The organism is Cytobacillus sp. SAFR-174 (assembly GCF_051964675.1).
Taxonomy (GTDB): domain Bacteria; phylum Bacillota; class Bacilli; order Bacillales; family Cytobacillaceae; genus Cytobacillus.
On record NZ_JBQCMZ010000017.1, the window covers coordinates 56147 to 106549 of the forward strand.

The 50403-nt window shown below is 41.4% G+C and carries 50 protein-coding genes and 1 riboswitch (1 of these 51 running past the window's edge); of the genes, 11 read left to right on the plus strand and 39 right to left on the minus strand.

Going from position 1 to position 50403, the window contains the following annotated elements:
• The 17 genes from ACTHRG_RS16940 to ACTHRG_RS17020 form a co-directional block, all read right to left on the minus strand.
• A protein-coding gene (locus tag ACTHRG_RS16940) for a phosphoribosyltransferase family protein (protein WP_286149042.1) crosses the window boundary here: on the minus strand, window positions 1-357 show its beginning. It extends 1017 nt beyond the left edge of the window; only the first 357 of its 1374 coding nucleotides appear in the window; it begins with the start codon at window positions 355-357; its stop codon lies off the left edge, out of view.
• Entirely contained in the window at window positions 287-1498 is a 1212-nt protein-coding gene (locus tag ACTHRG_RS16945) for an HpcH/HpaI aldolase/citrate lyase family protein (RefSeq protein ID WP_076260915.1), read from the minus strand. Before ACTHRG_RS16945 ends, ACTHRG_RS16940 begins: the two co-directional genes overlap by 71 nt.
• Window positions 1499-1617: 119 nt before the next feature.
• Window positions 1618-2397: a TerC family protein gene (locus tag ACTHRG_RS16950; protein ID WP_076260912.1), complete on the minus strand. Its 780-nt coding sequence runs from the start codon at window positions 2395-2397 to the stop codon at window positions 1618-1620.
• A gap of 86 nt (window positions 2398-2483) precedes the next feature.
• Window positions 2484-3065, minus strand: coding sequence for a TerD family protein (locus tag ACTHRG_RS16955; RefSeq protein ID WP_076260909.1), 582 nt, complete (start codon window positions 3063-3065; stop codon window positions 2484-2486).
• Between the two features lie 110 nt (window positions 3066-3175).
• Window positions 3176-3763, minus strand: coding sequence for a YpjP family protein (locus tag ACTHRG_RS16960; protein ID WP_076260907.1), 588 nt, complete (start codon window positions 3761-3763; stop codon window positions 3176-3178).
• 20 nt (window positions 3764-3783) lie between these two features.
• Window positions 3784-4965: an LL-diaminopimelate aminotransferase gene (locus ACTHRG_RS16965; protein WP_076260904.1), complete on the minus strand. Its 1182-nt coding sequence runs from the start codon at window positions 4963-4965 to the stop codon at window positions 3784-3786.
• 319 nt (window positions 4966-5284) lie between these two features.
• The gene (locus ACTHRG_RS16970; RefSeq protein WP_076260901.1) at window positions 5285-6058 is read right to left on the minus strand and encodes a class I SAM-dependent methyltransferase; all 774 of its coding nucleotides are present in this window, start codon (window positions 6056-6058) and stop codon (window positions 5285-5287) included.
• A 78-nt stretch (window positions 6059-6136) separates the two neighbouring features.
• The gene (locus ACTHRG_RS16975) at window positions 6137-6571 is read right to left on the minus strand and encodes a BrxA/BrxB family bacilliredoxin (protein ID WP_440231663.1); all 435 of its coding nucleotides are present in this window, start codon (window positions 6569-6571) and stop codon (window positions 6137-6139) included.
• A gap of 146 nt (window positions 6572-6717) precedes the next feature.
• Window positions 6718-8388 (minus strand): dihydroxy-acid dehydratase, encoded by a 1671-nt coding sequence (gene ilvD, locus ACTHRG_RS16980; protein WP_076261072.1) that lies wholly within the window; start codon window positions 8386-8388, stop codon window positions 6718-6720.
• A 264-nt stretch (window positions 8389-8652) separates the two neighbouring features.
• Window positions 8653-9789 carry a conserved virulence factor C family protein gene (locus ACTHRG_RS16985; RefSeq protein WP_076260896.1) on the minus strand — a complete coding sequence of 379 codons (1137 nt, stop codon included), beginning with the start codon at window positions 9787-9789 and terminating at the stop codon, window positions 8653-8655.
• Between the two features lie 123 nt (window positions 9790-9912).
• A complete protein-coding gene (locus ACTHRG_RS16990) occupies window positions 9913-11793 on the minus strand; it encodes an ABC-F family ATP-binding cassette domain-containing protein (protein WP_076260894.1) in 1881 nt (626 codons plus the stop codon).
• A complete protein-coding gene (locus ACTHRG_RS16995; protein ID WP_440231670.1) occupies window positions 11790-12440 on the minus strand; it encodes an HD domain-containing protein in 651 nt (216 codons plus the stop codon). The genes ACTHRG_RS16990 and ACTHRG_RS16995 overlap by 4 nt, the downstream gene beginning before the upstream one ends.
• 325 nt (window positions 12441-12765) lie before the next feature.
• Window positions 12766-13614: a DegV family protein gene (locus tag ACTHRG_RS17000; RefSeq protein ID WP_076260885.1), complete on the minus strand. Its 849-nt coding sequence runs from the start codon at window positions 13612-13614 to the stop codon at window positions 12766-12768.
• A gap of 97 nt (window positions 13615-13711) precedes the next feature.
• Window positions 13712-14566 (minus strand): amidohydrolase family protein, encoded by an 855-nt coding sequence (locus tag ACTHRG_RS17005; RefSeq protein ID WP_076260882.1) that lies wholly within the window; start codon window positions 14564-14566, stop codon window positions 13712-13714.
• A 10-nt stretch (window positions 14567-14576) separates the two neighbouring features.
• Window positions 14577-17651 (minus strand): GNAT family N-acetyltransferase, encoded by a 3075-nt coding sequence (locus ACTHRG_RS17010; RefSeq protein WP_076260880.1) that lies wholly within the window; start codon window positions 17649-17651, stop codon window positions 14577-14579.
• Between the two features lie 227 nt (window positions 17652-17878).
• Window positions 17879-18409 carry a hypothetical protein gene (locus ACTHRG_RS17015; RefSeq protein WP_076260877.1) on the minus strand — a complete coding sequence of 177 codons (531 nt, stop codon included), beginning with the start codon at window positions 18407-18409 and terminating at the stop codon, window positions 17879-17881.
• Between the two features lie 11 nt (window positions 18410-18420).
• On the minus strand, window positions 18421-20109 hold the full coding sequence (locus ACTHRG_RS17020; protein WP_076260874.1) for a formate--tetrahydrofolate ligase: 1689 nt from the start codon (window positions 20107-20109) through the stop codon (window positions 18421-18423).
• A gap of 180 nt (window positions 20110-20289) precedes the next feature.
• Here ACTHRG_RS17020 and metA point away from each other — a divergent pair, with 180 nt between their 5' ends.
• Window positions 20290-21198 (plus strand): homoserine O-acetyltransferase MetA, encoded by a 909-nt coding sequence (gene metA, locus ACTHRG_RS17025; protein WP_076260871.1) that lies wholly within the window; start codon window positions 20290-20292, stop codon window positions 21196-21198.
• A 150-nt stretch (window positions 21199-21348) separates the two neighbouring features.
• On the opposite strand, the gene ACTHRG_RS17030 is transcribed toward metA, so the two are convergent.
• Both ACTHRG_RS17030 and ACTHRG_RS17035 read right to left on the minus strand, forming a co-directional pair.
• Window positions 21349-22041 (minus strand): AIM24 family protein, encoded by a 693-nt coding sequence (locus tag ACTHRG_RS17030; RefSeq protein WP_076260868.1) that lies wholly within the window; start codon window positions 22039-22041, stop codon window positions 21349-21351.
• Between the two features lie 7 nt (window positions 22042-22048).
• On the minus strand, window positions 22049-22741 hold the full coding sequence (locus ACTHRG_RS17035) for a class I SAM-dependent methyltransferase (protein ID WP_076260865.1): 693 nt from the start codon (window positions 22739-22741) through the stop codon (window positions 22049-22051).
• Between the two features lie 144 nt (window positions 22742-22885).
• Between ACTHRG_RS17035 and ACTHRG_RS17040 the strand changes: the two genes are divergently transcribed.
• Complete coding sequence (locus tag ACTHRG_RS17040) at window positions 22886-23104, plus strand: DUF3892 domain-containing protein (protein ID WP_076260863.1); 219 nt, start codon at window positions 22886-22888, stop codon at window positions 23102-23104.
• A gap of 43 nt (window positions 23105-23147) precedes the next feature.
• Here ACTHRG_RS17040 and mntR read toward each other — a convergent pair whose 3' ends face one another.
• From mntR to ACTHRG_RS17055, 3 genes are all read right to left on the minus strand, one after another.
• The gene (gene mntR, locus ACTHRG_RS17045; RefSeq protein WP_048009428.1) at window positions 23148-23573 is read right to left on the minus strand and encodes a transcriptional regulator MntR; all 426 of its coding nucleotides are present in this window, start codon (window positions 23571-23573) and stop codon (window positions 23148-23150) included.
• Between the two features lie 213 nt (window positions 23574-23786).
• Entirely contained in the window at window positions 23787-25949 is a 2163-nt protein-coding gene (locus ACTHRG_RS17050; protein WP_076260860.1) for a DNA topoisomerase III, read from the minus strand.
• 213 nt (window positions 25950-26162) lie between these two features.
• On the minus strand, window positions 26163-26453 hold the full coding sequence (locus ACTHRG_RS17055) for a hypothetical protein (RefSeq protein ID WP_048009432.1): 291 nt from the start codon (window positions 26451-26453) through the stop codon (window positions 26163-26165).
• Between the two features lie 318 nt (window positions 26454-26771).
• Between ACTHRG_RS17055 and cspD the strand changes: the two genes are divergently transcribed.
• Window positions 26772-26972, plus strand: coding sequence for a cold-shock protein CspD (cspD, locus tag ACTHRG_RS17060; RefSeq protein WP_009791749.1), 201 nt, complete (start codon window positions 26772-26774; stop codon window positions 26970-26972).
• A 203-nt stretch (window positions 26973-27175) separates the two neighbouring features.
• On the opposite strand, the gene ACTHRG_RS17065 is transcribed toward cspD, so the two are convergent.
• Both ACTHRG_RS17065 and ACTHRG_RS17070 read right to left on the minus strand, forming a co-directional pair.
• Complete coding sequence (locus tag ACTHRG_RS17065) at window positions 27176-27352, minus strand: zinc-finger domain-containing protein (RefSeq protein WP_076260858.1); 177 nt, start codon at window positions 27350-27352, stop codon at window positions 27176-27178.
• A gap of 27 nt (window positions 27353-27379) precedes the next feature.
• Window positions 27380-28036: a reverse transcriptase-like protein gene (locus tag ACTHRG_RS17070; protein ID WP_048007862.1), complete on the minus strand. Its 657-nt coding sequence runs from the start codon at window positions 28034-28036 to the stop codon at window positions 27380-27382.
• 184 nt (window positions 28037-28220) lie between these two features.
• On the opposite strand from ACTHRG_RS17070, the gene ACTHRG_RS17075 reads away from it, so the two are divergent.
• The 3 genes from ACTHRG_RS17075 to ACTHRG_RS17085 all read left to right on the plus strand — a co-directional run bounded on the left by ACTHRG_RS17075 (window position 28221) and on the right by ACTHRG_RS17085 (window position 30325).
• Window positions 28221-28898, plus strand: a complete 678-nt coding sequence (locus ACTHRG_RS17075; protein ID WP_440231664.1) for a queuosine precursor transporter — start codon at window positions 28221-28223, stop codon at window positions 28896-28898.
• A 100-nt stretch (window positions 28899-28998) separates the two neighbouring features.
• Window positions 28999-29412, plus strand: coding sequence for a reverse transcriptase-like protein (locus tag ACTHRG_RS17080; protein WP_076260852.1), 414 nt, complete (start codon window positions 28999-29001; stop codon window positions 29410-29412).
• A complete protein-coding gene (locus ACTHRG_RS17085) occupies window positions 29405-30325 on the plus strand; it encodes a DMT family transporter (RefSeq protein WP_076260850.1) in 921 nt (306 codons plus the stop codon). The genes ACTHRG_RS17080 and ACTHRG_RS17085 overlap by 8 nt, the downstream gene beginning before the upstream one ends.
• A gap of 37 nt (window positions 30326-30362) precedes the next feature.
• Here the strand turns inward: ACTHRG_RS17085 and ACTHRG_RS17090 are convergent, their stop codons facing one another.
• Entirely contained in the window at window positions 30363-30626 is a 264-nt protein-coding gene (locus ACTHRG_RS17090) for a DUF6123 family protein (RefSeq protein WP_048007866.1), read from the minus strand.
• Between the two features lie 114 nt (window positions 30627-30740).
• Window positions 30741-31205 (minus strand): divergent PAP2 family protein, encoded by a 465-nt coding sequence (locus ACTHRG_RS17095; RefSeq protein ID WP_440231665.1) that lies wholly within the window; start codon window positions 31203-31205, stop codon window positions 30741-30743.
• A 224-nt stretch (window positions 31206-31429) separates the two neighbouring features.
• Here ACTHRG_RS17095 and sspL point away from each other — a divergent pair, with 224 nt between their 5' ends.
• A complete protein-coding gene (gene sspL, locus ACTHRG_RS17100; RefSeq protein ID WP_026581140.1) occupies window positions 31430-31567 on the plus strand; it encodes a small, acid-soluble spore protein L in 138 nt (45 codons plus the stop codon).
• A gap of 75 nt (window positions 31568-31642) precedes the next feature.
• Here sspL and ACTHRG_RS17105 read toward each other — a convergent pair whose 3' ends face one another.
• The 11 genes from ACTHRG_RS17105 to ACTHRG_RS17155 form a co-directional block, all read right to left on the minus strand.
• Entirely contained in the window at window positions 31643-32533 is an 891-nt protein-coding gene (locus tag ACTHRG_RS17105) for a 5'-3' exonuclease (RefSeq protein ID WP_076260848.1), read from the minus strand.
• Between the two features lie 79 nt (window positions 32534-32612).
• Window positions 32613-33215, minus strand: a complete 603-nt coding sequence (locus ACTHRG_RS17110; protein WP_048007869.1) for a hypothetical protein — start codon at window positions 33213-33215, stop codon at window positions 32613-32615.
• Window positions 33216-33306: 91 nt separating this feature from the next.
• A complete protein-coding gene (locus tag ACTHRG_RS17115) occupies window positions 33307-34143 on the minus strand; it encodes a sulfurtransferase (protein WP_076260845.1) in 837 nt (278 codons plus the stop codon).
• Window positions 34140-34331, minus strand: a complete 192-nt coding sequence (locus ACTHRG_RS17120) for a hypothetical protein (RefSeq protein WP_076261070.1) — start codon at window positions 34329-34331, stop codon at window positions 34140-34142. Before ACTHRG_RS17120 ends, ACTHRG_RS17115 begins: the two co-directional genes overlap by 4 nt.
• A 29-nt stretch (window positions 34332-34360) precedes the next feature.
• Window positions 34361-35110: a nucleotidyltransferase domain-containing protein gene (locus ACTHRG_RS17125; protein ID WP_076260843.1), complete on the minus strand. Its 750-nt coding sequence runs from the start codon at window positions 35108-35110 to the stop codon at window positions 34361-34363.
• A 24-nt stretch (window positions 35111-35134) separates the two neighbouring features.
• Window positions 35135-38800 carry a dynamin family protein gene (locus ACTHRG_RS17130; protein WP_440231666.1) on the minus strand — a complete coding sequence of 1222 codons (3666 nt, stop codon included), beginning with the start codon at window positions 38798-38800 and terminating at the stop codon, window positions 35135-35137.
• Window positions 38801-39465: 665 nt separating this feature from the next.
• Window positions 39466-40029: an isoprenylcysteine carboxyl methyltransferase family protein gene (locus ACTHRG_RS17135; RefSeq protein WP_076260839.1), complete on the minus strand. Its 564-nt coding sequence runs from the start codon at window positions 40027-40029 to the stop codon at window positions 39466-39468.
• Window positions 40030-40033: 4 nt separating this feature from the next.
• Window positions 40034-41116 carry a type III polyketide synthase gene (locus ACTHRG_RS17140; RefSeq protein WP_076260837.1) on the minus strand — a complete coding sequence of 361 codons (1083 nt, stop codon included), beginning with the start codon at window positions 41114-41116 and terminating at the stop codon, window positions 40034-40036.
• Between the two features lie 237 nt (window positions 41117-41353).
• On the minus strand, window positions 41354-41500 hold the full coding sequence (locus ACTHRG_RS17145; RefSeq protein ID WP_175609143.1) for a hypothetical protein: 147 nt from the start codon (window positions 41498-41500) through the stop codon (window positions 41354-41356).
• A 106-nt stretch (window positions 41501-41606) separates the two neighbouring features.
• Complete coding sequence (locus ACTHRG_RS17150) at window positions 41607-42917, minus strand: nucleobase:cation symporter-2 family protein (protein ID WP_076260835.1); 1311 nt, start codon at window positions 42915-42917, stop codon at window positions 41607-41609.
• The gene (locus tag ACTHRG_RS17155; protein ID WP_076260831.1) at window positions 42914-43516 is read right to left on the minus strand and encodes a xanthine phosphoribosyltransferase; all 603 of its coding nucleotides are present in this window, start codon (window positions 43514-43516) and stop codon (window positions 42914-42916) included. The genes ACTHRG_RS17150 and ACTHRG_RS17155 overlap by 4 nt, the downstream gene beginning before the upstream one ends.
• Before the next feature lie 143 nt (window positions 43517-43659).
• Window positions 43660-43761: riboswitch (purine riboswitch) on the minus strand.
• Window positions 43762-44121: 360 nt separating this feature from the next.
• On the opposite strand from ACTHRG_RS17155, the gene ACTHRG_RS17160 reads away from it, so the two are divergent.
• Genes ACTHRG_RS17160 through ACTHRG_RS17170 form a run of 3 tightly spaced genes read left to right on the plus strand, consistent with a single transcriptional unit; the run spans window position 44122 to window position 46424 of the window.
• Complete coding sequence (locus ACTHRG_RS17160; protein WP_035333553.1) at window positions 44122-44271, plus strand: hypothetical protein; 150 nt, start codon at window positions 44122-44124, stop codon at window positions 44269-44271.
• Between the two features lie 21 nt (window positions 44272-44292).
• The gene (locus ACTHRG_RS17165) at window positions 44293-44769 is read left to right on the plus strand and encodes a cytochrome c oxidase subunit II (protein ID WP_076260829.1); all 477 of its coding nucleotides are present in this window, start codon (window positions 44293-44295) and stop codon (window positions 44767-44769) included.
• Window positions 44769-46424: a b(o/a)3-type cytochrome-c oxidase subunit 1 gene (locus ACTHRG_RS17170; protein WP_440231667.1), complete on the plus strand. Its 1656-nt coding sequence runs from the start codon at window positions 44769-44771 to the stop codon at window positions 46422-46424. Before ACTHRG_RS17165 ends, ACTHRG_RS17170 begins: the two co-directional genes overlap by 1 nt.
• Before the next feature lie 35 nt (window positions 46425-46459).
• Here ACTHRG_RS17170 and ACTHRG_RS17175 read toward each other — a convergent pair whose 3' ends face one another.
• Window positions 46460-47377 carry a DMT family transporter gene (locus ACTHRG_RS17175; protein ID WP_440231668.1) on the minus strand — a complete coding sequence of 306 codons (918 nt, stop codon included), beginning with the start codon at window positions 47375-47377 and terminating at the stop codon, window positions 46460-46462.
• 65 nt (window positions 47378-47442) lie between these two features.
• Window positions 47443-48954 carry a carboxypeptidase M32 gene (locus tag ACTHRG_RS17180; protein ID WP_076260823.1) on the minus strand — a complete coding sequence of 504 codons (1512 nt, stop codon included), beginning with the start codon at window positions 48952-48954 and terminating at the stop codon, window positions 47443-47445.
• 167 nt (window positions 48955-49121) lie between these two features.
• Here ACTHRG_RS17180 and ACTHRG_RS17185 point away from each other — a divergent pair, with 167 nt between their 5' ends.
• A complete protein-coding gene (locus ACTHRG_RS17185) occupies window positions 49122-50282 on the plus strand; it encodes an MFS transporter (RefSeq protein ID WP_076260821.1) in 1161 nt (386 codons plus the stop codon).
• Window positions 50283-50403 lie beyond the last annotated feature (121 nt).

Here is a 50403-nt window from a genome sequence, read left to right on the forward strand (position 1 = left end):
CGGGTTATAATCTTTATCAATAAATGGACTGCTGTTCATGAAATCTGTACCGTTTATAAAAGCGGATAAAAGCTCTGCGGCCTTTCCGGTCTCCACCTTTTTCGCCTTCTCCATATAAAGGCTGGCGAGCAATTCTCCTGTCAGGAGTCCAATCTTCGGGTCTATCGGTATATGTTTCCCGAGCACTTTGCTGACAAATAAGAAAGATCTTTTCTTGTTTATCCTTGCTGCCATGACAAATAAATCTTCAGGGAGCAGCTCATATGGGTTCTCGGTTATATGAATATCAACGGTTAATGAGTTGAGTATCTGAATTGAATGTTTCGTTTTTGAGTAGGTCAATGTATGTGATCTCATCCTGCAGCACCCCGTATACTTCTGATTTTAATAATATTTTTTTTGCCCAATACAAATGAGGTTTTATTTCATTCATTTTGTTTTGATAATCACTTTTCATAACTCCTATTTTTCCGCCGGCCTGACCGGCGATGCTCTGTGCATCCAGATACTCTTCAAGTGTTACCGTATTCAATGCCTGTACAGGCCTAATATGGGTTGGATGTATAATGGTTTTCCCAGTTAAGCCATTTGAAATATCCATTGCAATTTCTCTAATTAAACCATCCATATGCCGATCAATTAAGTCCGTTCTCATTTTCAGTCCATCCTGTCCGAGACGTTCCATGAATGGTGTTTGCCTTATTTGAGGCTTTAGAAGACGCTCTTTTGAGGAAAAGTATTCCCAGACCGGACCTGAAATGACATACGGCTGGTCCGCACGCAGGAAAATATTAATAATATCTGATATGCAATCTCTAATTACAGCAATATCGTAAACTGTCGTATCAGAATTTCTTCGTATTCCATAGAGTCCGCTAAAATCCGTAGCTCCAATTCTCACATTTAAAATCAGCTCAAAATATTGGTCCAGCACTTTCTTTATGCCGATCAGCTCTTCAAGCCTTGTTTCTTTTTGAATAATTTCTTTCGTCTCCAAAATCGGCATGGCATATAAACAATAACCCTGAGAATTAAGCTCTTTAATTTCTGTTAAAATTCTACTTCCTTCAGCGGGTGAAAACTTAGGCAGGACAAAGCCGGTCAGAAGATGCATGCCATTCGGAATTCTGCTCTTGAGTCTAACAAGCTGCTCATAGCTCCTGATTCGCACGAAGATCAAAGGGAGATCTTCTTCTTCACAAAGACCCTTCACAAGGTCTGAGCTTAAATTTTCCAATTCCGAACAAAGCAGACCCTCTGCCATTTCCACTTCTTCATCACCAATTGCATCTTCAAGGCATATGACCATGGATGAAAGGCCAGCATGTTTTTTTGACAGCAGATCCTGGTGAATATTTGGCCTTGTCGCCGGCATATATAAAGTTGCCCCAAGAGCATATGATAATAGCTCCCTGTCAGATCTCTTGTTAAAATAGCCAGGCTTTTTATAAAACATATTATTTATTTTTTCACCCGGCAGATCGGAAAATAGTCTCATTTTTGCAGCTCCATTCCTTCACTAAAATACTACTTTCTTCCTTTTTCATCCAAAAAAGATAAAAATAAAAGGGAGCGGACAAGTGTCTGTTCCCTTTCTAAATCTATGAAATTACATATTTAGTTCGATCCCTGATCTGCAGCTTCTTTTTTTGCATTCCTCGCATGCACAATAAAAGTAATAGCAAACACGATAACCAATACGATAAAGAAGTAAATATGGTCGATGTGAATACCAGCCGCACTCGCAAGCATTTTAGCAGCAATAAGAAGGATCAGGATATATGAGCTGGTTTCCAGCTCCGGTACCCTGTCAATCAGCTTCAAAAATACGCCAGCTACGCCACGCATCATGATAATACCAAGCATACCGCCTATCAAAAGCACCCAAATTTCCTGGCTGACTCCAAGCGCAGCCAATATACTATCGATTGAAAATGCAATATCCATCAATTCAACTGCAATGACAGTTCCCCAGAAAGTACCGAAAAGACGGATTAATAATCCTCTTTGATTGATGCCTTCTATTGCATGTTCATCGCCTTCCTCTTCTGCTTGCCTCTTATCAATAAAGTACTTAATGGCAAGCCAGGCCAGGTAGGCAGCACCTAAGACCTTGATATACCAGAATTCAATTAAAAATACACCGATGCCGATTGCAATAAATCTGAAGAAGTAAGCACCTAAAAGACCGTAAAAAAGAGCTTTCTTCCGCTGTTTTTCCGGCAGATGTTTTACCATTACTGCAAGAACAAGTGCATTATCAGCAGATAATAGGCCTTCCAGAATTACAAGTGTACCTATCAGTGCCCAGCTTTCCGGCTTTGATAAAGCTTCAACCCACATTTCCCAGTTAAAGAACTGGGAATATGTATGCAAAATAGATTCTAATATTTCCATTCTAAATTATTCCTCCCGGTGATGACTGCTTTTTCATATAAAAGACCCGGCATTGCCGAGCCTTATTAAGCAAATATACCTCTTATTTATCCTACCTGTAAACCAAAATCTTTTGCCAGTGCAGCCAGTCCGCCCTGATATCCGCTTCCGATTGCACTGAATTTCCATTCTCCGTTATGTCTGTATAATTCTCCAACTACAAGTGCAGTTTCAATTGAGAAGTCTTCACCCAGATCATAACGGATCAATTCTTCACCTGTAACTTCATTCAGAATTCTTGCATAGGCATTTGATACCTGTCCAAAGTTCTGATTACGGGCTTCCCCGTCATGAATGGTGATTGTGAATGTAATGCGCTGAATGTTAGCTGGGACATTAGCCAGGTCAATTTTCACCTGCTCATCATCGCCATCCCCTTCACCTGTACGGTTATCTCCAGTATGTACAACTGATCCATTTGCGCCTGATGTATTGTTGTAGAAAACAAAGTCGCTTTCAGAAGTTACTTTTCCAGTATCTCCAAGCAGAAATACGGAAGAATCCAAATCAAAGTCATTTCCGCCATCATATTTGTTCGTGTCCCATCCAAGCCCTACTACTACCTTACTCATTCCTGGATTTGTTTTTGTTAAGTCCACTTTTTGTCCTTTTGATAAGCTTACTGCCATTTCAAATCAAACCTCCATTATGTAGAATAATTGTATTTACGGTATAAATCATGAAAAGTTTCATAATCCATAAAAATATTTTTTCATATTCCAGAGTTTATTTCAATATTTTAACTCATCCATTTTGGCGGAGTATTTTTGTTCCAGTAAATTGACCCGAGTTCATGGTGGGCCTGAAAATGATCATGGTGTGTATGATAGTGAAAATTAAACCAGTACCCCTGCTGAGGTGGATGGTCCCTTCTTACATGGAAGCGAATGACATCTTCGTTTGTCCTGCTGTTGGTTATGTGGAAAATTTTTTCCGATAACCCGCCCCCAGGAGTTTCTGTAACCTTTAATTCAGCAAGGCTTTCTTCCGGAAAGTGCACTGCAACCTCCTGGATGGCTTTCTCAATTTCTGGAAGGATGACCTCGTTAAACTCATCTTCAATAACTGGGCCTATCTTTGCACCAAATTTCTCATACGATTGTGTCTCAGCCTCTATAAGCATTTGCCTGATAAAGTCCTCTTTATCGAAATAACTATTTTCCTCTTCAGCAAGTTCTGCGCCATTCTCTGAGTTTTCCACATCTGAAGCTCTGGAGGCTTTTAGCTGGTTCGTATTTTCATATAGAAATGCCTGAGAAGGTGTGACGAGGCCAAACGTTAAAATGGTAACAAGTACAACAAAGGATTTCCTCAGCCAATTCGGCATTTTTTTCGCCTTCCTTTCTCCTAAGCAAGGATTTTTTTAAATATGCCGCTTCCTTCAATATCAAGGACAGCTTGCCTTAAAACATCTTCGGGCTGTACAAGAGCAATCCGAACGTATCCCTCACCCCACCTTCCAAATGCGCTTCCAGGAGTTACGACTACACTCGCCCGGTTAATTAAGTCAATCGCAAAATCTTTGGAGGAGCTGTACCCTGAAGGGATCTCGGCCCATAAGAACATAGACCCCTCAGGCCGGCTGATATCCCAGCCTATAGTTTCAAGATTTTTTATAAATACATCTCTTCTTTTTCTATATGTCTCTCTCAAGTCCTGCAAAAAATCAGACTGATCATTCAATGCTTTCACCGCAGCTGCCTGTACCGGCAGGAATACACCATAATCCAAATTGGATTTGAAATTGGCAAGCAGCGCTATAAGCTGCTGATTGCCTGCGGCATATGCGACCCTGCAGCCAGCCATATTAAAGCTTTTTGATAGTGAATTCATTTCAATCCCCACATCAGCTGCCCCTTCAACAGACAAAAAACTTAAAGGTTTCTTTTCATAATAAAGTTCCGAATAAGCAAAATCATGCAATACAGCAAAACCGTATTTCTTTGCAAGCCGGATCGCTCGAAAAAAAATATCCTCTGTCGCCATTGCCGGAACGGGGTTGCCTGGGAAGTTTAAGATCATTAATTTCGTGTTTGCAAGGATTTCTTCAGGGATCTCATTAAAATCAGGGAGGAAGCTGTTCTCCTTTTTTAAAGGCATTCCGTACATTTGTGCACCAGCCATTGCTGCACCTGCAGCATAGGCAGTGTATCCGGGGTCTGGAACAAGGATATAATCTCCCGGATCACATAGAATCATCGGCAAATGTACCAGCCCATCCTGGGATCCCATTAAAAGCAGCACCTCTGAAGCAGGATCGAGATCCACTTCAAAATTTCGTTTATAATAGCCGCTGACTGCGGTATGAAATTCATGTGTACCTGTTAACGAGTACCCGTATTGTTCTGGATCACGGGCTCCTCTTGCCAATTCCTCCATAACAAAAGCGGGAGGGGGCATATCAGGACTGCCAATGCTCAAATCAATCACCGAAAACCCGTCTGAAAGTTTCGAATTCTTAATTTGGGCCAATTCCGTAAACACGCTCTCTGTAAAAGAAGCCATTTTTTTTGAAATAGGAAATTCCATCGTATCCTTCCTCGCTATGTATCTCGTTTCTATTTTTCTATTATACTTCTTTTCGAACCAAATTAAAATTGATTTCATGCATCGGCAAAAAGAACAATAGAAATATAGTAATGAGTTAATTGGCGGATTAATTAGGAGCAAAGCGGGGAATAATAAAACAAATCATGTTCTTCAAGTCCAGAAGAATGAATAAGGGGGAAATATCATGGATTGGTCTGTATTCTTTGTCATTGCAAGTCTTTTACTGATGGCTTACTTTGTTTATCTTGCCATTGCAGATTAAAATAAGCAGGTGCCTGATATTAACTGGCACCTGCTCTTATTTTTCAATAATGCCAAAATGAAATTTCGATGACTTTCTTTCAATTACTTTGAAGCCATATTGAGCAAACCTGGAACTTCTAAAGTGATCTTTCAGGATCACTCTTTGCCTCGCTGCTCGTTTTGCATGAAATATAACTTCTTCTGACAAATCCTCATAGACAGCAAAGTTCCTTAAAGCTTTAATCCCTTCTGACTCAATGATTTCTTCTTCAAACATAGGATCAAAATAGACAATATCGTAACTGTCCGAGGGCAGTTTTTTTAAATATGGAAGGGCCATTGATGTCTCAACATTAATTCTTCCCATGGCCTGATTCATAATCTCAAGCCCGGAGTCCCACTGCCTGAGCCCGTTCGCAACGAGAAAGGAAAGGTATTTATTTCCTTCAAGCCCTGTAACTTTACCTTTACTCCCCGCAGCAAAACTGGCTGTTATGCTGTCAGATGCCAGACCAAGAGTACAATCGAGAATACTGCTGCCTTCTTTAAGACCGGCAGCCTCAAGAAAAGGATCACTCTCACCTTTTAGGAGGCGCTTCACTCTGAACATGGCTGAACTCGGATGAAAGAAGAACGGCTGGTTTTCACCAATCGGATAAAGTTCCAGCCGCTCTTTTCCAACTACTATGCAGTCTTCAGGAACTTGTTTTTGAATCGCTCTTACAGACCTTTTATTCCTGTCGATGTATTCTGCTCCCAATTGTTCTGCAATGTTTTTTGCTTTTTCTATCATTGCTTCATTGGTGCGTCCGGATGTCGTAATTAGCATATATGTTCACCTGATTCCTAAAATTGCTATGAAAAAAGGGTGCCAGCAGACACCCCGTTTTTGTATAATTTAATATTCTCAGCAGTTCGCCTCAAAAGCTGCAAGAAGGTTCTCCATGATCGCTTCCATAGAGTGGTCTTCGATATCATGGCGGTGAATGAAGTGCACAACTTTCTTCCCTTTTAAAAGAGCCATAGAAGGTGATGAAGGTTCATATCCATCAAAGTACTCGCGCATTTTGGCTGTTGCTTCTTTGTCCTGTCCCGCAAAAACCGTCACCAGATGATCAGGTTTCTTTTCACTTCTTATAACAGCCTGTGTTGCTGCAGGGCGGGCAAGTCCTGCTGCACAGCCGCAAACTGAATTTACGACTACAAGTGCTGTGCCTTCAAGGTTTTCCATGAATTGCTCTACATCTTCTGAAGCCGTAAGCTCTTTAAAGCCTGCCTGTACAAGCTCCTGACGCATCGGCTTCACCATTTGCTTCATATATTCTTCATATGCCATTGACATAAGATTTGCATCCTCCTTAACGTACAGTTTGTAAAGTAAGCATACTATATCGTATGATCTTAATGCAATTTTTCTATGCCGGTTCTCGTCATAACTCAGCTAATTCAAAGAAAGCCGGTCCTAAAAGACCGGCATCCTTACTATATTTAAATTTTCATAACGCCACCTGTGCTGGCATTGGTGACTAGCTTCGAATAACGGGCAAGATACCCTTTTTTAACCTTTGGCTCGAAGCCCTTCCAATTGGCTTTCCGCTTTTCGAATTCTTCATCCGAAATTTCCAGATTGATTGTACGGTTATTCAGATCCAATTCAATGATGTCTCCATTCTCCACAAATGCAATAGGTCCGCCTTCAGCAGCCTCCGGTGAGATGTGCCCAATGCTGATGCCGCGGGAAGCACCCGAGAAACGGCCATCTGTAATCAGGCCGACTTTTGCACCTAAACCACGGCCGACAATCTGTGAAGTCGGTGCAAGCATCTCCGGCATTCCAGGGCCGCCTTTAGGGCCCTCATAACGAATGACAACAACATGGCCTTCCTGCACCTTGCCAGTAATGATTCCGGATAGTGCATCTTCCTGCGAATCAAAGCAGATGGCTGGCCCTCTATGGTATCCGCCTACTGACTCATCTACTGCACCCACTTTTATAATTGATCCCTCAGGAGCTAGATTCCCAAATAAAACTGCCAGCCCTCCGCGTTCAGAGTGCGGATTCTCCAGTGTCCGGATTACATTTTTATCCTGAATCTCACTGCCTGCTACATTCTCCCTTAGCGGCTTTCCGGTAACTGTCAGACAGTCACCATTCAAGGCGTCCGGCTTTTTAAGCAATTCATTGATGATTGCACTCACCCCACCGGCATTATGAACATCTTCAATATGATAATCTGACGCAGGAGCGATTTTGGCTAAATGAGGAACCCTATTAGCAATCTCATTGATTCGTTCAATCGGATATTCAATTTCAGCTTCGTGAGCAAGCGCCAATGTGTGAAGAACTGTATTGGTTGACCCGCCCATTGCCATATCCAGGGCAAATGCATTGTCAATCGCATCAATGGTAACAATATCGCGCGGTTTAATGTCTTGCTTGATTAATTCCATCAGCTGCTTGGCTGAACGTTTAACAAATTCTTTTCTTTCTTCTGATACAGCCAGAATCGTGCCATTGCCAGGAAGTGCAAGGCCCAGTCCTTCTGCAAGGCAGTTCATGGAATTCGCAGTGAACATCCCTGAACAGGAACCGCAGGTCGGACATGCTACCTGCTCGATTTCCAGGAGCTTTTGTTCGTCTATTTGGCCGGATTCGAAGGCACCTACACCCTCAAAGACCGAGCTTAAGGATAATGGCTTTCCGCTTGAATCTACGCCGGCTTTCATCGGACCGCCGCTGACAAAAAGGGTTGGAATATTAACCCTTAATGCCCCCATCATCATTCCGGGTGTGATTTTATCGCAGTTCGGGATACAGACCATTCCATCAAACCAGTGGGCAGAAACAACTGTTTCAAGTGAGTCTGCAATGATTTCACGGCTTGGCAGAGAATAGCGCATGCCGATATGGCCCATCGCAATTCCATCATCCACACCAATGGTATTAAATTCAAACGGAACGCCGCCTGCTTCACGGATTGCTTCTTTAACAATTTTACCGAATTCCTGCAAATGCACATGGCCAGGAACGATATCAATATAGGAATTGCACACAGCAATAAATGGTTTTCCGAAATCTTCTTCCTTTACTCCGGCAGCACGCAGCAGGCTGCGGTGCGGAGCCCGGTCTGTGCCTTTTTTGATCATATCACTTCTCATCTGTGAGCCAGTCATAGTATGTACCTCCCGTTTTACCCTAGATTCATAATCTCTTATTCTATGGAAAAGATTAACTAACCTCCTGCCCCCCAAATATTTTCTTTCCAATATAGACCCTTTTTCGGATAATTTCAATAATTATTACAAATTTAATTTAATTTTTCGCTTTAAATGAATGAAACTGTAATGCGTGTAAGTTCTAAATTAATCAATTCCAATAAAAAAACCGCTGCAGATCCTAAAATCTGAGCGGCTTTCTTAAAATTATTTATCACCTTTATTCCGGGATTCAGTCATTTGTTTCCAAACTGAACCCTTTGCTTCTTCTCCCTGCTCAATTCTCTCAATAGCCAGTTTGATCTGCAGACTGACTTCGAATTCCGGGTCGTCTTCAGCAGCCTTTAGAGCAGGCAGCGCACTTTCATCACCCACTTCGTAAAGAAACATGGCCGCACGCCAGCGTACAAGCTTACTGTCATCCTGCAGAGCTTCCTTCATGGCGTCCATTGCTTCTGCAAACCCTAAGTCTGATAAACAGTCTCCGGCTGTACGCCTTACAGTGACCGTTTTATCCTTCAATGCTCTGTACAGAAGCGGAAGGACGCTTTTATCTTCAATCATTCCAAGATAAACTGTCGCAAGTCTCCTGATTGAAGCCTTCTCGTCATTGAGAGCTTTTTCAAGAACAGGCAGGTCCTCCAGTTCGGGATTATCCATCTGTTCGAGTTTTTGATAACGCTCCCGCCAATCCGCGGAATCCAAATCTTCGACTGAAAGTTTCAGAAGAGAACGCACATGCTTATCCTCCGTTTTATCTGGGCTTTCAGCCATTTTCACAAGGGTCTGGAGTCTTCCCTCCGGATAGGCAGCCATTAGTTCCTCTACAATATCATGGCCAACTTGGTCAAAGTCTCCGTAGCGGACCCCAAATTCTTTCCACTTGCGGACCATGACAACATTATCAGCAGGATCCTGAGCTTTTGAAACAGCATTAATAAAGTTTTCAGGAAGTCCGAAGCGCTTTTCTTCCGTGCCGTCAGTCAGCTTCACCTGCATCGGAATTCCTTTGTACATTTGGACTAGTACCTGCACTTCACCAAAATGTTCATCAATGCCGTTTTCCTCAGAACCGTCATTTTCCACGTCTTCGCCAAAAGCAGACCGAACTTGAGGAAGCAGCTCTTTCCAGTCATATTTGGCATTTCTTTCTACCGCCAGGAAATCGGCAACATGGTAAACCCCTTTTATGCCTTCAATCTCAAGAATATCAAGGATGATCCTGGGAGCTCCTTCTTTTTTATCTTTTTTATAATTATTGGCTTTCCCCATTGGAAGCTCTTCATCAAGAATAACCTTCATTGTATTCGGACTTGGTGTTGGTTCGATTGCTTTTATTTTCAAAAGTATCACCCTTTTTTTTATATTCACGCTGGTAACTGATTTTATTTTAACATAAGGATAATTTCGAGGCATTTTAGCTGTTTTAACTATAAAAATAACCCGGTGATTCCACCGGGCATCTCATTATTCATTTTCTGCTGCTTCTGAAAGATAGCTCCATCTCTCTATCAGATATTCAAGTTCTTCATTCAGTTTCGATTCTTCATCTACTAAGGCCTGGCCCTTTTCAAAGTCACTGCCAATGGTGGCCATTTCTGAGGAAATTGCTTCGAGACGGGCTTCAGCAGCCTCAATCTTTCCCTCTATTTCTTCCCATTCTTTCTTCTCTTTGTAGCTCATTCTCTTCTTTTTCGGTTTTGTTTCCCTCGTTTTTTTAGGGGCATGGTCCATTTCCTGAACCGGTTTGGCATTTTCACTTTCAAGAAATTCACTGTAATTTCCATAGTAGGATTCGATTTTGCCCTCTCCTTTTAACACGAGCAGCTGCTCAGCCACTTTATCCAGGAAGTAGCGGTCATGCGAAACAGTAATGACTACGCCGGGAAAATCATCTAGGTAATCCTCGAGAACCGTCAGGGTTTGGGTATCAAGGTTATTGGTCGGCTCGTCAAGAAGAAGAACATTAGGCTCTGACATTAAGATTTTCAGTAAATAAAGCCTCCGTTTTTCCCCGCCGGAAAGCTTGCGGATTGGAGTGCCATGGGTATATGGCGGAAAAAGGAAACGCTCCAGCATTTGAGCCGCAGAAATGGTTTTTCCATCTGACGTTTCAACTACTTCAGCTGTTTCTTTGAGGTATTCGATCATGCGTTTACTCTCATCCATATCTTCGCTTTCCTGGGTATAGTAAGCAACTTTTACTGTCTGCCCAATAATGCGCTTACCTGAATCCAGCGGAATCCTGCCTGCCAGTATGTTAAGGAGCGTGGATTTTCCTGTCCCATTTCTTCCAATTATCCCTATTCTATCCCCTGGTTTTACGAGAAGATCAAAATGATCCAGAATTGTCTGGGAGCCATACTTTTTTGTAGCAGCTTCGAGTTCAAACACTTGTTTTCCGAGACGGCTGCCGCTTAGGGACATATCCAATTTTTCAGAGGATTTAACTAAAGAAAGCTGGCTGTCAAGGGTCTCAAACCGCTGGATCCTTGCTTTTTGCTTGGTGGTACGGGCTTTTGCACCTCTCCTGATCCACTCGAGTTCCCTTCTAAACAGATTTTTCTGCTTTTCTATAGTGGCTGCTTCATTTTCCTCTCTTATCGCCTTGGCTTCAAGGAATGCAGCATAATTCCCCTTATAGCTGTAAAGATTTCCGCCCTCAAGCTCAAACATTTTATTGGTAACCCGGTCCAGAAAATAACGGTCATGTGTCACTAGCAGCAGTGCACCCCTATATCTGCCCAGATATTCTTCCAGCCATTTAACCGATTCAAAATCAAGGTGATTTGTCGGCTCATCAAGGATCAGCAAGTCTGGTGACTGGATCAAAGCTTGCGCCAGCGCAACCCGCTTTTTCTGTCCGCCTGAAAGCTCACCGATTTTTCTGCCAAAATCCTCAATGCCCAGTTTAGTGAGAATCGTTTTGGCGTCGGTATTTACTTCCCAGGCATTAAGTGTATCCATTCTTTTTTGAAGTTCAAAAAGGCTTTCCTGGACAGCTGGATCTTCCGGGTGCCGGCTAAGCTCCAGCAGTGCTTGTTCATATTCTCTCTGCAGGACAAGTATTGGCGCATCTCCTGCAAATACCTGCTCGAGAACGGTTAAATCATAATTCAGGTCAGGCTGCTGTGCTGAATATGAAATGGTGTAATCTCTCGGTTTGACTATATCGCCGGAGTCTGGCAGGTCAACTCCCGCAATCACTTTCAGCAGTGAGGATTTTCCTGTACCGTTTACACCGATCAGTCCTGCCCTTTCTTTTTCGGCTATTGTAAATGATATATTGTTAAAAAGTTCTTTCTCACCATAGGTTTTTGTCACATTTTCCACAGAAATCATCTTCATGCTTGACCATTCCATTCTTTAAAAAATTGATGCAGAAACTGTTCCATTAGCTCATGCCGCTTTTCTGCCAATTCCATAGCAGTGTCAGTGTTCAGCAGATCTCTCAGCTTCAAAAGCTTTTCGTAAAAATGATTGATGGATGACGACCTGCCATTCCGGTATTCATCTTCAGTCATTTCTATTCTGATATCAAGGGCAGGATCATAAATCAGCTGTCCTTTTTTGCCTCCGTAGGCAAATGCTCTCGCAATTCCCACGGCACCGATCGCATCCAATCTGTCCGCATCCTGGACTATTTGGGCTTCTGCGCTTAAGATCCTGGTGTTATGGCCGCCTTTAAAGGAAACTGATTCAATAATTGCCTTAATGGAGCTGGATGCTTCCTCTGTTATTTTGAGTTCCTTAAGAAAGTCAGACAGTTTCCTGTCCCCTGCTTCCATAGAAGTGTTCAGCTTTGCATCAGGTATATCATGAAGCAAGGCTGCCATTTCAATTAAGAAAGGATCTCCTTTTTGTTCCTTTTCCGCTATGTAAAGGGCGTTTTTTCGAACCCGATCAATATGTTGCCAGTCATGCCCGGTTGAATCATCTCCGAGTGTATCCCGGACAAATTTTTCTGTTATATGTATAATATTTTCATTCATTATTTCACCCGCTTTCAAACTCCACTGTCCATTTTAACATTAGTACTAAAAAGAAACGATGGCAAGGTCTTACCCTTTAATGTTGTCCGTTGATTTCCGCTCCAGGCTGCTCGCTTTCCGCGGGGCGAGCGGTGAGCCTCCTCGACGCTCCGCGTTTGCGGGGTCTCACCTGTCCCGCTACTTCCGCAGGAGTCTCGCACCTTCCGCTCCAATCAACTCTGTAAATAATATACAAAAAGCATTAAAACTTGTGAAAAAGTGTCATTATAAAAAACAAAAAAGTGCAGAAAATCAGTATTTGATTTCCTGCACCAGAGCTTATATTAATTTATTCCAGGCCATTCAGCCAGCTGATGCCGAGTGTATGCTCTCCTGCGTGGACGCCAATGGTGGCTCCTAAGGAGTAGCATCCGAATTCAATACCCGCAAATTCTTCCTGGAGTTCCTTCTTCCATATTTCCGCTTCACCCGGATGCAAACCGTACAGGATGAATACTTCCTTCAGCGGGTTTCTCTCATGAGCGCTCCTCAAAAGCTTCACAATTTTATCTTTTGCTTTTCTCTCGCTCCTGGCCTTCTCCCTGACGCTTAATTCTCCATCTTGAACTGAAATAATCGGCTTTACATTAAGCATGCTTCCTAAAAAGAATTGAACCCCGGACATCCTGCCGCTTCTATGAAGCTGTTCAAGACTGCCAATGAGGACATATGTTTCGCCCGTATCACGGAGCATCTCAAGCTCGCTGATAATGTCTTTACTGTCCAGTCCTGCCTCTGCCAATTCCATCCCTTTAAGGATTAATCTTGTTAAAGGATATGATAGTATCTTGGAGTCCAGGCTGTATACCGGAATATCAACCAGCTGGGCAGCCTGTTCACTGGAAGAAACAGTGCCGCTAAGCTTAGCCGATACAAGCACAGCGATGACACAGTCATAATCCTTCTGCAGATTTTCGTATAAATCCCTGAAAGCGCCGATGGATGGCTGGGAAGTTTTAGCCGGGGTATCCAGGGTTTTTAATCTCGCATAAAGTTCTTCAGGTGATAAATCAATACCATCTGTATATTCTCTGCCATCCATAATGATAGTCATCGGAATCTGGTACAGGTCAGGGTGGTTTCTTAACTCATTATTTAAAAAAGCCGTACTGTCTGTTACCCATGCAATTTTCACCACTAAAGACGCCCCCTTATAAGATATTTATACGTATATGTATGTAAATAAGACTATTTGAAGGGCTGGTATTGAAAGAATTCTCTCCCAGCCCCTCGTTCTATGGCAGAAAAGGCTTGATTTTAGGAAAAACCTTTATAGCGGTATTATAGAAAACATCCTCATGATGCTCTCCAGGGATGAGCTCTTTTATAAATTCGATATAAGGGCCCACAGGCGCAAGAGGCCAATCGGTTCCAAAAAGCAATTTATCGTAAGAATCTGCGAATACTAAAGCATGCCTAAGATGATCCAAAAATCTTCCTTCACTGTGTTTCTTCAATTCTTTATCTGTTCCCACAATAAGGCCTGAAAGATCGGCATAGACATTCGGATTTTTATATATGATTTCTGCTCCGGTCAGCGTCCACGGATCTCCAAAATGAGCCATCATAAATTTGATATTCCGGTGTTTAACTGCAACCTCGTCAATAGCCAAGGGATGAGAATACTTAAGCAATCCCCTTTCAGAATAAGTATCCCCTGTATGAAATACTACAGGCACTCCATATTTTTCAGCGAGTGCATACACAGGTTCGTATACTTCATCATAGGCGTAGAAAGGATAATACCCCAAGTAAATTTTAATACCCACAACAGCAGGCTTTTGCAGATCTTCTTCGAGCCTTTCTAAAGCCTCTTCATTGATATCATATGGATTGATGCCGGCACAGTAAACAATATTAGCCGGCATCTTTTCTTCCAGGTCAATCCCCATCGGTGTTCTTGCTTCATAATCCGGAAAGCCCATATTATCTGTTTCTGTAAGTCCCATTGCGATGCTCAGAACTACATTGGCATTTTGGAACTCCTTCTGGTGCCCATTATATGAATAATCCACAAATGAGAGTTCCTCTGCAGTATGATGAAATGATTTTATATCAGAAAAATGAATATGTGCATCTATGACTTTCATAATTTCTCCTTTAACGGAATTCCAGATACCGCAGTTTATTAAATAATCGGCCATCGAAGCTTCTTTCATCAAATGCGATAAATCCCGGTTTGGCCAATGGGCCCGCCTTCCTTTCAGAAATAACTTCGAAGGCTTCTTTATTCATATATGCCCCCAGGAAATCAGTATCTTTACTTTTCATTACATACATTTTTTCAGGAGAGAGGGAGCTGCTGATACGGGATCCATTAATATCCACAAAGGATTGCTCCTCAACTCCGGCCTGATAGGCTGATTCAGCACCTTTGTCACTTAATGTAATCGTAAGGTCCTTTAATGAGTCTCCGGATAAGAAGATATCTGTGATCCACTTTTCGTTTAACAGATGCTTCCCTCCTGCATTGATCACTTTTACCCAATGGGCAAGAATCGGCACTCCCGGCAATAATGCGAAATACTGTGTATATTCAAGACCTTTCCAGTTGGAGTGTTCGACTGCCTTCGTATGAATGGCCAATACAGACCATTCGTTTTCATACGAATCTTTAACATTTAGAAATTCAGCAGAAGATTTCTGCTTCAATAGCGAAAACACACTCATTTGCGAAGGTACCGTTTTCATGCCTCCAGCCCAAGGATTCCACCATCCCTTGGCAACCGGTTCAGGAAAAGAGGAATCCAGCCATTCATTTCCTTTAAATGATAAGGAGAATAATCCAGGATAAAATTCCGGTGCGGCTTTTAAGCTAATAATGCCATTATCCATTGTATAAACAGTCTTGCCACTCTGCTTTTCTGTTAATATACGGATTTTCCCCCTGGGCATCAGCAGAAAATCATTTGCATGCGTCTTACCACTGTCAAGTGTCATCTCGGCTTTCACTAGAGATAAGGGTTTCATGCCTTCAATAGGGAAATTCGCTTTAAATAATTTTAGTTCCTGTTCCTGGCTGAAATTTGCGGATAGTTTTTTATCTTCATTTAAATAAATATCTATAGTGCCATTAAGATAACTCGAACGGTGGGTTTTAAGAATAAACTCTGCTGTTTCCTGTTCCTTTGAGACTGGGTTTCCCCCATTGATAACTAGCGCTTTTTCATTGCTTACTATTTTATCAGGTTCAGCCGTACCACCTGCAAATTGCTGCATTTCTTCCCAGGTCCGGAAGGCTCCTATGGATAAATAGCCAGGGGCCAATACCTTCTGATCTCCCGGTGCAAGACTGCCCGTCTCCTGCTGATAATAAAATTGCCACCCATCCGGATTAGATTTCGCACTTTTAGGCCAGCAAAATCCGATCGGCTCTCCGTTATGATTCGCGAAAAACCAATTTTCAGTTATGCTTTCACCTGGTATTTCCATGAACCCCAATTCTTTTACATCAGAAAACTCTATCACTTCATTCTCCAGCGGAAAATATGGATGCTGCATTTCATGATATAACGGCTGGCTTAAAAACAGGTTTTCATATTTTTTATCCCCTTCATTTGTCAGTTCAGACCAAATTTTCACAAGGCCTTCACCATAAAGGGAGGTATACAAGGCTACAAGAATTCCCGGAAAAGCTTCAGACTTGAAAACCAATTTGAAGGTGATGGCCGTATCATCTGTGAACCACTCTGCTGCCAGAGGCTTTGCCTTTGAAAATTCAGCAGAATAAGGCTTGCCTAGTTTAGGCACAAAAAATGAAAAAGGCTGGTTAACACTTTCGTTCCTGCCGGCTGTTATTTTATAATCCATTTTCCGGATATTCACCTGGCAGATCCCATTGCAGATATGCCAGTAATCCTTAGACTCTCCTCCGAACTTCTGACCAAAGCTTTTAAGGGGAATGCCCACCGTGCTGCAAGTAAAAGAGAGTTCTTCCCCGTTCTTCTTTAATGCCGATATCGACATTTCCGGCTGATAAAATCCATGTTTTTTCACGATAAAAGGCACCTTTAGCAGCTTACGTTCTTTTTTGTGGAGCTGTATTCGATACTCCCGCTTTTCTAATTCAACCAGATCACTTTGGGAGAAAGAAAGGTGAAATACTGCCTCATCCCCCAGGTTGTTTTCTACTTCCATTTCCAATTCTGCTTCCGGATTTAAAAAACTGAGATTTCCTTTAGAAGCGCCTGTTATTTTGGCTGGCTGCTTTGGAAGAAGCCCAAGGCGCAGTTCACATTCATCTCCATTTACCCAAACCTTTACATTCAATGAAGGATGAGTTTTCCAGACACTGGGCTCTTCACCTTCATGCACAATAAAAGTTCCGGTCATTACAGCGTCGCTCTCAGCTGTCAAATCATGCTCGAACATTGATTCGACCCTTCCCTGATTATTCCCTTCGGCTTTAAACGAAACGGGATTTCCTGTTTTATTTACAAGGTTGAGCTGAAAAGTCTGCACTTGATTTTCAATAACTTCATGATTGGCCATACATAGTTCTATTAGATATTCATTTGTTTCTATTAAACTAATTCCTCTGCCGGTTCTTTCAAATCTGACTCTTGCAGACACTTCCCCGCTTTGCCATTTATACTCATAAAATGTAAATCCATTTTCTTTGATTCCATCCGGCTTCACATCGATATCTCTCTGGCTGCTTCCATACCAATCAAGCTTCTCCAGGACAGGCTTTAAAAGCTGTGTCTGATGAACAGCGGGAATAAAGTTCATTAAATGGGTTGTATCATCCCGGTCTTCCCAGAAGAATCCGCATTTTTTGTAAAGCGGGACAGCTTTCACGTTTCCTGGCCATGTATATAAATCAAGGCGCGGCCAGCCCAAATCCATAGTCTTTTGCAGCGCTTTTTGCACCAGCATCTTTCCGATTTTCCGGCCGTGGTAATCCGGCCTTACATTTAATAAAGGGATATACAGGGATCCCCTATCCTCTTTATATTCCGATAGTCCGCAATAGCCTACGACCTCTTCACCATCAAGGGCTAAGTATAAAGTAATATTTCCGTTATTCGCTTCCTTCGTTTTCACTTGCTCTTCCGTCATTACACTGGTATCTCCGCCCCAGCTGTCTCTGCTTAAGTTCCACATTTTTGCGATTCCTGCAGCAAAGTCTTCATGATACTCTGTAATGATTAATCTGTCTGTACCTTGAATCATTCCTTTGTCCTCCTGACTAGGTTACGTCTTGTCTACCCTTCTCCAATTCTTTTTTCGCAATGATTTCCTTAATCATTTGCCTCTCCTCCTTTTGATCATATTCGGAATGTTTTTCCATTCCTTCTTAATCGTATTATCAGAGCAATGGATTGTAAATATAATTTTGAATTTTCCGTAAAAATTCTATACAAAAAACGCCTTGCTTCCACTGGCAAGGCGCGTATGTGTTAATATTGAATTTTTCTCAAAGAATCCATAGAAGCAGTCATATAATTGATCATTTCATTCAGATCATCTATCTGCTCTTCCTGGACAAGGCGGTTAAAGGAAATGATGGTTTCGGTTTCGGCAAGACCCTGCCTTTTTTCAGGGCTGTATTTCACTGTCTGTTCGATATTCCTTCCGCTGCCCCAAATTTGCTCCAGGACTTCTCTAATTTCCTGAAATTTGTTGTGTTCCATTTGATGCTTAATTTTAAAAATCACAGAAATCCGGCATCCCGCCAGCATTTCAGTTTTCCGTTGAGGCAATAGCTCAGCTGCAAGATTATCAATTCCCGCCTCCATTATAAAGGTACAGTAAATCTCGGCCAGTCCTTCAGCAAGATCTGTGAAAGTAAGATCATACCTGCGGCTCATTTTCGCTGAGTTTATATTATCATTCCGGTCAACTATTCTTATTTCTCCACTCAGATCCCGGTCATAGAATCCGCCTTCCATTACAACCTTCATATTTTCAAAGGCCGTTGGATCAAACATGGTTATCCCCCTTAAAATAGGCCGACTGCATTTCCATCTTCATCTACATCCATGTTCATGGCTGAAGGGGCTTTAGGCAAGCCCGGCATAGTCATCACATCACCGGTGAGTGCTACAATGAATCCTGCACCAATAGATGGCTTCAGTTCACGTATTGTAATCGTAAAATCTGATGGCCTTCCCAGTTTTGAAGGATCATCAGATAAAGAATATTGTGTTTTAGCCATACAAACCGGCAGGACACCCCAGCCAAAGCTTTCAAAGTCTTTAATCTGCTTTTTGGCTTTGGTTGAGTATTCAACATTATCTGCTCCATAAACCTTCTGAGCCACTGTTAGAATTTTTTCTTCAAGAGGCAGTGATAAATCATACAGATGATTGAACTTCACTGTGTTTTGGTCCAAAATTTCCAGCAGCTTCTCTGCCAGCTCAATTCCGCCCTGACCGCCTTTTTCCCAAACCTCTGTCAGGGCTACTGGCATGCCTGCCTCACTGCAAAGATCTGTAAGGGTCGCAATTTCATTCTCGCTATCGGAAATAAACCGGTTAATGGCCACTACATACGGAAGCCCGAAGCTTTCAAGTGTTTCAACATGCTTTTTTAAATTTGCAAACCCTCCAGTGAGTGCTTCAGTATCTTCCATGCCCAATTCAGCCTTTGACAAGCCTCCATGCATTTTTAAAGCACGGATTGTAGCGACAATAACCACTGCTTCAGGGTCAATGCCTTCGTTTCTGGCTTTAATATTCAGAAACTTTTCAGCGCCAAGATCTGCGCCAAAACCGGCTTCTGTCACTACATAATCAGCAAGCTTGGATGCTGCAGAAGTTGCAATCACACTGTTGCATCCATGAGCAATATTGGCAAACGGGCCGCCATGGACCAATGCCGGTGTATGTTCTATAGTCTGGACCAGATTAGGTTTGACAGCTTCTTTAAGAAGCAGGGTAAGAGCGCCTTCCACTCCAAGATCCGCAACTGTTACGGGCTGTTTATCATAATTGTAAGCTATAACCATTTTGCCCAGTCTTTCCTTCAGGTTCTGCAGATCGGATGCAAGGCATAAAACGGCCATAATTTCTGAAGCCACAGTAATATCAAAGCCATCCTCCCTTGGAACACCTTGTAAAGGCCCTCCCAGACCAATTACGATTTTTCTTAATGCCCGGTCGTTCAAATCCAGTGCACGCTTCCAGACGATTCTTCTCTGGTCGATATTTAGCAGATTTCCCTGCTGGAGGTGATTATCAATAAGTGCAGCCAAGGCATTATTTGCTGTTGTAATTGCGTGAAGATCGCCGGTAAAATGCAGATTGATATCTTCCATAGGCAGGACCTGTGAGTATCCCCCGCCTGTTGCACCGCCTTTAATTCCCATTGTCGGCCCCAGGGAAGGTTCCCGCATTGCGACCATAGCCTTTTTGCCCAGTCTGTTAAAAGCATCGGCAAGTCCGACTGTTACTGTGGATTTCCCTTCTCCTGCAGGTGTTGGATTAATGGAGGTGACAAGAATTATTTTACCGCTGTCATTCGTACTTAATTTCTTTAAGGCTGCTGCGGATATTTTTGCTTTATACTTGCCGAACAGCTCCAGATCATCCTCAACGAGGCCTAGTTTTTCAGCTATTTCCGTAATGGGTTTCATTTCTGATGCCTGAGCAATTTCAATGTCTGATTTCACGATCGGTTTCACATTCATTTTTATCCCCCCAGAATCCAATATGTATAGGTTCCTTACAGCTATATTGTACCATCACTGAAACAAAATATTGCCAATTACTTTTGATATTTTCGCATTTTCACACAGTAAAGCATTGATACAATTTCGAATCGTCTTTATAATAAGTTTAATTGAATTTTTGTACAGGGAGATGATCACTTGCCGATAAAAATTCCTAAGCTGCTTCCTGCCAGGGAGATCTTAGAGGAAGAAAATATATTTATCATGGATGAGGACCGTGCCAAACAGCAGGATATTCGCCCATTAAATATCCTCATCCTGAATTTGATGCCCGAGAAAGAAAAAACGGAAGCCCATCTTTTAAGACTTCTTGGAAATACGCCTTTACAGGTAAACATCTCATTTTTAAAAACTGCCACTCATCAATCAAAAAATACCAGTCCCCTGCATCTCGAGCAATTCTATACTACGTTTGAGCAGGTGCAAAAAAGAAAATTTGACGGGATGATTATTACTGGCGCTCCTGTAGAGCTTCTTGACTTTAAAGAGGTTGACTATTGGGAGGAGCTAACCGTAATAATGGAGTGGACAAAAACAAATGTTACCTCCACCCTTCATATATGCTGGGGAGCACAGGCAGCATTATTCTATCACTTTGGGATCGGAAAATATGAGCTGTCTGAGAAATGCTCCGGTGTTTATCTTCATGAAGTTCATGACAGAAGCGAAAAATTGCTGAGAGGCTTTGACGATATCTATTATGCTCCTCATTCACGAAATACCGATGTTTATAAAGAGCAGCTGCTGAATCACCCGGAAGTGAAGCTTCTGTCCTCTTCTGAGGAGGCGGGTCCTTTCATCATGAGCGCGAACGGCGGCAGACAAATCATGGTAACTGGACATCTCGAATATGAAGCCGGCACACTCGCAGAAGAATACACTAGAGACAGAAGCAGAGGTCTGCAGGTTCCCGTGCCAAAGCATTACTTTCCGAATGATGATCCCGGCAGAAATCCCCATAATATATGGCGGTCACATGCCCATTTAATGTTTTCCAACTGGCTGAACTACTATGTATACCAGGAGACTCCTTACGAGTGGGATTAATCATGCAGTGAGCGGAATAACTTAATATCCAGCCCAAAACATGAAAAGCCGGTTTTTTGCAGGGTTTCCCCTCTCAAAAACCGGCTTTTTCTTTATATAAAATTTCGTATAGTGTCAAGCGCCTTGTAAGCAAAGCGCTTCCGCTATTCATTATGATTGCTGGGCATAATACACTTCTTCGAATGGCTGAACCACTACAAAGCCGCTGCCTGAGAACTTCATTTGGATCGATTCTCCGCTCCCTCTTCCAAGAAACGTTTTAAAAGAGATATCTGTTACGAATTCCGGCTGCAGTGACCCTGACCATGCAACTGTCGCATTTGGGTCGGTATATACGGGATTATCAGGAGTAACCAATAGTGTCAGAGGCTCATAGTGAGAAGTAATAGCCACCATTCCCGTCCCTTCTAAACGGACATTGAACAAGCCGCCTGCAAGCATGCCTGCCATCCTTTTCATTAATTTAATATCCCAGCTGATGGAAGGCTCGAATGCAAGGAGATCATTCCCATTTACAAAGATGGAATCCCCCTCAAGATTCAGGATTGAAATCTTTTTCCCCTGATCTGCAAGGTACAGCTTTCCATTGCCTGTTGCTTTCATTAAAGCTGTGCCTTCTCCAGTAAGTGCCTTTTTGAACATCTTTCCTAAGCCGTGCTCGAGAATGCCTTCGCGCTCAAACTTTATCTGGCCGCGGTAGGAAACCATCCCGCCTGCTTTAGCCCAAATCTGGCTGGTTAAATTAATTTCGAGCATCCTTGGTGTTTCCAGTTCAAACAGCCCTTCCCCTTTATCCTGCTGTTTCGTCTGGTTTACAAACTCTTCAATTGAATATCTGCTCATTCTCTTATCATCCTTTCATTTCCCTGTTTTCAAGCATAAAGACCCACATAAAAGATAATGATTGCTTAAGCTCATCAGTCAGCGAGCCTTTTGAAAGCTGCTCTGATGCTTTTTTGTAAACACCCAGTTCATCAATCTTCAACCATCCATTTTCATTTGCAAGCTGTTCAAATTCCCACGGCATCATGGTATTGCAGATAACTTTTTCCTTATAAAGCCTGCGGTAGCTGTTAGCCCGGGGTGCGGCTGTGGGGCCAAGAATCCCTATACATGCCCTTCCGCCCGGCTTAACAATTCGCCGAATTTCCTGTAAAACATCCAGCGGGCTTTCAGTCCATTCCAATGAATTAATGGCAAGAATCGCATCAACCCCATTTTCCTCAAGGGAAAGATTTGAAATGTCTTCTTTCTTAAACACCGCATCAGTTTCTGCGTTTAATTTTTCAGCTTTATGTATCATCTCTTCTGAGACATCAATCCCAGTAACTCTATAGCCCGCCAAAGCAAGCTTGCAGGAACCGTAACCATCTCCACAGCCAAGATCACAAACAGCAGATCCATTTTTGACATGCTTTTCGAAGAAGGAGATGATATCCTTTCGGCTTCCTTCCTCCCACATTGCCCTGCTCTTTGCATTCCATGATTCCGAATTATTATCCCACAGCTTCTCTGCTTCTGCAGACCAATTAAAAGTACTCATTTTATCCCTCCGTTTATGAATACGATTGTTCAATAAAAAAGTTCCCAATATTTTAAATTCGCTAAGATCCTCAAAAATACCTCTGATTATAAAATGTTAAAAACGTCAACAATATTAATAGAAAATGAATAAGGAGAGTTTTGTATGAACGGCGAGCAGCTGACAGCAGTCTACCGCAACAATAATGGTGAAATAATTTCCTTCCAGACTTCCGGAGGACGAATTATTTCTTATCGCAAAGCACTAGCGGAGGCTGAGAACGGTGTAATTGAGGGTATCCATATTGATGAAAACGAAGACGGCTCTATGCAGCTGAATCCTTCCGATGCGTCATCTTTTGATGATTTCCCAAGCCTCTATTAATATTGCGAAACATGAAAAAACCTGACTTTAAGCAGTCAGGTTTTTACTGTTCTTCTTCATTTTTACGCTGAATTTCCCTCAGCACTCCGATGCGGCTGTCATCCTCTTCAAAAAATTGAACCAGGTCGCCAACCCGGTCGATGGCATCCCAGCTCAGGTGATGTTCGATGCCTTCCACATCTTCATAAATGTTTTCTTCTTTGACTCCAATAATACGCAGGAGCTGTTCTAAAAGTTCATGCCGATATACAAGCCTCTTGCCGATTTTTTTCCCTTTTGGCGTTAATATGAGCCCGCGGTATTTTTCATAAACAAGATACTCATCTTTATCTAACTTTTGAACCATTTTTGTTACTGAAGATGGATGCACAGAAAGAGCCTCAGCAATATCAGAAACCCTCGCATATCCTTTATCTTCAATTAACATATATATTTGTTCAATGTAATCTTCCATACTCGGTGTTGGCATTACGCAACCTCCTGCCAATTAGAAAAGCTCAGAGCGCCTGCCTTTCGGCGACATGCTAGGACCTCGAGCCGATGGCGCTCGGAGCTAGACAACTATTTTAGAAAAGCGCAGAGCGCATGTTCACTTTATATCTTTCTTAAATAAATATTAGACTTTAACGATTTTACTACAGTTGGAAAATGGAGACAAGGAAATATACTGCATCAGGCATATTCAGGCCTTTTGCGGGAAGAGAAATTTAACTCTGTTTTCCTGTCGGTCCCAGGATAATTTAGCAGAAAATGTTTTATCTTTTCCTTTGCTTGTAAATCCTTCGACTAGTTCTGTTTCTCCATCCTTTAATAGCTGTTTGAGCAGTTTTTGAGTTATTGTCTTGCCCATAATGCTTTTGGAAATAGTGAAAGTGCATTTGGTTTTATTATAATTGGAGCAGCCATAAAAGCTTCCTTTATCCACAACCTTACCTTCACACAGCATGCATTTGCCCAGATTGGCTGACCTTTTTTGTTTGAATTTCCCAGGGATGAATCCCTCTTTGTCTTCTTCTGAGAATGCCCACTTTCCTGCATTTTCAATGGAGGCAGAGATCAAATGGCCAACCATTTTATTGGTCTGCTCCATGAATTGTTTCGGGGATGCCTGCCCATCGGAAATGTCCTTCAGCCGCTGTTCCCATTTGGCAGTCATTTCAGGGGAAGCAAGTATTTCAGTTCCTATCGCTTCTATAAGGATTTTTGCTTTTGAGTTTGCATATACAAGATTCTTCTTTATATCAATGTATTTGCGCTCCTTCAGCATGGTAATGATTCCCGCTCTTGTGGCTTCCGTTCCCAGGCCTTCTGTTTTCATCAGAACCTTCTCGAGTTCCTTATCCTCGATCTGCTTCCCGGCCGATTTCATGAGTGTAATCAGCTGGCCCTCGGTATACCTCTTGGGTGGCTGGGTTTTGCTTTCTTTTACATCGGCCTTTAACACTGTTCCCTGGTCGCCTGCCTGCAATAAAGGCAGAATCGGTTCCTTTTCCTTCTCCTGCTGCGGAATCACTTTTCTCCAGCCCTCTTCAAGCTGTACTTTTCCCTTGGATAGGAACAAAGCTCTTCCATCAACAAGGGTTTTTATAGTTGTATATTCTGATACAGCTTTTCCATAATGTGCAGCTATTAAGCTCCTCACGATCAGATCATAGAGAATTTTTTCATCCTGTGATAATCTTCCCAGATCCGGCACCTGCTCCGTCGGAATGATGGCATAGTGATCCGTTACCTTTTTATCATTCACATACCGTTTATTCTGCAATATGGAGCTTATAGGCAGAGGGAATAATTCCTTATATTCCTCTTTTGATTCCATTTTTCTGAGGATTTCCGGAAACATTTCCGCTTCTCCTTCTGTTACATGCCTGGAGTCTGAACGGGGATATGATACGATTCCTTTTTGATAAAGCTTCTGCAGTACATCCAGTGTTTTTTTAGGCGGGAACTTGAACCTGCGGTTGGCTTCAGCCTGCAATGCCGAAAGATTATAAAGCATCGGCGGCAGGAATTCTTTTTTTTCAGCCTGCACATCTTCTACCTGTACCTCTTTATCTCTGCAAAATGAAGCAATCTTTTCGGCAAGCTCTTTGGTCTTAATTCTGGTCTCACCATCTTTTTCCCACTTGCCGGTATATTTTTTCCCGTTCACTTTAAATTGTGCATTTACCTCCCAGAAAGGTTCAGAAACAAAATTTTGAATTTCCTGCTCTCTTTTTACGATTAATGCAAGAGTTGGGGTCTGAACCCTTCCTACAGAAAAAACATCCGAGAAACCTTTCTGCTGCAGGAGAAGACTGTATAAACGCGAAGCATTCATCCCAACGACCCAGTCGGCACATGCTCTCGTATAGGCTTCATAATATAAGTTCCTTGTGTCACTTTCATCCAGAAGGGCAAGGAAGCCTTCCTTTATGGCCTTAGGAGTCAAAGAAGAGATCCAGAGCCTCTTCATGGGCACTCTTGATCCGGTAAGCCTAAGAATGTTCCGGATGATAAGCTCTCCTTCTCTCCCTGCATCGCCCGCATGGATAATTTCTGTTAAATCAGGATTAGAAGCAAGCTGTTTAATTATATTAAATTGCTTTGCTTTATCCTTTGTCACTTCATATTGAAATTGCTCCGGAATAATCGGCAATGTGTCCAATGACCATTTTTTCCAGTCCTTTTTGTATTTTTCAGGGGCAGACAGCTGGCATAGGTGGCCTATAGCCCAGGTAACATGAGCCCCCTGGGGGAATATATCATTTGGAAAGATCTCGATATATCCCTGGTGTTTCTTCATTTTAAAAATAGAAGCCAGCGTCATACCCTGATCGGGCTTTTCCGCGATTATCAGTTTCATACTTTAGCTCCCTTTGTGGTGTAGAACAAAATATAGACATCTATTTTAATATTAACCTAAAAATTTAGCAAAGGGAGTTAAAATACCTTTATAGTTATGAAATTTTTAAAACATTCGTGTTCCGCTAAACAAATAAAAAGAAGAACCCCCAATTAGGATTCTTCTCCTTCTTAAACCTATTAACTTAGTATACAAAAAATCGGCATTTGCCGATCATTCTTTATGATAGCGCTTTATCGTAAGGTTCTTTTGAATGTACCATTTATCTTCTGTAACAATGTTTGAGACGGTCAATATCATAGATGGTATTTTCTCGACACTAAAAACGATAATGCCTAATTGGTCATTCATAATGATAAAAGACTCTCCATGCGAATATTGCGGGAGATCCTTGCCAACCTGCAGAATGGAGCTTATAATGGCCTGCTTCTCTTCCGCTTCAATTTGGATGTTGGGTGAAAACCTCAAAATCCAATCCTGATCCTCAATCGAAAACCTGTACATTTTCCTCACCCTTTAACAACAAGATAATTAATAATTCATATGAGAAAAACGATAATTTATGTTATCAGATCGCAGCAGAAACTTTGTATTTTCCTCCCCAGCGCACAAAAGTAAAAATATTTAAAATATTTTATTGTTTTTTGTAAAAAAGGTGTTCAATTCCTTGACTGAAAGTGCCCATTCGTGTATATTATAATCATCATTTAACAGAATATATTTCCGTTATTAGCTAAAAATATCTGCTTTATGTTTTGTTAGGTGGTAATATTCATCTAAGGCACCTGTGGTGTCTTGAAAGGCTTAGGAGGAAAAATAAACATGCAAAACGGTAAAGTAAAATGGTTCAATAATGAAAAAGGTTTCGGTTTCATCGAAGTTGAAGGCGGAGACGATGTATTCGTACACTTCACAGCTATCCAAGGTGATGGTTTCAAATCTTTAGAAGAAGGCCAGGAAGTTTCTTTTGAAATCGTTGAAGGAAACCGCGGACCTCAAGCTGCAAACGTTGTAAAACTATAATTCAAATATAACGATAAAAAGGCTGGCATCTGCCAGCCTTTTATTTTTGTCCTGAATTTATCGCAGTCTAACGGGCAGTAAGACCCCCACTTTATAACTCAGAAGAATCAATTGGATAGCAGGGGTCAAACTGCCCGTAAAGGCCCGATTGGTTCAACTAACAATCAGTGGGGATAAAGCCTCCCACTGATTGAAGTTTCACTTTAAGAAAGCTTGCTTCCTATCGATTTTATTTTCTCACCGACAGTGCACTCTGTAATGCAAAATCGATGGGCATATCTGCGCCCTTTTTCATCTTTATGATGTTTATGAAGGAAGCAGTCTTTGCAGTAACTGGTTATCAGCTCCTCCACTTCATTGATAATTTCCTTTCTGCTCAAAACGGTTCACGCCTTCCTTATTTGCGATTATATGATCTGCATTTTGCTGTTAATAAATTTCCCTTGCAGTGCCTGGCTTGCCAGCTTATCCGCTTCTTTATTTTCATTGCGCGGAATGGATTTATATCTTGGCAGTATGCCCAGCTTTTTAATCTTTTCTTCTATCCGGTCAAGCCAGCGATTTAGATTTTCTTCATAACAAGGCCATTCACCTTCAAGCTGTTTTAATACTACCTGGGAATCCCCCTTAAATTCACAGGTCATATGATGAACGCCCATTTCCTCAAGCAGATTCAGGGTGTAATAAATTGCTGCATATTCTGCCTCATTATTATTATCCATCTCATCAAAAAGCTCATTTGCCCGCACACGGTACTTTTTTTTGCCCTGTTTAAAATAAATGACCGCACCGAGACCGGCCTGGCCGGTATCTTTATTAAAGCCGCCATCAAAAAATACAGTAATATCATGAGGGTCCTCTTCAACTTCCATAAGAAGCTTTTTCATTTCCTTTGTGCTCCAGGAAGTGCCGGCTTCATCATAATAAATTACCTCTTTGCCCTTGCCCGACTTTTCAATATCTTCACCAGCCTGCAAAGCAGTTTCACCATCGATCAGGTCAGAAGTAAATAAAATATCCTCAGTTCCTTTAAGTTTATATTTCCATTCTAATTTATATTTCATTGAGGTCAGCCTTTCTGTACTTTATTAGCTGGTTATCATTATTAGAACTGTTTGCAATAGTTGAACTTATTATACTTTCCTTTGTTTATTACTAAATGAGTATATTTCAAGGTATAATGGTCAATGACATTTTTATATTCTGCGGTTCGAAAACTCCCGCATTAACAAAACTAGGAGGAATTTGATGTTTAATGAATGGTTTGGATTACTTTTTGCAATAATTAATTTCATTTTAGTATTGGCGATGTACCGCCTGTTCGGAAAGACTGGTCTTTTCGTGTGGATCGGCTTCTCCACTGTCATGGCCAATCTTCAAGTCGTAAAAACAATTGAAATGTTCGGACTGACCGCCACTTTAGGCAACGCTATGTATGGTACAGCTTTTCTTGTTACAGATATCTTAAATGAGAAGTATGGAAAAGAAGAAGCGAAAAAAGCTGTATGGCTCGGTTTCTTTACTCTTCTGTCCATGACCCTAATCATGCAGATGGTATTATTGTTTAAACCGCATGAAACGGATTTTGCACAGGAATCTCTCAGCACTCTTTTCTCGGTTCTGCCGCGAATTGCTGCCGGAAGCCTCGCTGCCTATATAGTCAGCCAATTTACAGATGTTTATATCTTTACCTACTTAAAAAAGAAATTTCCAAAAGACGGCCAGTTTTGGATCAGGAATAATGGCAGCACCATGATCAGCCAGCTATTGGATACCCTTGTATTTACAAGCATTGCCTTCCTCGGTGTATTTCCCCTGGAAGAATGGATTCAAATTTTCATCACAACTTACTTGCTGAAATTTATAGTAGCTGTACTTGATACCCCGTTTGGCTATATTGCTAAATGTTTCCCAGTAAAAGATTAGGATGCCGCTTAGGTATCCTTTTTCTGCAGTATCAACTATTTTTGTGATAAACTACATTTAGTTTACCCTATTATAGTGTTAAAATCAGGAGGCAATTCAATTGATTGAAGTATATATCGATGGAGCAAGTGCGGGAAACCCTGGTCCCAGCGGTGCAGGCATATTCATAAAAAATAATGGCCAGGTTGAACGCTTTTCCATCGCATTGGGCTGCATGGAAAATCATGAAGCAGAATACCGTGCATTTATTCATGCACTGAAACTATGCATTGATAAGGGATATAAAACTGTTTCGTTTCGAACGGATTCACAGCTTGTTAACCGTGCTGTTGAAAAAGAATTTGTAAAAAATAAAAAGTTTGCCCCACTGCTTGAAGAAGCTTTGGAGCTTACAGGAAAATTTGATTTATTTTTTATGAAGTGGGTTCCCAGCTCTGAAAACAAGGCAGCGGATGAATTAGCAAGAGCTGCCATTCACAAAAACAAAGTGAAAGGTCAGAAAGATCATGAATAGGTCAGTAATATTTGCAGATGTAAGCCTTTTACTGGTTGCCTTTGTGTGGGGAACCACCTTTGTGCTTGTACAAAACGCCATTGCTTTTCTTGAGCCATTCTCTTTTAATGGTGTCCGTTTTTTCCTGGCCGCTTTAATTCTGGGCGGATGGCTTGCTATTTTTGAAAGAAAACAGGTAAAGAAAATGGATAGAAAGCTTTTAATATCCGGAGTTATTATGGGCTTGTTTTTATTTATAGGCTATGCCTTCCAAACGATCGGCCTGCTGCACACAACTTCTTCAAAAGCCGGCTTTATTACGGGGTTAAGTGTAGTAATGGTTCCAGTCTTTTCTTTAATGCTGCTAAAGATCAAACCGGGATTCAATGCCATTATCGGCGTTTCAATCGCGACGGCCGGACTATATTTTCTAACCATGACCGATAATGCCCCGCTGAATATTGGTGATGCCTATGTATTAATCTGCGCTGTCGGCTTTGCCCTCCATATTATCTTTACAGGTAAATACAGCAGCAAATACCCTGCCCTGCTATTAACGGTTATCCAAGTAAGTACGGTGGCCGTATTATCAGTCATTTTCGCATTGATCACTGAAGACTGGCAGCAGGCATTGGAGACAGAAGTTTTATTTAAAGCCAATGTGGTAACTGCCCTTATTGTGACTTCACTTTTTGCTACCGCTATCGCATTCTTTGCACAGACGGCATTTCAAAAGTACACAACACCAACAAGAGTTGCCCTGATTTTCGCCATGGAGCCTGTGTTTGCAGCAGCTGCAGGATTTATGTGGGCGAATGAAAGACTTTCGTATAGTGCCCTGGCCGGCTGTCTGCTTATTTTTGCGGGAATGATTTTTGCAGAACTGCCTGCTAAGAAAACGTTTTTATCCTTCAGAAAAAAGACAGCTTCGTAATTTGAAAAAGGCGTGTTCTCTAAACAGACACGCCTTTTTAGATGATTGCTTTTTCTTTTACAAATTTTATTGCTTCCCGCCTGCTGGTAATATTCTTTGAAACCAAAGTTTCCAGCAAAGAAACGTAGAAACTTCCGTCAAATGATTTCTGTGCCTTTAATGTCAGTTCTATTGCTGCATTGGCCAGCTCGTCAGAAGCATTGGTATAATGTTTGCCAAAGTAAATGAAGCCAACTGCGTCCTCCCTGAATTGAAAACCTTTACTTTGCAAAAAATGCAAATATTCTTCAACTGTCTTCATTGTACTTACCCTCTTCCCCTGCTCCTCCTGTATTCTTAAATCTTAACTGATTTTTCGACAATTATCTACCTTTTTTCGGCATGAAGCAGGGACACTGTAAGCTCAAGTGAGCACCTATATTTTCTTTTTAGTAAGAAGGTAGCCAAGTGTTCCGGTTAATACACCCAGGAGTGCTCCGCCTAATACTTCAGCAGGCTGGTGGCCAAGCATTTCCTTCAGCTTTTTTGGACCTTCTTCCTCAAATTTTACAGTTTCATCTTTGTGAATTTTATCAACCAGCTCACCCAGACTGTTTACCTTCAAGGTAAGCTCACCTGTCTGGCGCCTTATACCCTGTGCATCATACATAACGATCAGGCCATAAACCAGTGATAGAGCAAAATCCACCGTCGGTACCCCGCGCTTTAAAGCAATGAACGTGGTTAAAGATGATACGCCTGCCGAATGAGAACTCGGCATGCCTCCTGTCTGGAAAAATAAATCCGGACGCAGTTCTCCCTTTTTCACATAGTGGATCGGAATTTTCAGGCCCTGTGCCAGCCCTATACTTAAAAGAGCAATATAAACTCCCTTATTCATAAAAACTCACCTCATCTTTAGTGTTAAGTATGCAGACTTTTATTATTCCTCCTTCAAACGCTAAATAGATTGGATTTTATGGAGTAATTTAAACCGGATCTGAAGAAATAATTCACCGCATCAGTTGCTAAATTGTACCCTGCCTGTACATGATTAAAACCCGAAGACTTTAACAATAATAAGCTTATCAAATGAAGAATTGCTGGCCTTAGGAGGTGAATCAGATGAGTAAAAACGGACATACAAACAGAGGAAAAAAAGCACCTGGCGTAAACCCGCAAGGATACGGACAGGATGCTGAATTTGCAGAAGAGCCTAAAAGCAAGCTGGAGAATGCAGCGAAGAAGAAAAATACTAAATAATATCAGGATGGCCGCCACGTGCGGCTTTTTTCGATGTATGACTAAAAAAACTCCAGGCTTAGCCTGGAGCTTTATTTATGCATACTCCTTTTTAATATCAAGGAATCTGTGAAGGCCGCGGAATTCAATTTCAGTGAATTTCTCGAGGACCTTTTCACGGTTCATTGTGAATTGGGCGAGGTCAAGAGGGCATTCAACAGGAACGTCGCATTTTATTTCGGCCAGCTGCCTGCTCAAATGGAGCATTTCAAGATCCTGTTCGATCTTGGCACGCTGTCCCTTAGTTAGCTGTTCAAGATTTTCTAATACGCCTTCAATATGCTCAAATTGCTGAAGCAGCTTCAGCGCTGTTTTTTCGCCAATTCCTTTTACCCCCGGGTAATTATCACTCGTATCTCCCATGAAGGCTTTCAGGTCAATCATCTGCTTAGGTGTAATTCCTTTTTCTTCATAAAACGTCTCCGTCGTATGCACAAGGTAATTGCCGTAACCTTTTTGCAGTAAAATGACAGAAATATTGTCATCCAGAAGCTGCAGCATATCCTGATCACCTGTAAGGATCAGAACTTCCGCTTCCTGGCTTGCTTTTTTTGCAATGGTTCCAATGCAATCGTCAGCTTCAAATCCTTCAAGGCCAATATTAGGTACATCAAAGGCTTCCACCACTTCTTTTACCAGATCGAATTGAGGCACAAGTTCATTCGGAGCTTCTGGACGGTTTGCTTTATAGGCACCAAACATTTCCGTTCGGAAGGTTTTGCTGCCCATATCCCAGCATACTGCTACATGTGTCGGATTAAAGGAAGAAACAGCTGTTAAAAAATGTTTAACAAAACCATAAACTCCGTTTGTAGGAATTCCTTTAGAATTTATCATAAATTGACCGGACATTGCTGTTGCAAAATAAGCTCTGAACAGCAGCGCCATTCCATCAACAAGCAGCAGTGAAGGTTTATTCTCGTTCATGTCTCAGCCTCCCCATTATAATCATAACAACTATTATAACATGGGAAACTCTCCATTTCTCTTGAAAAGTTTTACAGAATCAGTCTGTTTCCCTGATCAATTCCACTCCTTGTTCTTCGAGTTCATAGTAAGTCGCGATTCTCGCTTTGCGGATATTATCATTTAGCTGAAATGAATAAGCAGTTCCATCGGAAAAAGTAAAAATTAATTCATCATCTGACATAACACCCATTTTATTTATAACCGTTTGCCTTGCCTGCTGAATTTCGGACCATTCATAATGCTTCTCCTGCAAACTGAGTAAGGTGTTGAAATGCACACCATTTTTATCGATATAGTGATAATAATCAAAACTTAAAATTGCCATCAATAGCGAAATTAAAAACCCTGCTCCCACAAAAACTTTTCCAAACCAGCCGAATTTTTCTGCGCTCTTCATCCAAACTCCCAATATGATAAAAACACCCACAGCTGCCAGACCAATGCTAAATGTCAAATAAGCTGATTTTGGCGCTTCGAATACCCAGGTTCCTTCAGGCCTGTAAAATTGAGCCTGAAATGGCGAAAGTAAAAATATTGGAATAAATATTGCAGATAGTATAAGAATGATTCCCGTTGTGACCAATATTTGCGTTATATCGGTTTTTTGTTTTTTGGTTATGGTGTAACCAGAAGTATTCATATTTTCCCTCCAAAATTTCTAATCTATCAAACATTTTAAATTATATAACAATTTAAACAGTAAAAAAATCCCTTTTTTTAAAGGGATTTCACTATTTTTCGACAGTTCCTATTTTATTGCTGTCATAAGAGATCCAATCGCTGAAGCTTCCGGCATATAATTTAACATGTTTATAGCCGGCTTCCTTTAAAGCAAGAAAATTAGGAGCCGCCGTTACACCAGAGCCGCAATAAACAATAATGGGTTGGTCTTTATCAATACCTGCAAATCGATTCTCCTGTACTTCCGCATCTTTAAATCTTCCATTTTTATATGCTTCAAGCCAAACTTTATTGATTGCTCCAGGAATATGGCCCGCTTTTTTATCAATTGGCTCTTCCAGCCCCAGGTATCTCTTTTCCTCTCTCGAGTCAATTAATACAGCACTTTCCTGATTACCTGCAACGCTTTTAACTTCTTCGTATGAGGCAAATATGTCAGGCTGCAGATCAATATTAAAATCCGCCCGCTCCATGCTGGGAACTTCTTTAGTCAAAGGATAATCGCTTTCAGCCCAATCCTTATATCCGCCGTTCAATACCAAAACTTTCTCATGCCCTAAATACCTGAGCAGCCACCAGAACCTTGCGGCAAAAGCCCCTTCTCCGCCGTCATAGGCAATAACTGTGGTATCTCTGCTGATCCCGGCTTTCTCAAGGACTTTTTTAAGTAGAGCTGGATCCGGAAGGGGATGACGGCCTCCGTGTTCTGCTACCGGACCTGACAGATCTTTCTCCAGATCAAAATACACTGCATGGGGAATATGGCTATGATCATATAAGCTGCGCCCTTCACCTGGCGATCCAAGTTTAAAACGGCAGTCGGCAATTCGGATATTGGGATCATCCAGTTTGGAAAATACCCATTCCTTTTCTGCTAGATACTTCATTTAAGGTTCTCCCCTTTTCTCTTTTCAATCAGGTGTATTATATGTTCCTTTGGTGTCCAGCAATTAAATTGATAGTCAGGCTTTGTCTCATAGCCCAGCCTGCTGCAAAAATAAAACATTCCGGCTTTACGTTTTTCAGGCTGGAAGTTTATGCAGGTTGCACATGCATGAAAAGAATTCTTCTCCATTTGTCTCCCTTTTCTTCTCAGAAATGATTTTAAACCTTCAGCAATTCCCAGAGCCATTCATTCAATCCGGATACCTTGCCTTTTTCTTTAGGCATTGAGTCAGCTGCTGCATAGAGCAGTTCCCTTTCTGACTCCAGTTTCTCCGCCATTTGCATTGCTAAATGCTTTTCGATTATCCTCCCGCTTTGTTTAGCATGAACCATGGTCTGATAAAAGCGGGTGATCTCATCCTCGGGCTTTATGCAAAAGAGACCTGTATACAAAAAATCCCCTTTTACATTACTTTGCTTAAGCAGCTGCCTTGATATGAGGCACGCCCTTACTGCCTGAATCAGCAGCTTTTGTTTCTTAAACGTAAGATTCTCATTTGTTACCGCTTCACCGAGATTCCGGGAAAAAGCCTGAGTGTAATGATGGAATAACTTAAATCTTGAAAACTCTTCTTCCGCAATACTCCTCAGCCTTTCTGAAAAGCCGTTCATATCCTTGTAAATAATAGGTGAGTATGCCCATTCAAATATACTGGGATTGGATTTCTGCATAAGGTCAAATGCTTTAAAGATATCCCAGCCGTGTGCATCATAAGGGGTATCTGTATTGATAACATCTTTTGCGCGTTCAAGGGAAAGATATGTTTTCAGATTCTTATGTTTGAAGATGAAGCGGATATCATAATCCGAATCCGCATCATCTGTCCCCCACGCCCTGCTCCCCGCTTCACAAGCAAAAAGGATATCGATATTATATTTCTCTTCTGCTGTGCACAGCCATTTGTCCATGTGAAAAGCAGCAACCTTTCCAAGTTAGTTTTCGTACTGTGCAATATTCCTCTCAATTTCTTTCAGCTCTTCAATTGGGAAATCATCTTTTAAAGCAGCCGTAATTCCTTCATAATATTCGTTGTTCTGTTCAATCAGCGAATTGAGCAGCCGCTCGAATTCAGTCATCAGCTGGCTGCTGTAATGGAATTTCAGCCTGCTGCTTTCAGCCTGCAGATAACGGTCTGCAGGTTCCTGCAGGTTCTTCTCCAGTTCATCAGCTAATTGCTTGCGCTCATTTTTTTCAAAAAATGCTTTTGGATTTTTAAAGTAGGACAAAGCTTTTTTAAATTGGTTCGGGTCTTCATTGGAAAATGCTGATTCAAATTCAATACTTTCCATTTTTAACGGCTCATATGTGCTAAAAGTCATATCACTGTTTACATTGGAGGCTTTTTTGGAAATAGTCTCCTGCTGCTGAGCGATCAATTTGGATATATAGGATTCAAGCCTTAATGTTGTTGCACGAAGCTCCTGGGCAAAATCAAATCCAAAGCTTGCAAGGAATTCGTCCAGTGCCAATTTAAGCATTTTCTTTAAATTCCTTCCGTCATCTTTTAGAACTGAAGGATTAAATGCCTCCTTAACAAAGTCATAGAAACGAAGAAATACCCTCTGCTTGATGTAAAAGACGAGCTCATCTGTTTCCTGTTCAAGCCTTTGGGAAAGAAGTTCAGGTTTTTGTCCGCTGATAATCGCAGTAATATCCTTATGTTCTTTCTCAAGCTGTTTGAGTTTTCCGATCCGGACTTCTTTATTTTCCTGTGAGGAAGAAATATAAGACCTCAGCTGGGCTAGCAGGCGCTTCCACTCTGTTTCTGCTGATGAAATGGAAATATTCAGCAGATCCTGATTAATAAAGGAGTAAAAGCTTTTTTCAAATGAACTGATATTGGATACTTCCTCTTTACTGCTATCCAGCTTCTCTGCAAGAGCTTGAAGGCTTGAAATGCCAGACAAATTAGGACGGCGGATTCCGTATTGCACCAGCTGTTCTTCAACGTACTGGAGAACCGAATCTTTTTCCTCCTCATTATTGGCAAGGTCAATGGCATTGACAATAAAGAACATCTTATCAAGGGAGAAGGTATCCTTAACCCTTCCCAGCTGGATAAGGAACTCTCTATCCGCTTTTGAGAAGGCATGATTATAATAAGTGACAAAAAGAATAGCATCCGAGTTTTTAATATATTCAAATGCAACCCCGGTATGCCTCGCATTAATCGAATCAGCGCCGGGTGTGTCAACCAGGGTAATTCCCTGCCTTGTCAGTTCACAGTCAAAGTAAACTTCAATCGTTTCAACAAAGCATGATTTTTCTTCATTGGCAACATAATCCCCAAACTCATCCAAGTAAGCTTTAATGATTTTTCCCAGCTTATCTGTGAAGAAATGGTACCCTTTCATAAATGCATTAAGAAATGCAAAGTGTGTCTTTTCACTCGCATCAAAATCCTGGTTTTCCCCAGTGATCTTCTTAATTGCGGCGGCAGCATCATCGAAGTTTCCTGCTGAATAATCAAACACCTTCAAGGAATGATTGATATCATTTAAAAGTGTATGTGAATCTTTAACCTTAACAAGAACGGTTCCATGTTTATTTTCATCTGTAACAGGCTTAATCTTGTTGATAGCAGCTGTCGTCGGATTCGGTGAAACAGGAAGAAGCTTATTCCCGATCAAAGCGTTGGCAAAGGAAGACTTCCCTGCACTAAATGCACCAAAAAGGGCAACTGTAAATTCTTTGCTATCAAGCCTTGATGCTTTATCTGCCAAATCAGCTGCAAGCTTTCTGAAGCCCGGGAGCTCCTTTACTTCATTAGCAGTATATCGAAGCTTTTCAATAACAGGCTGTACTGCAACTGCAGAAACCGCTTCCTTTTCAGGCTCTTCATCAGGTGACTGTTCAGATTTCCGGGTTGCCTGTTCTTTCTCAGCTTTATCTTCATTCAGGAAAACAACTTCAGCTTCATCAACTTCTTCTGCTGCAAGCATATGGGCTTTTTCCTGAAACTCATGAGTATTAAATTCACCAGTCAAATAGACGTTCATTCCCGCTGATGCCTTATTAATTTTTTCATGGATGGCCTTTAACGCATTTAATGCTTCAGCGTAAGCATTAAGGGTGTGAATTTCATTGACCAGCGCAGTTTGTTCCTGGCTGTTATTTTCTTCGAGTGCTTCTAGAAGTGCATTCTTTAAAGAAGCTGCGTTCTTTTTGGCAATTCTCTTTACAGCCTCAGCTGTGTCGTTTGTATATTGCAGAACATAATCACCTGAAACCATTGCCCCGGATTTTACCGTTTCAGCTAAAATAGCTGGTTCAAAGTTAAGCTTGAAACTCTGAACTTGTGCAAGTTTTTCAGAATCATGGATACTATGCTTCTTGAACTGCTGTAAAAACAGCTCCTTTATATGCCACTCCAGCTGAGATTTAACATTTTCTGATAAATCCTCATAGAAGCGGTCAAGCCTCAATGACCTTTCCTGCTCCGTTTTCTGTTTGCTGAAAAACAGGCCAACCTTAAAGGAGGGCTGGCACGATTCAAGATATGATTCAGCCAGTTCCCTCGTTTGGAAAGGCATTAAATAAGCATTTTTCAAAATCTCATCTAATTTACCGGTTACCTCTATATCAGCTTCATGTAAGGAAGAATTCAGCTTATTTAACTGGTTCTCCAGGTCTTCCAGTCTGCCGGGAAGCTGCTCCCTGTCATCCTGATCAAGTTCTGCCAGTTTTTCTTCCCAGTCAGCTTTTTCAGCTGCATGAGAGTCTCTTAAAAACTCAAGATGATCCTCTGTTAATTTCTTCAAAGAATTAAAAACAGACTGAGGCAAAAGTTCTTCACGATCAGCGATGCTGCTGTTAATAAAGCTCTGAAGTTCCTTAAAATCGTTTGCCTGATGGTTCTCGTCTTTTAACGTGGTGTAAAAAATCCGGGCAGGCTTTACTCCCCAGGATGCAAATGAATCCTTTACACTTTTTTTGAATTGCTCAAAGCTGAGTTCTTCATCGCGATGTTTATCAATTTGATTGATAACAAGATAAACATCTTTTCCTGCTGCCGTCAGTTCTTTCGTAAAAAGAAAATTTAATTCTGACTGAACATGGTTGTAATCCATTACATAAAAAATGAGGTCAGCTAAATGAAGAGCAGATTCAGTAGCAATTCTATGCGCATCATCAGTGGAATCGATTCCGGGTGTATCCATAATCACTGCCTTCTTTGGCAAGCTGGCGGCAGAATGGCTTATTTCAATGGAATGGATAGAATCGCCATCTTTGCAATAGGATTTTACCTGTCCGTAATCATATGGAGCAGGATAAAGCCTTGGCTTTCCTTCCTTAAAAATTACTTTTGCATAATCTTCCTCACCTGATTTGACTTTGACCAGATTGGCACTGGTTGGAATTGGCGAGGAAGGAAGAAGATCTTCACCTGCCAGCCTGTTGATCATGCTTGATTTTCCGGCAGAAAAGTGCCCGCAAAAAGCGATGGCAAATTCCTGGTTCGTTAGCTTAATCACGAGATCCTTAGCTCTTTGGGCTGTCTCGGCATCTCCATTTCTCTGGGCAAATGTATATATAGCAGTTATTCTGTTTATTAATTCAGTTTGCTGCAATCCTGGTTGCAAAATCGTGTCGGCCATTTCCATTAATCCCCTTGTAACTATAATTTACATCCTATTTTAAATGATTTTTGTTTATTTTCCTATACAGGATGGATTAATCTTTGATTTTTCTAATTTTTATCAGCAAATCAGTTTCTGCTGTTATTCTATGTTCTATTTTCAAATTACTGCTTATAAATTGTTTGTCTTACAATTTAGCCCGTTGATTTCCGCTGCAGGCACTCGCTTTCCGCGGGGCGGGCGCTGAGCCTCCTCAACGCTAAGCGTCTCCGGGGTCTCACCTATCCCGCTGCTCCCACTGGACGTTGAATAAGCTTCCCTGAAAAAACACCGCACGAAGAAAATGCGATAGCATTTTCGAGGATCTCGCGCCTTCCGCTCCAATCAACTCAGTGCATTCATGTATTTAACTTCTAAAAACCTATTTAAACAGACGATATGAAAACAAAAACCAGGCATAGATAGCCTGGTTTCAATAAGTAGTTATTATCTTGTATGTGGTCTAGCTACGTTATTTAAAACATGTTTCATAACAAGTGAGTAGGCAGCAATTGTGCCGGCAACGAATAGAATTGTCATATGTAGCAGCACCTTCCTGTTGGAATGATATTGAGAATAATTTTCAAATTCAATTAGAAGTTTATCACGAACGATAATCATTTTCAATAGGGAATTTAAAATTGTCAAACTTTTTTAATATCTTCTTTAAGGTCAGGCCGTAACCGTAAAAAGGCTTCTTCGTATTCTGTCAATTCCTTCAGTGCTTTTTCCTCTTCTGGTATTCTGACAGAAAGCACCATTATGTTTAGCAGAGTAAAAACAGCTGCCGTTATATAAGCCTGATATATTAAAGGAATCAAGAGAAATTCAGCAGCTACAATGGCATAGTTGGGATGCTTTATAAACCGGTATGGCCCTCTTCTGACTACCTTAGCTCCCGGCAGGACGATAATTTTTGTATTCCAGTATTTCCCCAAAGAAAACAGCGCCCATATCCTCCCCGCCTGGGTAAGGAAGAACAGAATCAGCAATATGGGCCAAAAAGGCGACAGATCTTTTTCAAAGATAAATACTTCAAGAGGATAGCAGACAAAAAATAAAGCGTGAACCGCAACGATCCAAGGATAGTGCCGCTGGCCAAATTCCAGTGCTCCCCTGTCTTTCATCCACTTTTCATTACTCCGGGCTACAGCAAGCTCTGCTGCCCTTTGCAAAATGATGAAGGTAATAAAAATTAAGAACAGCATGTATTCACTCCCATTCCAGCAGCAGTAATTCCGAGCTGAATCCCGGTCCGAGTGCAGTTGCCAGCCCGATATCTCCCTGTCTGCCGATCTTCATAAACCTTTTGAGTACGTAAAGAATAGTTGCAGATGACATATTACCGAACTCCCTTAATACATCAAGTGAAATCTCTGTCATACAAGGGTCAAATTGCAGCGATTTCTGATAAGCATCAATGACTTTTTTTCCGCCGGGATGGGCAACAAAGTGGTTTATCTCTTCCATTTCTATGCCTTTTCCCCTTAGAAACTCCGTTACATTGGGCTTTAGCCATCCCTCTATTATGGATGGGATGTCCTTTGAGAAGACCACATATAAACCCTCATTCTTCACTTCCCAGCCCATTACATCCAAAGAATTTCGCTTGGTTGTTGATTGGGTTCCCCGAATTCCGGGAATGGACGACAGCTTTTGAAAATCCCTTTGTACTTTATCACCTGTTATAAGCGCACATGCTGCACCATCAGCAAATAGAGAGGTCCCGATAAGATTGCTTTTTGACCGGTCATTGCGCTGAAAAGTCAAACTGCATAATTCTATACTTAAAACCAGTACCTTCGCTTCAGGGAAAGCCAGACAATACTCATAGGCTCTTGAAAGCCCTGATGCCCCGCCTGCACATCCCAGCCCCCATATCGGAATTCGTTTCGTATGCTCAGAAAATGGAAGCTTATTCATGATTCTTGCTTCAATACTTGGAGTGGCAATCCCTGAACTTGAGATAGTAAAGATGGCGTCGATCTCATCGCACGGAAGGTTTCTGGTCAGGAAAAGATCATTTTCCAGGCAGCGCTTTATTGCCCTTGTTCCCAGTTCAATAGACTGCTCAATATATGTATTGTTTCGTTCTTCAAATGATTTATCTGTTTTGAACCATTCCAGTCCCTTTGCAAAGTGCCGCTTCTCAATTTGGCCGTTGTGGAAAGCTTTTAATAGCCGTTCAATATCCTTAAAGGAACCGGAAAATAAATCTCTGGCAAAATCCATTACCTGATCTTGTGTCAGAACATGTTCAGGTATTGCCTCCGCTACTGATACAATTGCTGGCATAGATGACTCTCCTTCTATTTCTTTCTGTTAATTTTTCCAAATAAAAGCAATTTATGTTTCAAAATTGGATAAAGAGCAAAAAAAAAGCTTCCCCCATTAGGAGGAAGCAATGTGTTTTGAAGGAGTTGTTGTGCATCTTTATTATAAATGAATCATTAAATGAATAGCATTACTAAATCTTTTCCAATTAACATTTTGGGTGCCGCGCCAATCCATGAAGTGCAGGCCCTTGGGCAGTTATTCTGATGCATCCAATCCATTATGGTTTTTATGATGCTTTTGAACTTCTATATATATTTTTTTCGTCACCAGGATACCGCAAGCAGCACAAACTTCTTCTTCATTATATAAAAGCCGGCAGTTATCACAATAATATTTCTCCATCCCATTACACTCTCTTTCTTCCGAGAAACATCGCTTCGGAAATGTAAAAATACCGATAGAATATTATATTGATTTCCAATATTATTGTGATTGCCGCAAAGAAGAATTATAAAGCCTTCTGCTCCGCAAGAGAAGCACGCTGAACTGCTTTTTTTCCTTTAACAACATTGAAAACGATATTTAAAAGGATGGCCGTCACACTGCCTGCCACTATCCCGTTATCCGTCAGGATCCGCACACTCGAAGGCATTTGCGCGAATAGTTCAGGAACGGCTGTTACACCCAGCCCCATCCCGACAGAGCAGGCAATGATCAATAAATTTTCCTGGGAGGAGAACTCTACTTTGCTGAGCATTTTTATTCCATAGGCGACTACCATACCGAACATGGCAACCATTGCGCCTCCTAATACTGGAGTTGGAATAATGGTTGTCAATGCACCGATTTTCGGAACCAGTCCAAGCAGTACAAGGAACGCACCTGCTGTATATATAACATTCTTTGTTTTTACGCCTGACAGCTGAAGAAGTCCGACGTTTTGAGAATAGGTTGTATAAGGAAATGCATTAAAGACAGCACCAAGAATAATGGCAAGCCCTTCTGCACGATATCCATTCGAGAGGTCCTTTTCTTCCAATTTCTCTTCACAGATATCTCCCAGTGCAAAGTATACGCCTGTAGATTCAACTAAACTGACCATTGCTACTAGAATCATAGTCAGGATGGCTGTCACCTCAAAGGTCGGCATACCAAAATAGAAAGGTGATGGCATATGGAACCAGGAAGCGTCTCCAACAGCCGTGAAATCGACCATGCCCATAAAATAGGATGCTATGGTTCCTGCAGCCAATCCCAGCAAAATGGCAATCGCCCGGATAAAGCCATTAAAGAAACGGAAGAGAATAATAATGAACAGCAAAGTTCCAAAAGCCAATGCGATGTTTGTCATCGAACCAAAATCCGGGCTTCCCTGTCCGCCGGCCATATTATTCATGGCAACAGGAATTAACGTAATCCCGATAATTGTAACTACTGACCCTGTCACAACAGGCGGGAAAAATTTCACCAGTTTTCCAAAATACTTTGAAACAGCTACCACAAAAATACCGGAAACCAGTATAGACCCATAGATTGCCGGTATTCCATACTGTCCGCCAATCGCAATCATTGGTCCAACAGCCGTAAATGTGCAGCCAAGTACGACCGGCAGCCCAATTCCAAAGAATCTGCTGCGCCATACTTGAAGCAGTGTTGCAATTCCGCACATAAAAATATCAATTGAAACCAAATAGGTAAGCTGTTCCCCGGTTAATCCCAGTGCCCCACCTACAATCAACGGTACAATGACCGCGCCTGCGTACATGGCAAGGACATGCTGAATTCCGAGCGAAGCAATTTTAATAGGATTCTGATTCATCGCAACAATTCCTCCATTTTCTCTGATGTTTTTTCAAAGCTGATCATGCCATTTTCAAGAGAGTCAATAATTGCTAAAGATTCGACCCGGAATCCATTCTCTCTCAGCTGCTGTCCGCCATTTTGAAAGCCTTTTTCAATAACAATTCCTATCCCTGCGACTGCTGATCCCGCTTTTTGGGCTATTTCGGCAAGACCTAATGCAGCCTGTCCATTCGCTAGAAAATCATCAATGATCAGAAGATTATCCTCTTCTGAAAGATATTTCCTTGAAACAGAGATTTCACTTGTTTCTTCCTTTGTAAAAGAATAGACAGAAGCTGTAATCAGGTCATTTACCAGAGTGAGTGATTTTCTTTTTCTCGCAAATACAACCGGGACATTCAGATGAAGTCCCGCCATTACAGCTGGTGCAATCCCTGAAGATTCGATTGTCAATATTTTTGTAATCCCGCTGTTTGAGAATCTATCTGCAAATTCTCTCCCGACTTCATGCATAAGCTGAGGATCTATTTGGTGATTCAGAAATGAATCCACCTTTAAGACTGAAGGTGATAAAACAACCCCTTCGCTTTTTATTTTTTCAATGAGCATATCCATTTTGCGTCCTCCTCTGTGATAGAAAGCCTTCAGGTCCATAAAAAAAGCCTGAGGCCCATTGCATTCACAACATAAAAATGAGTGAAGCAATGGCCTTCAGGCTGGAAGTTTAGCTGCAGGCAAACAGGGATGACAAACAAACGCCCTGGTCATTGCTCACTCATAGTCGAATTATTTACGGTAATCCGGTAGAAACTTGCGAGCCATATCCTCGCGATTATATGAGTGAATGTTATTAATTTATTAACATTATAACATCATTTCCTGATACTTCAACAAAAACCTTCATACAAAGACGAACCAAAATAATATTTTTTCTATAATCGTTCGTAAATTGGACAGTTTATTATTTTAAGTATGATTTTTTTCTATAATTAGTACCTCTTTTGAAGACAAATGTAAACCTTCACATTTATTTCACAATTTACAACTATGTTTTGTGATTTAAATCACTTAAATATCAATTTTTCACCATTATCATAGTGTTTAAGTTACGAATGAACAATTTGTGAACTCACCAAAAGCATCTAGAATCTTCCTAAATGTTTTGTATTATGAAAGTGTAATCATTTACTTTTTCCAATTTTCGAAAGGAGTGAAGGAAAATGGCGAAAACGGAACTCAGCCGCAAAACAAAAACTGAAATAGAGGATAGCTCTTCCTTAAAGGGAACGTTAGCTTCCGTTTTCTTATTGGGATTCTTCCTGATCATTACATGGGTAGGCGTTTATCTATTATTTATCAGCCGCTTTTAAAGTTAGAAAGGGGAAAAAGCCATGCATATGCATAAGTTTGAAAAAGCCTGGCTCACTTTTGGAATCGGATCGCTGCTTGTTTTTTTAACAGTACTGGGAGTCAGCGCATTTTACCTGGGCAATCAGCCTCCAAGCTGTTTGGCAACCATTGATCCTGAAAAGGTCGATACTACCGTTCCATTTAATGAGCCTGGATTGAAAAAGGTAGAAGGAAAAGATTGGGATTACGAATTGATATACGTAGCATCTGCGTTTTCCTACAGCCCAGCTGAAGTAGAGGTCCCATATGGAGCTAAAGTGAAAATTATCGCTACAACCAAAGACGTTGTCCACGGTTTTGAAGTTGCTGGATCGAATATCAACATGATGCTTGAACCCGGATATATCAGTGAACATGTGACAACATTTGATAAAACAGGCGAATACTTAATTGTATGTAATGAATATTGCGGTGTTGGTCACCACATGATGTCGTCTAAAATTAAGGTGGTGGAATAATGTTTAATCCTTCAGCAAAATTAAAAGTTGACCCTCGTGACGCAAAATTGGCAATGGCTCACTTTTTCGTTGCTTTTACAGCTTTAGCAATAGGCGGCCTAGCCGGATTATTGCAGACTTTGGTCCGCTCCGGTAAATTCGAGCTCCCGGCAGGCATCGGGTATTACCAGATCCTCACGGTTCACGGTGTTGTATTGGGACTTGTACTTACTACTTTTTTTATAATGGGCTTCCAGTTAGCTGCAACAAGCAAAACATCAGGGACCCTTACAAATAAACAGCGCATTACCGGCTGGATCGGTTTTTGGCTGATGACAGCGGGAACTGTTCTTGCAGCTGTTATGATTCTGCTGAATGAGGCTACAGTTCTTTATACTTTCTATGCTCCTCTTCAGGCACATGCATTGTACTATATCGGTTTAACACTTGTCATAGTGGGAAGCTGGATTGACGGGGCAGCAATCATTATGAAGTATGCAGAATGGCGCAGGAAAAATCCTGGCCAGCCGAGTCCGTTATTAACCTTCATGTCATTGGTCAACACGATGATGTGGATTGTGGCAACAATCGGTGTAGCATCCACCGTTCTTTTCCAGCTTCTTCCATGGTCGTTAGGATTTGTAGAGACCGTAAATATCGGTGTCAGCCGAACTCTATTCTGGTATTTCGGGCATCCGCTTGTATACTTCTGGCTATTGCCGGCTTATATGGCCTGGTATGTTGTCATTCCAAAAGTCATCGGCGGAAAGATTTTCTCTGATTCATTGGCACGTATGTCTTTTATATTATTCCTGCTGTTCTCAATCCCTGTCGGATTTCACCATCAATTAATGGAGCCGGGAATTGATCCGGCATGGAAGTTCCTGCAGGTTATCTTAACATTCCTGGTTGTCATTCCATCTTTAATGACTGCATTTTCTTTATTTGCTACTTTCGAAAGCTTTGGCCGTTCAAAAGGGGCCACAGGGTTATTTGGATGGGTTAAGAAACTTCCTTGGGGAGATGCGCGATTTGTCGTTCCATTCATTGGGATGGTAGCCTTTATCCCTGCGGGTGCAGGCGGGATCGTCAACGCCTCCCACCAGATGAACCAGGTAGTTCATAATACAATTTGGGTAACCGGTCACTTTCACTTAACAGTGGCAACATCTGTAATGCTTACATTCTTTGGGGTTTCCTACTGGCTTATTCCTCATCTGACTGGAAGAACATTAACCAAAGCAATGAATAAATTAGGGATCATCCAGGCAGTTATCTGGTCAATCGGAATGACATTCATGTCCGGTGCCATGCATGCTGTGGGTCTGCTTGGAGCACCGCGCCGTTCATCCTATTCAGAATATGGCGGAGCAGCACAAGCAGCAGAATGGATTCCATACCAGGTTGCACAGGCAATCGGCGGATCTATCCTCTTCATTGGCATAATTTTAATGATTTATATCTTTATCAACCTTGCATTCTTCGCACCAAAGGGCGAGCAGGAATTCCCTGTCGGAGAAGCGGCTGATGAGGCGGAAAAAGCGCCGATGGTATTCGAAAACTGGAAGCTGTGGCTCGGAATTACTGTTGTTCTTATTCTATTTGCCTACACTATTCCATTTATCGATTTGATTCAAAATGCACCTCCAGGGGCTAAAGGATATAAGTTATGGTAAAAAAAACACTCCGGTCTAAATTTGACCGGAGTATTTTAATGATCTAACTTGCTCTCAGCTGTCATTCCCGCGTTTTTCCTTCTTGCAGGCAAATTCACAATAATAACCGAACTGAGTATCAGCAAAGCACCGCAAATCTGGACTGCACTGAGATTTTCCCCGTAAAGAGTCAGTCCTAAAAGCATGGCCACGACTGGTTCCACTGTAGCGATCACAGCTGCTTTGCTTCCATCTGTTTTTTCCAGTCCCCAAGTGTAAACAAAATAGGCCAGAACCGTAGGCACAAACCCTAAACCAATACTAAGAAACAAAACTTCAGCGTTCAAAAAAACTGAAGCTTTGGTCCATAGCTTTGTTACCGGGATCAGAAATACCGAAGCAACTAGGAATGTATAAAGCGTAACTGTAAAGGGATGATACTTTCTTAACGCAAATTTCCCGAAGATTGTATAAAGTGCATAGCCAAACCCGGCACCTAATCCCGTTAAAATGCCAACCAGTGTAATATCACTGCTGCCCGCTGATATTCCGGCAACTAAAATGCAGCCCACAAGAGTGCCTGCCACTGCTGAAATCTTTCTTAGATTTATCCCTTCCTTTAGGAACAGGTAAGATAATAAAGTCACAAATGCCGGAGCGGTGTAAAGCAGAACGACTGCCAATGAAATGCTGATCTGGTTCATCGCTGTGAAATAACAATAATTAAAAAAGACAATGCTCAGTATTCCGGTTCCAGCAAAAAAACGGATGTCAGCGGCAGATTCCAGTTTAAAACAGTTCCGGAAACGCATCATTCCGATTAGAACGAGAAATATAGCTGCAAAAAACACTCTTACAGCCACAATTTCCATAGCTGAGAATCCATATTTCCCGAGCCCTTTAACAAATACTGCAATAACACCCCATAAACTTGCTCCTAACGCAATCATTAGAAATGGAAGTAATTTCTTCATTTGGTCTCTCCATGAAGTAAGAGGATGGCTGAGGCCACCCCCTTACTAAAATTATGTTCAAACATTTATTTCAGCTGATACACCTTGCCGTACTTATCATACAGATAATCAATTAAATGCTGGGCATTCAGGCCTTCTCCCGTTACATCATTTAAAATTTCAAGCGGTTTTTTCATCTTGCCGAACTGGTGCACATTCTTAGTGAACCATTCTTTGATCGGAAGTAAATTACCCTCTTCAAGCAATTCATCATAATTTGGCAAGTCCTTTAACATACTGTTTTTCAGCTGTGCTGCATACATGTATCCCAAAGCGTATGAAGGGAAATAACCGAAGCTTCCCCCTGCCCAGTGAACATCCTGAAGAACGCCTTCTCCGTCATTCTCTGGCTTTACTCCCAGGTATTGTTCATATTTTTCATTCCAGATCGCTGGAAGGTCTTTAACTTCAATTTCATCGTTAAACAAGCCTTTTTCAATTTCATAACGGATGATGATATGAAGCGGATATGTTAATTCATCTGCCTCAATACGGATTAAAGATGGCTTTGATTCATTAATTGCACGATAAAAAGAATCTATTGAGACAGCATCAAATTGACCGCTTGCATATTCTTTAAGAAGTTCATAATTCTTTTTCCAGAATGAAAGATGTCTTCCAACAAAGTTTTCATAAAATAGTGACTGTGATTCATGAATTCCCATGGATGTGCCAGAGCATAGCGGAGTTCCTACCAGGTCAGAAGAAATATTTTGTTCATAAAGAGCATGCCCGCCTTCATGAATCGTGCCAAATACAGCTGTCCGGAAATCAGTTTCATCATATTTGGTGGTTACTCGGACATCACCGGGATTTAAACCTGTTGCAAAGGGATGAACGGTTTCATCGAGACGTCCCGCTTTAAAGTTATAGCCCATTTGATCAAGAACTTTAAGGCTGAAATCCCGCTGTTTGTCCTTGGAAAAATGTTCAAATAAAAAGCTGGTTTCCGGTTTATTCTGTGAGTCAGAAATCTGCTGAACAAGCGGAACAATTTTTTCCCTCAGCTGCCCGAACACCTGATCAAGCGTTTCAACGGTGACACCAGGTTCATACATATCCAGAAGAGTATTATATTTATTTCCTTCATATCCCCAATAAGAAATGAATCTTTTATTCATTTCAACAAGCTTTTCCAAATAAGGCTGGAACATTTCAAAATCTGAGCTTGCCTTTGCATCTTCCCAAATACTTTCAGCCCTGGATTGCAGGATGACATATTCGGTATATTCCTCCGCAGGAATTTTTTTATTCCGGTCATAATCCTTTTTACATTCTTCCAGTGTTTTCACAGTTACTTCAGAAAGATTTTCCCGGCCGGAGAGTTTCGCTATGTATGCTGCCATTTCCTCAGAAGTGGACATTCTGAAAACTTCTGAAGAAATCATTCCAATCACTTCGGAGCGCTGTTCCATTCCCTGCTTGGGTGCGCCTGTCCTCATATCCCAATACATCAGCCCGATCGCTTCATTATAGGCCGTCATTTTTTTGACATAATCCAGGAATTGCTGTTCTGTCTGTTTAAGTGATTCTGTCACAATTTTTCCCCCTTTGTATCTATTACAGTTTCATTTTATCATATTTTTCTGAAAAGGCAGTCTCTATAAGCTTTTTCTTACCTTTGCTCTTTGGCTGTTTTTCTTTTTCACCTGGCTGTCAAAGAGTTATAATGGTGGAAAGTGAACTAACCGGAAAGTGAGATAGCATGAAATATTTGATTTATTTTATCGTTATAGCAGCATTTATTGATACATTTTCTCAGCTTCCTATAATGAGCCCCTTTGCGATGTCATATTATCCATCACCCGCCTTTGCGGGAATGATTGTTGGGATGTATTCCTTCTCGAATATGATAGGCAATATTTTAGCCGGCTATTGGATAGATAGAAGCGGAGCAAAAAGGGTTCTTGTGTCCGGTCTATCATTAACCGGAATCATTTTAGTCCTGTATACCTTTACTGATTCACCCCTCCAATTAATCTCAGTAAGATTTCTTCACGGGTTATTTGGCGGATTCCTGGTCCCTGCGGCTTTTACAATCATTTCAAACCTCGGAACTTCAGACAAACAAGGTAAAAAAATGGCTGTATCAGGCGCAGCTGTCGGCTGTTCAGCCATTATAGGACCCGCTTTTGGGGCAGTCATTGCTTCTAATTACAGCATAAACTGGGTCTTTTTAATTATAGCGGCAACAATGATCAGCAGCGCAGTCATTGCCTTTGTGTTTCTGCCTGCAGAGACTATGAAAAATGTAAAAAAAGAGAGCTCCCATGAGAAAATGCTTCCATTACTTAAAAATCCTATGCTCACTGCAAGTTATTTAGGAGCCTTTTCTCTTATGTTTGCTCAAGGGACACTTGCCTATCTTCTTCCTCTTCAGGTAGAAGCGATGCAAATTGATGCGATGTACAGCGGAATATTATTAAGCACTTTCGGAATAACTGCAATTCTTATTTTTCTGCTGCCCATTAATAAAATTTTTGATAAATATAAGCATCACAATAGCATGCTTTCTGGCATGGTGATCATAGGAATTGCATTAATCCTGCTAAGTTCAGCATCTTCTCTTGGATTCATGTTTTTATGCATGGTTCTTTACGGCACCGGGTTTGCTCTTCTATTCCCATCCATTAATGCCCTTATAGCCAATCATACAACTGAAAAAACAAGAGGAAAGGCATTCGGCCTCTTCTATGCCTTTTTTTCTTTAGGTGTGGTAGCCGGTTCCACCATATTAGGTTTCTTGAGAGTAACATTCAACATAGGTTTTTTAATCGCCGCAGCCATTTTATTGTTAACTGTATGCGGCATGTCCATATACTTTAAAAAGAGAAGTCCCCAAATATTAAAAAGCGGGAGTGACTGAAAATGAAAGAATTAGTAGGCAGCTGCGCTGTTTGCGGGAAAGACCTATACTGTCTAGATGGATTCTTCAATGGAGTCCATAATGAAAAAAATGAAACTATCTGTTTTGAATGTATGGAGAA

Coding starts and splice junctions, on each gene's coding strand:
- ACTHRG_RS16945 (WP_076260915.1), bottom strand. CDS start 1,498: ATGAGACTATTTTCCGATCTGCCGGGTGAAAAAATAAATAATATGTTT.
- ACTHRG_RS16950 (WP_076260912.1), bottom strand. CDS start 2,397: ATGGAAATATTAGAATCTATTTTGCATACATATTCCCAGTTCTTTAAC.
- ACTHRG_RS16955 (WP_076260909.1), bottom strand. CDS start 3,065: ATGGCAGTAAGCTTATCAAAAGGACAAAAAGTGGACTTAACAAAAACA.
- ACTHRG_RS16960 (WP_076260907.1), bottom strand. CDS start 3,763: ATGCCGAATTGGCTGAGGAAATCCTTTGTTGTACTTGTTACCATTTTA.
- ACTHRG_RS16965 (WP_076260904.1), bottom strand. CDS start 4,965: ATGGAATTTCCTATTTCAAAAAAAATGGCTTCTTTTACAGAGAGCGTG.
- ACTHRG_RS16970 (WP_076260901.1), bottom strand. CDS start 6,058: ATGCTAATTACGACATCCGGACGCACCAATGAAGCAATGATAGAAAAA.
- ACTHRG_RS16975 (WP_440231663.1), bottom strand. CDS start 6,571: ATGTCAATGGCATATGAAGAATATATGAAGCAAATGGTGAAGCCGATG.
- ilvD (WP_076261072.1), bottom strand. CDS start 8,388: ATGAGAAGTGATATGATCAAAAAAGGCACAGACCGGGCTCCGCACCGC.
- ACTHRG_RS16990 (WP_076260894.1), bottom strand. CDS start 11,793: ATGAAGATGATTTCTGTGGAAAATGTGACAAAAACCTATGGTGAGAAA.
- ACTHRG_RS17005 (WP_076260882.1), bottom strand. CDS start 14,566: ATGAAAGTCATAGATGCACATATTCATTTTTCTGATATAAAATCATTT.
- ACTHRG_RS17010 (WP_076260880.1), bottom strand. CDS start 17,651: ATGATTCAAGGTACAGACAGATTAATCATTACAGAGTATCATGAAGAC.
- ACTHRG_RS17015 (WP_076260877.1), bottom strand. CDS start 18,409: ATGTTTGATCCAACGGCCTTTGAAAATATGAAGGTTGTAATGGAAGGC.
- ACTHRG_RS17020 (WP_076260874.1), bottom strand. CDS start 20,109: ATGAATGTGAAACCGATCGTGAAATCAGACATTGAAATTGCTCAGGCA.
- ACTHRG_RS17030 (WP_076260868.1), bottom strand. CDS start 22,041: ATGAGCAGATATTCAATTGAAGAGTTTGTAAACCAGACGAAACAGCAG.
- ACTHRG_RS17035 (WP_076260865.1), bottom strand. CDS start 22,741: ATGAGTACTTTTAATTGGTCTGCAGAAGCAGAGAAGCTGTGGGATAAT.
- ACTHRG_RS17040 (WP_076260863.1), top strand. CDS start 22,886: ATGAACGGCGAGCAGCTGACAGCAGTCTACCGCAACAATAATGGTGAA.
- mntR (WP_048009428.1), bottom strand. CDS start 23,573: ATGCCAACACCGAGTATGGAAGATTACATTGAACAAATATATATGTTA.
- ACTHRG_RS17050 (WP_076260860.1), bottom strand. CDS start 25,949: ATGAAACTGATAATCGCGGAAAAGCCCGATCAGGGTATGACGCTGGCT.
- ACTHRG_RS17055 (WP_048009432.1), bottom strand. CDS start 26,453: ATGTACAGGTTTTCGATTGAGGATCAGGATTGGATTTTGAGGTTTTCA.
- cspD (WP_009791749.1), top strand. CDS start 26,772: ATGCAAAACGGTAAAGTAAAATGGTTCAATAATGAAAAAGGTTTCGGT.
- ACTHRG_RS17070 (WP_048007862.1), bottom strand. CDS start 28,036: ATGAAATATAAATTAGAATGGAAATATAAACTTAAAGGAACTGAGGAT.
- ACTHRG_RS17075 (WP_440231664.1), top strand. CDS start 28,221: ATGTTTAATGAATGGTTTGGATTACTTTTTGCAATAATTAATTTCATT.
- ACTHRG_RS17085 (WP_076260850.1), top strand. CDS start 29,405: ATGAATAGGTCAGTAATATTTGCAGATGTAAGCCTTTTACTGGTTGCC.
- ACTHRG_RS17090 (WP_048007866.1), bottom strand. CDS start 30,626: ATGAAGACAGTTGAAGAATATTTGCATTTTTTGCAAAGTAAAGGTTTT.
- ACTHRG_RS17095 (WP_440231665.1), bottom strand. CDS start 31,205: ATGAATAAGGGAGTTTATATTGCTCTTTTAAGTATAGGGCTGGCACAG.
- sspL (WP_026581140.1), top strand. CDS start 31,430: ATGAGTAAAAACGGACATACAAACAGAGGAAAAAAAGCACCTGGCGTA.
- ACTHRG_RS17105 (WP_076260848.1), bottom strand. CDS start 32,533: ATGAACGAGAATAAACCTTCACTGCTGCTTGTTGATGGAATGGCGCTG.
- ACTHRG_RS17110 (WP_048007869.1), bottom strand. CDS start 33,215: ATGAATACTTCTGGTTACACCATAACCAAAAAACAAAAAACCGATATA.
- ACTHRG_RS17115 (WP_076260845.1), bottom strand. CDS start 34,143: ATGAAGTATCTAGCAGAAAAGGAATGGGTATTTTCCAAACTGGATGAT.
- ACTHRG_RS17120 (WP_076261070.1), bottom strand. CDS start 34,331: ATGGAGAAGAATTCTTTTCATGCATGTGCAACCTGCATAAACTTCCAG.
- ACTHRG_RS17125 (WP_076260843.1), bottom strand. CDS start 35,110: ATGGACAAATGGCTGTGCACAGCAGAAGAGAAATATAATATCGATATC.
- ACTHRG_RS17130 (WP_440231666.1), bottom strand. CDS start 38,800: ATGGCCGACACGATTTTGCAACCAGGATTGCAGCAAACTGAATTAATA.
- ACTHRG_RS17135 (WP_076260839.1), bottom strand. CDS start 40,029: ATGCTGTTCTTAATTTTTATTACCTTCATCATTTTGCAAAGGGCAGCA.
- ACTHRG_RS17140 (WP_076260837.1), bottom strand. CDS start 41,116: ATGCCAGCAATTGTATCAGTAGCGGAGGCAATACCTGAACATGTTCTG.
- ACTHRG_RS17145 (WP_175609143.1), bottom strand. CDS start 41,500: ATGGAGAAATATTATTGTGATAACTGCCGGCTTTTATATAATGAAGAA.
- ACTHRG_RS17150 (WP_076260835.1), bottom strand. CDS start 42,917: ATGAATCAGAATCCTATTAAAATTGCTTCGCTCGGAATTCAGCATGTC.
- ACTHRG_RS17155 (WP_076260831.1), bottom strand. CDS start 43,516: ATGGATATGCTCATTGAAAAAATAAAAAGCGAAGGGGTTGTTTTATCA.
- ACTHRG_RS17160 (WP_035333553.1), top strand. CDS start 44,122: ATGGCGAAAACGGAACTCAGCCGCAAAACAAAAACTGAAATAGAGGAT.
- ACTHRG_RS17165 (WP_076260829.1), top strand. CDS start 44,293: ATGCATATGCATAAGTTTGAAAAAGCCTGGCTCACTTTTGGAATCGGA.
- ACTHRG_RS17170 (WP_440231667.1), top strand. CDS start 44,769: ATGTTTAATCCTTCAGCAAAATTAAAAGTTGACCCTCGTGACGCAAAA.
- ACTHRG_RS17175 (WP_440231668.1), bottom strand. CDS start 47,377: ATGAAGAAATTACTTCCATTTCTAATGATTGCGTTAGGAGCAAGTTTA.
- ACTHRG_RS17185 (WP_076260821.1), top strand. CDS start 49,122: ATGAAATATTTGATTTATTTTATCGTTATAGCAGCATTTATTGATACA.